47 protein-coding genes (1 of these 47 running past the window's edge) are annotated in these 57,671 nt (G+C 53.0%); 14 read left to right on the top strand and 33 right to left on the bottom strand.

Annotation, left to right across the window (positions count from 1 at the left end; all coding sequences use genetic code 11):
- On the top strand, positions 1-357 hold the end of the coding sequence (locus B1748_RS28565) for a carbohydrate-binding family 9-like protein (RefSeq protein WP_087571365.1). Its footprint begins 1,311 nt before the window's first position; 357 of the gene's 1,668 nt are visible here — the last part of the coding sequence; the start codon falls outside the window, past its left edge; the stop codon is at positions 355-357.
- 269 nt (positions 358-626) lie between these two features.
- Here the strand turns inward: B1748_RS28565 and B1748_RS28560 are convergent, their stop codons facing one another.
- The 4 genes from B1748_RS28560 to B1748_RS28545 form a co-directional block, all read right to left on the bottom strand.
- Positions 627-2,432, bottom strand: a complete 1,806-nt coding sequence (locus B1748_RS28560) for a glycoside hydrolase family 20 zincin-like fold domain-containing protein (RefSeq protein ID WP_087571364.1) — start codon at positions 2,430-2,432, stop codon at positions 627-629.
- Positions 2,433-2,510: 78 nt separating this feature from the next.
- Positions 2,511-4,082, bottom strand: coding sequence for an extracellular solute-binding protein (locus tag B1748_RS28555; protein ID WP_087571363.1), 1,572 nt, complete (start codon positions 4,080-4,082; stop codon positions 2,511-2,513).
- An 88-nt stretch (positions 4,083-4,170) separates the two neighbouring features.
- A complete protein-coding gene (locus B1748_RS28550) occupies positions 4,171-5,040 on the bottom strand; it encodes a carbohydrate ABC transporter permease (RefSeq protein WP_087571362.1) in 870 nt (289 codons plus the stop codon).
- A 16-nt stretch (positions 5,041-5,056) separates the two neighbouring features.
- Positions 5,057-5,914, bottom strand: coding sequence for an ABC transporter permease (locus B1748_RS28545; RefSeq protein WP_256975992.1), 858 nt, complete (start codon positions 5,912-5,914; stop codon positions 5,057-5,059).
- A gap of 453 nt (positions 5,915-6,367) precedes the next feature.
- Here B1748_RS28545 and B1748_RS28540 point away from each other — a divergent pair, with 453 nt between their 5' ends.
- The gene (locus B1748_RS28540) at positions 6,368-8,620 is read left to right on the top strand and encodes a helix-turn-helix transcriptional regulator (protein ID WP_087571361.1); all 2,253 of its coding nucleotides are present in this window, start codon (positions 6,368-6,370) and stop codon (positions 8,618-8,620) included.
- Between the two features lie 156 nt (positions 8,621-8,776).
- Here the strand turns inward: B1748_RS28540 and B1748_RS28535 are convergent, their stop codons facing one another.
- From B1748_RS28535 to B1748_RS37670, 3 genes are all read right to left on the bottom strand, one after another.
- A complete protein-coding gene (locus B1748_RS28535) occupies positions 8,777-10,846 on the bottom strand; it encodes an ABC transporter ATP-binding protein (protein WP_087571360.1) in 2,070 nt (689 codons plus the stop codon).
- A gap of 32 nt (positions 10,847-10,878) precedes the next feature.
- Positions 10,879-12,624, bottom strand: coding sequence for an ABC transporter ATP-binding protein (locus tag B1748_RS28530; protein ID WP_087571359.1), 1,746 nt, complete (start codon positions 12,622-12,624; stop codon positions 10,879-10,881).
- A 217-nt stretch (positions 12,625-12,841) separates the two neighbouring features.
- Positions 12,842-12,967 (bottom strand): hypothetical protein, encoded by a 126-nt coding sequence (locus tag B1748_RS37670; RefSeq protein WP_256975987.1) that lies wholly within the window; start codon positions 12,965-12,967, stop codon positions 12,842-12,844.
- Between the two features lie 491 nt (positions 12,968-13,458).
- Between B1748_RS37670 and B1748_RS37050 the strand changes: the two genes are divergently transcribed.
- The gene (locus tag B1748_RS37050) at positions 13,459-13,737 is read left to right on the top strand and encodes a hypothetical protein (protein ID WP_179215880.1); all 279 of its coding nucleotides are present in this window, start codon (positions 13,459-13,461) and stop codon (positions 13,735-13,737) included.
- Between the two features lie 410 nt (positions 13,738-14,147).
- Here B1748_RS37050 and B1748_RS37665 read toward each other — a convergent pair whose 3' ends face one another.
- Positions 14,148-16,715, bottom strand: coding sequence for an ATP-dependent DNA helicase (locus B1748_RS37665; protein WP_256975986.1), 2,568 nt, complete (start codon positions 16,713-16,715; stop codon positions 14,148-14,150).
- A 152-nt stretch (positions 16,716-16,867) separates the two neighbouring features.
- Between B1748_RS37665 and B1748_RS28515 the strand changes: the two genes are divergently transcribed.
- Genes B1748_RS28515 through B1748_RS28490 form a run of 6 tightly spaced genes read left to right on the top strand, consistent with a single transcriptional unit; the run spans position 16,868 to position 19,206 of the window.
- Positions 16,868-17,245 (top strand): hypothetical protein, encoded by a 378-nt coding sequence (locus tag B1748_RS28515; RefSeq protein WP_087571357.1) that lies wholly within the window; start codon positions 16,868-16,870, stop codon positions 17,243-17,245.
- Between the two features lie 19 nt (positions 17,246-17,264).
- Entirely contained in the window at positions 17,265-17,444 is a 180-nt protein-coding gene (locus tag B1748_RS28510; RefSeq protein WP_087571356.1) for a hypothetical protein, read from the top strand.
- 50 nt (positions 17,445-17,494) lie between these two features.
- Positions 17,495-17,686 carry an ROK family protein gene (locus B1748_RS28505; protein ID WP_087571355.1) on the top strand — a complete coding sequence of 64 codons (192 nt, stop codon included), beginning with the start codon at positions 17,495-17,497 and terminating at the stop codon, positions 17,684-17,686.
- A gap of 25 nt (positions 17,687-17,711) precedes the next feature.
- The gene (locus tag B1748_RS28500; protein ID WP_087571354.1) at positions 17,712-18,656 is read left to right on the top strand and encodes a copper amine oxidase N-terminal domain-containing protein; all 945 of its coding nucleotides are present in this window, start codon (positions 17,712-17,714) and stop codon (positions 18,654-18,656) included.
- A gap of 56 nt (positions 18,657-18,712) precedes the next feature.
- A complete protein-coding gene (locus tag B1748_RS28495) occupies positions 18,713-18,946 on the top strand; it encodes a hypothetical protein (RefSeq protein WP_087571353.1) in 234 nt (77 codons plus the stop codon).
- On the top strand, positions 18,943-19,206 hold the full coding sequence (locus B1748_RS28490) for a hypothetical protein (protein WP_087571352.1): 264 nt from the start codon (positions 18,943-18,945) through the stop codon (positions 19,204-19,206). The genes B1748_RS28495 and B1748_RS28490 overlap by 4 nt, the downstream gene beginning before the upstream one ends.
- Before the next feature lie 180 nt (positions 19,207-19,386).
- Here B1748_RS28490 and B1748_RS28485 read toward each other — a convergent pair whose 3' ends face one another.
- The 12 genes from B1748_RS28485 to B1748_RS28435 all read right to left on the bottom strand — a co-directional run bounded on the left by B1748_RS28485 (position 19,387) and on the right by B1748_RS28435 (position 35,072).
- Positions 19,387-22,707, bottom strand: coding sequence for a glycosyl hydrolase (locus B1748_RS28485; protein ID WP_179215879.1), 3,321 nt, complete (start codon positions 22,705-22,707; stop codon positions 19,387-19,389).
- Positions 22,707-23,723, bottom strand: coding sequence for a glycoside hydrolase family 130 protein (locus tag B1748_RS28480; protein ID WP_087571350.1), 1,017 nt, complete (start codon positions 23,721-23,723; stop codon positions 22,707-22,709). Before B1748_RS28480 ends, B1748_RS28485 begins: the two co-directional genes overlap by 1 nt.
- 14 nt (positions 23,724-23,737) lie before the next feature.
- Positions 23,738-24,568, bottom strand: coding sequence for a carbohydrate ABC transporter permease (locus tag B1748_RS28475; RefSeq protein ID WP_087571349.1), 831 nt, complete (start codon positions 24,566-24,568; stop codon positions 23,738-23,740).
- A gap of 9 nt (positions 24,569-24,577) precedes the next feature.
- Entirely contained in the window at positions 24,578-25,474 is an 897-nt protein-coding gene (locus tag B1748_RS28470; protein ID WP_087571348.1) for a carbohydrate ABC transporter permease, read from the bottom strand.
- A 68-nt stretch (positions 25,475-25,542) separates the two neighbouring features.
- Positions 25,543-26,955, bottom strand: coding sequence for an ABC transporter substrate-binding protein (locus B1748_RS28465; protein ID WP_087571347.1), 1,413 nt, complete (start codon positions 26,953-26,955; stop codon positions 25,543-25,545).
- A 128-nt stretch (positions 26,956-27,083) separates the two neighbouring features.
- Positions 27,084-28,703: a response regulator gene (locus B1748_RS28460; protein ID WP_087571346.1), complete on the bottom strand. Its 1,620-nt coding sequence runs from the start codon at positions 28,701-28,703 to the stop codon at positions 27,084-27,086.
- Positions 28,666-30,612: a cache domain-containing sensor histidine kinase gene (locus tag B1748_RS28455; RefSeq protein WP_087571345.1), complete on the bottom strand. Its 1,947-nt coding sequence runs from the start codon at positions 30,610-30,612 to the stop codon at positions 28,666-28,668. Before B1748_RS28455 ends, B1748_RS28460 begins: the two co-directional genes overlap by 38 nt.
- Positions 30,613-31,013: 401 nt before the next feature.
- Complete coding sequence (locus B1748_RS28450; protein ID WP_087571344.1) at positions 31,014-31,199, bottom strand: hypothetical protein; 186 nt, start codon at positions 31,197-31,199, stop codon at positions 31,014-31,016.
- Positions 31,200-31,354: 155 nt separating this feature from the next.
- Positions 31,355-31,531, bottom strand: a complete 177-nt coding sequence (locus B1748_RS37040; RefSeq protein ID WP_179215878.1) for a hypothetical protein — start codon at positions 31,529-31,531, stop codon at positions 31,355-31,357.
- A 301-nt stretch (positions 31,532-31,832) separates the two neighbouring features.
- Entirely contained in the window at positions 31,833-33,143 is a 1,311-nt protein-coding gene (locus B1748_RS28445) for an ABC transporter substrate-binding protein (protein ID WP_087571343.1), read from the bottom strand.
- 178 nt (positions 33,144-33,321) lie between these two features.
- Positions 33,322-34,155: a carbohydrate ABC transporter permease gene (locus B1748_RS28440; RefSeq protein ID WP_087571342.1), complete on the bottom strand. Its 834-nt coding sequence runs from the start codon at positions 34,153-34,155 to the stop codon at positions 33,322-33,324.
- Positions 34,155-35,072: a carbohydrate ABC transporter permease gene (locus B1748_RS28435; protein WP_087571341.1), complete on the bottom strand. Its 918-nt coding sequence runs from the start codon at positions 35,070-35,072 to the stop codon at positions 34,155-34,157. The genes B1748_RS28440 and B1748_RS28435 overlap by 1 nt, the downstream gene beginning before the upstream one ends.
- Before the next feature lie 185 nt (positions 35,073-35,257).
- Here B1748_RS28435 and B1748_RS28430 point away from each other — a divergent pair, with 185 nt between their 5' ends.
- On the top strand, positions 35,258-37,171 hold the full coding sequence (locus B1748_RS28430; RefSeq protein ID WP_179215876.1) for a cache domain-containing sensor histidine kinase: 1,914 nt from the start codon (positions 35,258-35,260) through the stop codon (positions 37,169-37,171).
- Entirely contained in the window at positions 37,168-38,853 is a 1,686-nt protein-coding gene (locus tag B1748_RS28425) for a response regulator (protein WP_087571339.1), read from the top strand. Before B1748_RS28430 ends, B1748_RS28425 begins: the two co-directional genes overlap by 4 nt.
- 175 nt (positions 38,854-39,028) lie before the next feature.
- Here the strand turns inward: B1748_RS28425 and B1748_RS28420 are convergent, their stop codons facing one another.
- The 4 genes from B1748_RS28420 to B1748_RS28405 form a co-directional block, all read right to left on the bottom strand.
- A complete protein-coding gene (locus tag B1748_RS28420; RefSeq protein WP_087571338.1) occupies positions 39,029-39,244 on the bottom strand; it encodes a cold-shock protein in 216 nt (71 codons plus the stop codon).
- Between the two features lie 355 nt (positions 39,245-39,599).
- A complete protein-coding gene (gene yidC, locus B1748_RS28415) occupies positions 39,600-40,508 on the bottom strand; it encodes a membrane protein insertase YidC (RefSeq protein WP_087571337.1) in 909 nt (302 codons plus the stop codon).
- On the bottom strand, positions 40,433-40,801 hold the full coding sequence (locus B1748_RS28410) for a hypothetical protein (RefSeq protein WP_087571336.1): 369 nt from the start codon (positions 40,799-40,801) through the stop codon (positions 40,433-40,435). Before B1748_RS28410 ends, yidC begins: the two co-directional genes overlap by 76 nt.
- A gap of 115 nt (positions 40,802-40,916) precedes the next feature.
- Positions 40,917-42,788, bottom strand: coding sequence for a leucine-rich repeat domain-containing protein (locus B1748_RS28405; protein WP_087571335.1), 1,872 nt, complete (start codon positions 42,786-42,788; stop codon positions 40,917-40,919).
- Between the two features lie 223 nt (positions 42,789-43,011).
- Between B1748_RS28405 and B1748_RS28400 the strand changes: the two genes are divergently transcribed.
- Positions 43,012-44,193: a DUF4062 domain-containing protein gene (locus B1748_RS28400; RefSeq protein ID WP_179215875.1), complete on the top strand. Its 1,182-nt coding sequence runs from the start codon at positions 43,012-43,014 to the stop codon at positions 44,191-44,193.
- Entirely contained in the window at positions 44,190-44,459 is a 270-nt protein-coding gene (locus tag B1748_RS28395; protein ID WP_087571333.1) for a hypothetical protein, read from the top strand. The genes B1748_RS28400 and B1748_RS28395 overlap by 4 nt, the downstream gene beginning before the upstream one ends.
- 88 nt (positions 44,460-44,547) lie before the next feature.
- Here B1748_RS28395 and B1748_RS28390 read toward each other — a convergent pair whose 3' ends face one another.
- The gene (locus B1748_RS28390; protein WP_087571332.1) at positions 44,548-45,351 is read right to left on the bottom strand and encodes a phytanoyl-CoA dioxygenase family protein; all 804 of its coding nucleotides are present in this window, start codon (positions 45,349-45,351) and stop codon (positions 44,548-44,550) included.
- Positions 45,352-45,465: 114 nt separating this feature from the next.
- Between B1748_RS28390 and B1748_RS28385 the strand changes: the two genes are divergently transcribed.
- Positions 45,466-46,269: a helix-turn-helix domain-containing protein gene (locus B1748_RS28385; RefSeq protein WP_256975985.1), complete on the top strand. Its 804-nt coding sequence runs from the start codon at positions 45,466-45,468 to the stop codon at positions 46,267-46,269.
- A 216-nt stretch (positions 46,270-46,485) separates the two neighbouring features.
- Here B1748_RS28385 and B1748_RS28380 read toward each other — a convergent pair whose 3' ends face one another.
- From B1748_RS28380 to B1748_RS28345, 8 genes are all read right to left on the bottom strand, one after another.
- Positions 46,486-48,036, bottom strand: a complete 1,551-nt coding sequence (locus tag B1748_RS28380) for an extracellular solute-binding protein (protein WP_256975984.1) — start codon at positions 48,034-48,036, stop codon at positions 46,486-46,488.
- Positions 48,037-48,109: 73 nt separating this feature from the next.
- Positions 48,110-48,970, bottom strand: coding sequence for a carbohydrate ABC transporter permease (locus B1748_RS28375; RefSeq protein ID WP_087571331.1), 861 nt, complete (start codon positions 48,968-48,970; stop codon positions 48,110-48,112).
- Positions 48,964-49,878 carry an ABC transporter permease gene (locus tag B1748_RS28370; protein ID WP_087571389.1) on the bottom strand — a complete coding sequence of 305 codons (915 nt, stop codon included), beginning with the start codon at positions 49,876-49,878 and terminating at the stop codon, positions 48,964-48,966. The genes B1748_RS28375 and B1748_RS28370 overlap by 7 nt, the downstream gene beginning before the upstream one ends.
- 156 nt (positions 49,879-50,034) lie before the next feature.
- Entirely contained in the window at positions 50,035-51,954 is a 1,920-nt protein-coding gene (locus B1748_RS28365; RefSeq protein WP_256975983.1) for a cache domain-containing sensor histidine kinase, read from the bottom strand.
- Positions 51,851-53,404 carry a response regulator transcription factor gene (locus B1748_RS28360; RefSeq protein ID WP_256975982.1) on the bottom strand — a complete coding sequence of 518 codons (1,554 nt, stop codon included), beginning with the start codon at positions 53,402-53,404 and terminating at the stop codon, positions 51,851-51,853. The genes B1748_RS28365 and B1748_RS28360 overlap by 104 nt, the downstream gene beginning before the upstream one ends.
- A 198-nt stretch (positions 53,405-53,602) precedes the next feature.
- Positions 53,603-54,478 (bottom strand): carbohydrate ABC transporter permease, encoded by an 876-nt coding sequence (locus tag B1748_RS28355; protein WP_087571329.1) that lies wholly within the window; start codon positions 54,476-54,478, stop codon positions 53,603-53,605.
- 19 nt (positions 54,479-54,497) lie between these two features.
- Entirely contained in the window at positions 54,498-55,457 is a 960-nt protein-coding gene (locus B1748_RS28350) for an ABC transporter permease (protein WP_087571328.1), read from the bottom strand.
- A gap of 416 nt (positions 55,458-55,873) precedes the next feature.
- Entirely contained in the window at positions 55,874-57,421 is a 1,548-nt protein-coding gene (locus B1748_RS28345; RefSeq protein WP_087571327.1) for an extracellular solute-binding protein, read from the bottom strand.
- Positions 57,422-57,671: the final 250 nt, after the last annotated feature.

Here is a 57,671-nt window from a genome sequence, read left to right as displayed (position 1 = left end):
TTGAACCTGGAGTTAAACGCCGCGGGAACGATACTGGCCGGCTTCGGCAAGGATCGGCATGACCGTGTCTATCTGGCCCCCGACGAGGTGCCGCCCCTGCATATCCGCGCGGAGACAAACCTGCGCGACCCGATTACCGGCGAGTGGTATTGGAGCGTCAGCATGCGCTTGCCCATGTCCTGGCTTACAAGCTTGGTCCCGAGCTTCCGGCCAGTTTCCGGAGCGAGGATGCGCGGCAACTTTTACAAATGCGGCGACGAAACCGCACAGCCCCATTACGGCAGCTGGTCCCGCGTCCGTTCGGACACACCCGATTTCCATCGCAGCGAGGACTTTGGCTGGCTCATATTGGGCTGAAGGCATACACCGGCCTCGGCTTCGGCTTCAGCTTCGGAGCGGAGCAGTTATGAGCAGTTACGCTAGATTGCGTGGCATCCCCCCTCGCTTGGGCCAACCTATGCCAATCCTTGCATAAGCAGCACAATTAGGGGCTGTCCCAAAAGCCGATTTGTGATTTTCGAGCTCTTGTGAAGTTTGTTTTTTTCAAAAAAAGGACCTCATTCCCGACTTTACAGGGAATTCGAGGTCCTTTTGCGTATAAACTGGAACGTGCCTAATTGACTCCGTTAATCCTCCATATTCATGCCTATCTCCCGATAGATTGTACGTTCCAGGTAATCGTGCAGGTAAAATCGCGACAATACGAAATGCGCGGCCATGTCCGCGGGCTGGTAACGCTCCAGCACGGCCTGCATTCTCGGCCTGACATCCTCGCGGTCCCGCCTGTTGCGCTGATAATTGTTCAGCAGCGAGCGCCGTTCGGCTGCATCGCCGGGAAATAGCTCCCAGCGGTAGACGTACTTGTGAATCGCCCGCGACCGATCCGTCGCCGTCTCGTAATCGCGCATGACCGCGATCAGCTCCGCGTAGTCCCGGTTCAGCCGTACTTCGTCAAGCAGCTTCGGGATCATATCGTAATAGTCCTCAAGCCTGTAGTTGCCCAGCTTCGTATGGCCGGCGGAAGGCTCGATGCCGTGGAACGCATGGAGGAACCGATCGATAAACGTCTCAGAAACGCCGCCGCTTCTGTTCCAGAACAAATCGGCGTGCAGCAGCATGGGATACCACGTCGTCTCGAACACGCCGTACGGCACCCCAAGGCTGAACGGTCCGGTCCAGTTGGTCGCGACCACACAATCGAAGTCGAGCTTTTCCGCCGTCCCGGCCCATTGCAGCAGATTATCGGTCCGATTTCCGATCACGGGGTAATTCTGGTGCTCCGCCCAATCGAAGCTGCGGACGGCCGGCGCGCCCATAACCCCGACGCCCAGCTTGCGGAACTTATCGGCGATCGCTGAGACTTCCGCCTCGATGTTGCGGCCGTTGTAGATCCAGATCATCGCAATGCCGCGACGGTCCAGCTTCCGCAGTTCTTCTTCGGGACACTTGGCCAGCATGTCGTGCCAGAAGATCGGAATGCGGCCGCGGTCCGCCGCGAACGCGATCAATCGGTTCAGGAAAGCGATGAACGCCCGCTCGCGCACGCCTTCAAAGCGCTCTCGACAGGTCTCGCATTCGCATAGGCTGTAAACCTCGTCGCAGCCGAGATGAATATAACGGGAATCCGGATGACGATCCATCATCTCCCCGAGCAGACCCGTCACCAGCTCGTACGATTCCTCCCGGGACGGGCACAGCTCCCCAATCGATTGCTCCGTTTCGCGCAGATGCTTATAGCGGTCGTGGCGCAGCACGTATTCGAGATGGCCGAAGCACTGCTGCAGCGGAATAATCTCGATATAATGCTCCTCCGCCTCCCGCTTCAACTCCTCGAACCAGGCTCTGCTTAATGCGTGTTTCGGATGCACCAAATGCGGATAAGTCTCGAACGGGAATTTATCCTCATATTCGATCAAAACCGCGTTGATCTTAAAGCGGGCGAATTCCGCTAAATAGGAGACGAGACGCTCCGGCTTGGAATACGTCTGCCTCAGATCATAATTCATGCAACGAATCGCCGTGTCCGGCCAATCCTCGATGAGCGCGGAAGGGACAGGATTGCCCTGCTCCATCATCTGGCGGAATGTCTGAAGCCCGTAATACAAATGGGGAGCATCCGCCGCCCGGATAATGGCGCCGTCCACGCCTATTCGCAGGGAGTAGCCCTCTTTCCTCTCGGATGCCGCCCCTTCCTCCTTGTCGGTATCCAAGGCGCAGGGCGTGTTCCCTCCTGCGCGGGAGATCCGGACCCTATAGCCTGGAGCCCCCGTTTCTACGGTAACAGCCGCACCGGGCAGCAAGCGTCGGCAATGCCTCTCCAGGCGAAGGTCTTCTTGCTCCATCGACAGCTCGACGAGGAGCGGGCCCTCGCATGAAAAACCCGCCTCCCCTTTGTATTCCAATCTCTTCACTTGAGGTAGTAACGATATCATGCCAGGTCTCCTCCAATGCGGCCTTCTATGCCGGCCCTGGCGCAATCCGTCTGCACGACAGGGCCGGCGTCGTTCACCTTATTTCAGCTCCACGCCTTGAACGCGATCGTAAGCGATTCGATAAGTCTCCAGCAGCTTGTCGACGCCGAGGTTCTTAATCTCCTCCACATACTTATCCCACTCTTCCAGGCTTCTGGAGCCCGTAATAAACTTCGCGAGACTCTCATCGCGGTGCTTCTTGATCGCCTGTCCCGTCAGCGAGATAATTTCGTTTTCGCTCTCCGTAAAGGCCGGACGAGGCTGCATCGCCGGAAGGTCGTATTTGGCCGCTTCCGTATAGGCCTTCTGCAGATCCTCCGAGAACAACGACAGATGCGCATCGTAATCGATCCACGTATACGTTCCGCTCGTCTGCAGCCCTGTCGCCTTGCGCATTTCGGTAACGTCCGTAAATTCCGGCTTGAACTTGTTCGCTCCGCCTTCCTTATCGAACGTTTCACCCTCGACACCCCAGCTCGTGAGCGTGCGTCCTTCCTCGGAATAGAAGAAGTCCATGTACTGCATGACGCTCTCGATATTTTTTGATGTCGACGCTACGGTCAGGCCGCCCTCCATGTAGTGGAAGTACGGATTCTGCTGCTTGCCTCCCGGCAATCCTGCCGGCGGCGCCATAAATTGCATGTTGAACTCCGGATTCTCCTTCTGCATGGCATTGTTAAAGAAGTCAACGCGGCTGATGTAGTCGATCGTCACGAACGCTTGGCCGGTCGACATCATGTCCTGCCACTGCTTCGTCTGCAGAGAGAGGAAGTCCGGCGGAATGAGTCCCTCGTCGTAGAACTTTTTCCACATGCCAACCATTGCTTTGTAGTTGTCCTCTACCGGACCGTAACGCCACTCCTTGGCTTCAAAATCGAAGTACGCGCCTTCGCCCGTCTCGAAGTTAACCGTCATATTCGTATTCATCTCATCCGGGATTTGGCCGTAGCGGATCGACAACGGGTAGCTGTCCGGGTACTTGGCTTTCAGCGTCTTAAGCGACTCGTAGAGCTCGTCGTATGTCTTCGGAGCCGCCAAGCCTTCCTTCGCGAATACATCCTCGCGGTACAGCCAGATCATGCGATTCGTTTCGCCGAATCCTTGGTTCGGGAACATGTACATCTTTCCGTCGTGGGATAAAGCGGCTTTTGCTTCCTCCGGATATTGCTCAATCCATTTCTTTAGATTCGGCATCCCGTCGACATATTGCATAATGTCCACGAGCGCTCCGTCCTGCCCGAATTTATTGGACTCGCGGCGGTTCGGCATATACATCAAGTCGGGCATTGTCTTGGATGCAACTACGAGGTTTAGCGATTCGCCCAGTTTGCCGGAAGGCGTCTGCACGTTGAGCGTCACTCCGGTTTTCTCCTTGAGCCACTTCCAGATCGGCCAATCTTCCGAATACGGGAACGTTGCGTTGTTGTCGAGCAGCGCGGTAAATGTCTTGTCAACCGGCGCGGACTGGCCCCCGTCTGCCGTAGCGGACGGTTGTGAGCTTGCGTTGCCTCCCGTGGCGCCGTTGCCGTTATTGCTGCCGTTGCTCGAGCATGCGACGAGCGACGAAGCCGCTAAAAATGCGGAAAGTACGAGAGCAAACGATTTTTTCATAGTACCAACTCCCCTTAAATAATGGTTGATAGATTGCGAATGCCAAGCGCGGGTTCCCCCGCGCCTTGCCAGCCGGAGCAAAGGAACGTCAGCCTTTGACCGCCCCGATCATGGCCCCCTTGACGAAATACTTCTGAATAAAAGGATACACGATGAGAATCGGAAGCGTCGAAACCATAATGGTCGCGTACTTTAACGATTCCTCAACGATTTGATTATCACCTCCAATTCGAGTTACGTCTCCCGAGCTGACACTGCCGGCCAGGACCAGGTTCCGCAGGAGCACCTGCAGAGGGAATAGATCCGGCGTACGCAAGTACAGGAGCGGGTAGATGAAATTATTCCACAAGCCCACCGCGTAGAAAAGGGCGATTGTAGCGAAGGAAGCCTTGGACAACGGAACAATAATGCGCAGGAAGATGCCTAGGTCATTAAGGCCGTCCATGCGGCCCGACTCCTCCAGTTCCTTGGGAATGCCGGAGAAGAAGGTCCGCATCAAAATCAGGTTCCAGGTGCTGACGGCTCCCGGAATAACCATGCCCCACAACGTATCGACGAAGCCCAGCGAACGAACGACGAGAAATGTCGGGATCATGCCGCCTCCGAAAAACATCGTGAACACGATCATCATCATAAGCCCTTTGCGAAACGCCATATTCGTGCGCGACAGCGAGTAGGCGCCCATCGAGGTGACGATCAGCGCGATGGTTGTGCCAACCGCCGTATAAACAACCGTATTTTTGATGGCGTTCCACATCTTGGGGTCGCCAAGCACGATCTCGTACATGTTGAAATTCAAGCCTTTGGGCAAAATCGTTACTTCGTTTCTCATCACGTACGCGTCGCCGCTCAAGGAGACCGCAAGCATGTGGAGGAACGGATATAACGTCACGACGACGACAAGCAGCAGCACGGCCGTGCTGACGACATGAAATAAACTTAATCGCTCCAGCTTCATTTTCGTTCTCCCCTCGCTACCATAAGCTCGTCTCGCTGACGCGGCGGCTTACGAAGTTGGCCGTATAGATGAAGATCAGGCTGATGATGCCCATAAACAAGTCTATCGCGGCGCCATAACTGAAGTTGCCCTGCTCCATGCCGATCCGGTACACGTAAGTGCTGATAATGTCGGCCGTCTCGTAGATGGCTGGATTCTGCAGAAGAAATACCTTCTCGAAGCCGATCTCGAGCACCGAACCGATATTCAGGATGAGCGTGATAACGATCGCAAACGAGATGCCCGGCAGCGTGACGTGCCACAGCTTGCGCATACGGCTCGCGCCGTCGATGCTGGCCGCCTCGTAGAGCTGCGGATCAACGGCGGTAAGCGCGGCCAGATAAATAATCGTCTCCCAGCCGATATGCTGCCAAATCTCCGACAGCACGTAGATCCACCGGAACATCCCCGGCTCGTTCATGAAGTTGATCGGCTCGAAACCAAGCGCCGTTATCAATTCATTGATCAGACCGCCCGTCGGCGACAGAAACATGATGACCATGCTCGCGACGATGACGTTGGAGATGAAGTGAGGCAGATAGCTGACCGTCTGCACGAACCGCTTGAACGCCGCCTTCCGCACCTCATTAAGGAGAAGCGCGAGTATGATCGGAGCAGGAAACCCTAATGCCAGATTCATGATCCCGAGCAGGAACGTGTTTTTCATTAGCAGCAGGAAGTCTGGATTTTCCAGAAACATCCGATAATACTTGAAGCCAACCCAATCGCTCGCCCATACGCCCCTGAACAGATTATAATTTTTGAACGTAATCACGAGCCCGAACATCGGCGCGTAACGGAAGACGAGATAATAAATGAGGCAAGGCAGGAACATCAACCACAAATATTTGTTGTTCCGCCACAAGCGCCTCAGCTTGCCCGGCCGACGCCGGTTCAGCACAAGAGCTTCCTCCATGCCGGACGTAACACTCGTATGAGCCATACACATTTCTCCTCGACTTTTGATGAATGTAACGCTATCTGACACAAGCGTCGTGGACCTTGTGATTGAAGTATACTTCCCGTCGACAGATGAAATAAATCCTCACATTAGGCTTGAAATCACCATTCCATCGAATATCGGAAGAGATGAGTATAAATGATGAAAAGTGCATATTGTCCGCTTTAGCTCAGAACCAGTATGATAGAACTTATTAAAGCGGGTACCCGCTCTTATCCCTTCGTCGCAATGCCCGGCATCCGCGGCAATCCAGCTAAGGAATGCATGCAATAGAGGATAGATCCGCAAATCTGCATAGTCCGCCGTTGCCAGGAGGTGCGTTAAAAGATGACCCTATTGTTCAAGCTCAAGCAAGGTTTTGCATCCAATTCGCTGCTCGTCAAGCTGATGATCAGCTTCCTCAGCGTCATCTTGGTGCTCGCTGCCTTTAACGCGTTCTCCTTCCTTTATTTGCGCAACAAACTTTATGACGAGATCGTCCGTTACAACGAGCTCGGCATCAAGCAGACGGTGGAGAGCTACGAAAACCACTTTCGTTTGACCCAAAATATGATTCTTTCGCTCACCCAATCCGATCGCTGGATCGCCAACATCGGCATTTTGAGCGATGTATCCAACAATCGCCGCTACGACAAGGTCAACGAGGTCAAGAGCGACCTCTTTGAGCTGTACAGCAACCCGTTCCTTCATTTCGACAACTTCATTCTCTACTTCAAGGAAGGCGGCTACGTCCTCGAGAAGGAGGGCACAAGCAGCATGGAGGATATGTTCGGAAGCTATTATGCCAGCGAAGCTTACCCGCCGGAATTTTGGAGCTCCTTCGCCGCCGACAACTACTTCATGCGGATCTTGCCGGCGGCCGTCTTTACGGAACGGTCCATGAACAACGTCCGCTCGCTCGGGCTGCAGCTGCCCGTCGTTATCAAAGCCGCGCCGTACAAGGAAGTGTACTGCATCATCATGATGAATCCTCGCAAGCTCAATACGGCATATGCGAACACGGGAGAGCCCTTCTACATCCTGGACGAGGAAGGCCGGACGCTGTACGCTTCTCATCCTTTCGTTGAGGTGCGCAGTCCCGCTTCCTACGAGAAGGGCAAGCGCCACGAACGCAGCGGAGGGCATTATTACTTCTATGAGCAAGGCGCGGATACCGGCTTCACCTACGTGCGTGTCGCGCCGATCGAGAGCATTATGTCGGAGATGATGAAGCTGAACATCCTTCTCGTGACGCTCCTCGCCGCGGCCGTGCTCGTCAGCGTTTTCGGCTCAGCGCTGTTCAGCCTCAGGCTGAACCATCCGCTCAAACGCATTATCGCCACGCTCGAGCGCAAGCAGACGATGCCCGTGCCCGCCAGTTCGGTCAAGGAATTCGCGATTATCAGCGACCGGATGAGCAGTATCATGAACGCCAACGAACGGATTCAGGAGGACCTCGATAAAAAAAATTCGCTGGTTCGCCAATACGCGTATACGAACAAAGTCAAGAACATTCCGATGAACCTGAACCTTACCGAGCTCGAGGACGCGGTTCAACTGAACGAGCCTTACGCGGCCGTCCTGTATGAAATCGGGTTTACGAACACGGATTCCGAATACGATCAGGAGATCCAGCTGCTCCGTAAGCTCGTCCACGGACTGTTCGCCGGACTCGGCGAGGAGCCCGTCACGCTGCAGATCGAGCACAACCAGCTGATGTCTCTGCTGTTCCAACCGGGCTCCATCCAGGAAATCCACCGCGTGCTGAATCTGCTGAAGGAGCTGCTGCAGGTCGAAGACTATCTTTGCCTGACGATCGCCGTCAGCCCGATCTACCCGGAGGATATGCCGATTACGCTCGCGTACGAGCAGCTGTTGCAGTTGTTGAAGGAGAAGAGGCTGACGGGGGAAACCCAAATCATCGCCGAACCTCGTTCCCCGGGCACGCGAGCCCTTCCTCTAAAGGTCACGCAGCGCGAGGAACTGCAGTCCCGGCTTCTGTCCGGGAGCGAGGATGTCGTATTCGAGTGGGTGGAGCGCCATCTGGAGCAGCTCACGAAAAAGGATGCCCCCGCAGCGGACTTCCTGTCCTATGCGCGAGGGGTGGCGGAGCAGGTCGAGAAGGCGCTGGCAAAGCTTAACGTGCCCGAGTCCGCTTTCGACGGCAAGCTGCACGATTACGATGCCCTCGGCCGGTTCTACTCCGCCGATCAGTATAGGCAGTGGTTCCGCGAGCTTATCCGCCCCGCCATGTTCGCCATCCGGGCGAGGACGGAGACGAAAGACCCCATCACGAGCTTCGTTACGGATTATTTGAACAGTCATCTCCGAGAGGATATCAATCTTGATCTCGTGGCCGATAAGCTAAACATAACGCCCGGCTACCTCTCCAGCTACTTCAAGGAGAAGACGGGCACGAACTTTAGCGATTACCTGAACGATCTGCGGATCGGACGCGCCAAGGAGCTTCTCCTGAATCTGGAGCTGCGTATCCAGGATGTGGCGTCCGAAGTCGGGTACCATAACGTCAATTCGTTTATCCGCATGTTCAAGAGATATTCCGGCATTACGCCGGGGGAATACCGTAAGCGGAACATCTGAGCTCCGTGCCGGCAATCAGCAATCAGCTTTTAGAGATCATGGATCAAATAAACATGAGCCGCCAGCAAAGCGAAGAAGCGCCCTCAGGAATCAACGGATTCTGAGGGCGCTTCTTGGCGCGTTGGCATGCAGTTGTACACCTATACTAGCAGCTTCCTAAGCCGGCTGAGCCGCCCCGCCCTGCTGCAGCTGATACATCGCGTAATATTTGCCGCGATGCTCCATGAGTGCGTCATGGTTGCCTCGTTCTACGATAACGCCGCGGTCAAGCACCAGGATTTGATCCGCTTGGCGGATCGTCGACAGCCGGTGCGCGATGACAAACGTCGTGCGGCCCTTCTTCAGAACATCAAGCGCTGCCTGAATGATGGCCTCCGTCTCCGTGTCGATGCTCGCCGTCGCTTCGTCCAGGATGAGAATCGCCGGGTCGTAGGCCAGCGCCCGCGCGAAGGAGATGAGCTGGCGCTGTCCGGCGGAGAGCGTCGCCCCCTTCTCGATAACCGGCGCGTCTATACCCCCCGGCAGACTCATGAACATCTCGTACGCGCCGACGTCCTTGAGCGCCTGCACGATCTGCTCCCGGCTGATGGCCGGATTGTCCAGGCTGACGTTCGAGGCGATCGTTCCCGTAAACAGGAACGGATCCTGCAGCACGATGCCCATATGCTGGCGAAGCATTTGCTTCGGAATGTCGCGTACATCCTTGCCATCGACGACAATTCGTCCCTGGTTCGTGTCGTAAAACCGGAACAGCAGGTTCAGGATGGAGCTTTTGCCCGAGCCCGTGTGACCGACCAGCGCCACCGTCTCGCCCTGGCGGGCGTGGAAGGAGATGCCCTTTAGCACATAGTCGTCCTTCTTGTAGGCGAACGTGACGTTGTCGAACTCGACGTCGCCCTTGTACCGCTCCATCTTGCCCGACGTTACGTCGATTCCTTCTTCGTCCATCAGCTTGAACACGCGCTCCGCCGAGACTCGTGCCGTCTCCAGATTGGACAGCTGGTTGACGATGCCGACGATCGGCGCGAACATCCGGTTCATATAGTCGACGTAAGCGTACAGTACCCCGACAGTGACCAGAGTGCCAAGCGTACCGCCCCAGAACATCCAGATGACGATGAGGAACAGCACGTTCCTTACGACGTTGACGAGGTTGTGGGACGTGATGGAGTTGAGGCTGAGCAACTTGTTCTGGTACTTGAAGTAGTAGTTGTTCAGCTCCTCGAATTCCTTTGTCGTCTCCTTCTGGCGCCGGAACGCCTGAATGATCGTCATCCCTTGGATGGACTCGTTGATCATCGCATTGATCTCGCTGAGCTTCGTCCGGATAATGCGGTTATATTTGGCCGCGAACTTGCGGTAGACGATAATCCACACGATCAAAATCGGCACGAGCGGCAGCGTGATAAGCGCCAAACGCGTATCCAGCAGGAACAGCGCCCCGAAGATGCCCACCATGTAGATCGTCCCCGTGAAGAAGTTCGCAAGAACCCCCACGTACAACTCCCGAATGGCCTCCGTATCGTTCGTAACCCGAGAGACGACCTGGCCTGCGGCCAAATTGTCATAGTATTGCACCGGCAGACGCTGCGTGTGCGCGAACACGTCGCCGCGCATTTGACGCACGATACGATTCGCGGACGTCTGCAGCAGGAGACGCTGGCCATAAGCGAACAGCGCAACCAGAATAAGCAGGCCGAAATACATCGCGGCGAGCCGAAGCAATCCCGGCACCTCCGGCTTGTAGAAGGCGAACAGCTCCCCATTGGTCAGCTTCTGCACCGGATACTGGGCGGAAGCGCCCGTATCGGGATCGGTAACGGTCATGAGGCCGCCGTCTACTTTCTTGGCGCCGTTTTGCGTCAGCTCCCCATCGAGGAAATAATAGCTCCGACCAACTTGCAGGACGCGCACTTCCTTGCCGGCTGCCGCCGCTCCGGCCGCTTGCCCCTGCGACTCGCCGCCGGTTTCTCCGCCGTCCGACACGAGGCGATCTTGCCTTACATACCACTTGCCCCTATATTCCACGGCGTAAGCCCGCTCGCCCTGCACCTCGTGCCAAGGCTTCTCGATGCCGAGAATGTTCTGGTCGATCATCCGCTTCGCGATCAGCGGTCCCGTCAGCTCGGCGCATACGGCCAGTACAAGCAGCAGCATCGCCAACAGAATCGGCTTCTTATATAACATGGCGTATTGAAACAACCTCTTGCCCGTTGGTGTGCCCATCGTTGTTCACGCCTCCCATCTCTTCGTTAAATTTAATTCTCGATCGTCGCTTCCAACTGCTGACGATCGTATTGCTCCTTGTACCAGCCGCCGCGCTCCAGCAGCTTCTCATGCGTGCCTTCCTCTACGATCCGTCCGTCGTCCATGACGATAATCCAGTCCGCATGCTGCACGGCCGACAGCCGGTGCGTCGTAATAAGCGTAGTCTTGCCAGCGCGTTCCGTCCGAATGCCCTCGATAATCTCGGCTTCCGTCTTCGCGTCAACCGCCGATAAGGCGTCATCCAGCATCAGAATGTCAGGATCCGCGATCAAGGCGCGGGCAATGCTGACCCGCTGCTTCTGCCCCCCGGACAAGGCGACGCCCTTCTCGCCGACCATCGTATCCAGCCCCTCCGGCAAAAATGCGATATCCTTCGCGAACGAAGCTCGCTCCAGCGCCCGCTGAAGCTCCTCCTCCGTCGCGCCCGAGCGCCCGAAGAAGATGTTTTCTCTAATCGTCTTCGAAAACAGAATCGGCTGCTGCGGCACGTAGCCGATCCAGCCAAGCACTTTGTCTTTCGATAATCCTTCGATTGGCTCGCCGGACAGCCTGAGCGCCCCTTTGCCTACGGGGTACTCGCGAAGCAACTGCTTCAGCAGCGTCGTCTTGCCGCTGCCCGTACGTCCCACGATGCCGAGCGTCTGTCCTTGCTTCAACTCGATTGCAACGCCCGACAAGTTGTCGGTCTCGGACGACGGATATTTGAACGTCACGCGGTCGAACTCGATCTCCGTCGGCTCGCTTACCTCGGCAAGCTCCGAAGCGTCTTTTACGTCCGGCTTGTAGCCGAGCGTTTCGTTGACCCGGTCGAGCGAAGCATTGCCGCGCTGCATAATGTTGATCAGCTCTCCTATGGCGAACATCGGCCAGATCAGCATTCCCAGGAAGATATTAAAAGAAACCAGCTCTCCCAGCGTAATTTCGTTCTGGAATACGAGGAAACCGCCATAGCAGAGACCGATCAGGTAGCTTGTGCCGACCAGCATCTTCATCGTCGGCTCAAAAAGCGCGTCGATGCGGGCTACGGCGATGTTTTTCCCCAGTACCTCGTCGGTTTTGGCGCCGAAGCGGGCTTCGCTTGCTTCCTCCTGCACGAAGGCACGGATGACGCGAACGCCTGATACGGATTCCAGTACGCTGTCGTTCAGCTCGCCGAACGCGTCCTGCGCATCCGTGAACCGCTCATGAATTTTTTTCCCGTAGTAGGACATCGCGATCGCCATTAGCGGCAGCGGCAGCAACGCCGCCAAGGTCAGCTTCAGGCTGATTCCCGCCGCCATTACGATCAGAATCGTGATCATGAACAAGGTAGAGTCGACGAGCGTCAGAATGCCGAAGCCCGCCGTCGTCGCTACCGCGCCAAGGTCGTTCGTCGAGCGCGCCATCAGGTCGCCCGTCCGGTTGCGTTCGTAGAACGTCGGCGTCATTTTGAGAAAATGTCCGATCAGGCTGGAACGCAGCATCCGCTCCAGCACGAAGGCGCCGCCGAACAGCTTGTAATGCCACACATAAGTAATCAGATACCCGACAACCGTCAGCCCGATCCACAAGTACATGATGCGGTTGAACTCCGGCGTCCCAAGCGTGCTCTGGCTGATGCCGTCCACGATGTAGCCGAGCAGCCATGGCGGGATAATGTCGATAATGCCCGTCAGCACGAGCAGCGTGATCGACAGCGTGTATCGCTTCCAGCTTAGCTTGAAAAACCAGCCCAATTTCGTTAATACGCTGAACATTGTTAACCTCACACCTTCCGTTCGAACCTCTTGAATATAAAAAAAGCATGCCGCCGTAAGCGACACGCTTCCTCGTCCAAGGGAGTCCGCACCCGCATAGCGGGTGCGCGAAAGCTCCTATCGACGCAGAAAAGGCGCATAGTTACGGCAACGTAACCACACGCCTTCGATCCAGGGGGAACCCCTATGTATCAAAGAGACAACGCGCGCGAGTAGATTACGTCCATGAAATATAGCTGATGCAAATGCGCATCATGATGGATGGCGTTAAAACGTCCATTGTTATCCATAGCCCGTAATCCCCTCTCCCGTTATCTTCCGTTCGTATAGTCGGTTCACTCAAGCACGCTATGCCTCCCAGACATCAGCCGTTGCTTGAATCCACTTTGTCACTTTAACATCGGAAGAAAACACTGTCAATTGTAATCTTCGCTAAAATTATTTTTTACCGAATTGGCGATCGGAAAGGCCGAGGGCAGAGGTTTGCTCAAATTATAGGAACATCTAAGCTTCCTCTATACTTGACCTATAATGCACGGAAACGTTACGAACCCCTCCGCCATAGGACGGCGTAGCCGTTCGCCTTGCCGCATAGGAAAGCATCCGTTTCGAGTCGCTGCAGGGCTTGAAATAGGAGACACTTTAGAAACGTGTAATCAAGGAGTCCAAGGGCTCTGACCGCGACGGCTTGTTTACGACGCTCTCAGATGCAGATTAGTTTTGCGTAGTTTACGCCGATGTAACGGCTACGAGAGCTGGGCACGAATTGGAGGCGCTGATGATGCTGCTGGTGATGGTGCTGGTGCTGGGTGCGGGTGCTGGTGCTGGTGCTGGGTGCTGGTGCTGGTGCTGGTGCTGGTGCTGGTGCTGGTGCTGGTGCTGGTGCTGGGTGCTGGGTGCTGGGTGCTTTTGATGGTGCGGACTCTTGGGTATTTTCACAAACGGTACAACAATTGTGCAAAAATACACAATTTAGATGAGGTAAGAGAAATTTATTCGTACATTTGTACATATATACACAAATTTCAGTTCAGAGAGGTCCCGAACGACGATGTGAAGCGAGAATTTGTGTATTTTTGTACAATTCGCTATGCAGGGATCCTGTTTGATTGAAAAATTGGGGATAAATGCACAAATATGCAGAGAGGTCGATGATCGAGCCATGCTATGTGCAAAACCGGCAACGAGATTTTCTCCGGGAGATGACGAACCTTAAAAGTATGTTCTCGTATAGGAAGCTTTTTGCCATACTTGTTCTATATCCGGACGGATGGGTAGTGGGGACATTCAAGAGTTCGTAGATGGGACGCAACTGGCTGGGACAGTGATCCATAAATGCAGATAGGTGGGCAATGAGGAGTGTTTTCGAGTAAAATCCGCATCATCTTGTTCATGATACGCAAAAGTGTCCCCTTGAATATCCTGAAAGAGATTGTTCGAGGGGACACTCCAACCGTATGCGACAAGCCCGTTATGTTCACGCTAAGTGGCCAAACTCGAACTTAAAGGACCGTCAGGGTGGTTTATCCCTGACGGCTTTTTCCACTGGCGAGGCTTGCCAGCCACTCCTCCGGCAGCAATCTGCGATAGGACGGCTGCAAATATCGATCGTCCACAAGCGTAATCGTGCCGCTGTCCGTCTCCGTCCGGATAAGTCTTCCTCCCGCCTGCAGCACTTTGTTCATGCCCGGGATGACATAGGCGTAATCGTAGCCGCTTTTGCCCTCGCGTTGGAAGAAGTCCCGGAGCAGATTGCGCTCCAGTCCGAGCTGCGGCAAACCAACGCCGACCACGATAACCCCGATCAGCCGATCGCCCGGCAGATCGACCCCTTCGGAGAAAACGCCGCCCAGCACCGCGAATCCGACCAATGTCCGCTCGCCTCCCGGCTGGAAATCCGCCAGGAACGAATCGCGCTCCTCCTCGCTCATGTCCGTGCGCTGCAGCTTGACGACGGCTCTCGGGTCCGTTCCCTCAAGCTTGGTGTATGCATCGTAGACGTCCTTCATATACGCATAAGAAGGGAAGAACACAAAATAATTGCCCTTGCGCTTGCCGACCGTATCGGCGATAAGCTCCGCTATTGGTCCGTAAGAGTCGTTGCGGTCCTGGTAGCGCGTCGAGATGGGACGCACGTCGACCTGCAACCGTTCGCTCTCGAAGGGGGACGGCAACGCCAGCGTATAGTCCTGATCGGAAGCGCCCAGCATGTCCATATAGTATCGGACCGGGGTTAGCGTAGCGGAGAAATAGACATGCGACCGGTAACCTTTGGCGGCCTCCTTGAGCAGTTCGGACGGGTCCATGCAGAACAGCTTCACCCGCATGTCGAGGCGCGTCACCTCCGCGAACGTGGCGAAGCGCTCGTCGTAGAGCTTGGCCGTGCGAAGGAATTGCTGCACGGCGAAATACGCGTCCAGCAATGTAGTATCGCCGTCACCGCCCCCGTTGCCGCTTATGGCATTCGCGCCGGAAGCACCCGGAATTACGCCGGCGAGGCTCGCACCCGATGCGCCTGATGCGTCTGATGTGCTTGGCGGCGCAGATGCCATATTGCCGCTGCCGACGCCGAAGCCTCCCGTTGCCCCTTGGCCGAAGGCTCCCCCATAACCGCCCTCCAGCACCTGCTCGGCTGCCAAGGCGAAGCGCTCCGCATGCTTTACCAGTTCGTCCGGCAGCATATCGGATACGATAGGCTTGTCCTTATTGTCCTCGATCGACTTGCGAAGCGCGACAAAATATTCATTGATCGCCTTCGAAGCCTCGTAGAGACCGCGATGGCCGCCCTTTTGCTCCCTCTGCAGCGTCTGGAACGGCCATCTCGTCAGCTCCGCCGAGAAGATATCCCTTGCCCGATCGACCAGATTGTGAGCCTCGTCGACGAGCAGAGCCGTAGCCTTCTTTCCTTCGGCGTACTGCCGCTTGAACGAGATGCGAGGATCGAACACATAATTGTAGTCGCAGATGACCGCGTCCGAAGCGTAGGCGGCATCGAGCGACATTTCGAAAGGGCAGACGGTATGTTTTCTGGCGTATTGCTCAATCGTGGCGCGCGACATGATCGTCTCGTGCTCCAGCATGTCGAGGATCGCGCCGTTAATGCGGTCGTAGTAGCCGTCGGCGAACGGACAATGCTCCTTGTCGCAGCGCACCTCGTCCTGGAAGCAGATCTTGTCCTTCGCGGTAATGGTGACGGAATGGATGTGCAGCCCTCTGTTCTGCATATGCCTAAGCGCATCCTCCGCCGCTGCCCGCGTCGTCGTGCGCGCGGTCAAATAATAAAGCCGCTTCAGCAGCCCGCCGCCGATCGCTTTGATGGCGGGGTACGTCGTCGAAATCGTCTTGCCGATGCCCGTCGGCGCCTTCGCGTAGAGCGACACGCCCTCTCCAATCGTCTTGTAGACCGCCCCCGCCAGCTTGCGTTGTCCTGCACGGTAATGGTCGAACGGAAAGCCGAGCGCATGAATGCTGGCATCCCGCGTCTCCTCGTGTCGCTGCTTCAGCTTGGCGTAAGGCGCGTATTGACGAAGTATATGCATCACTTGCTCTTCCAGCTCGCCAAAGCTTGTTTCCCGATGGAACCGCCTCGTCTCTCCCGTATCCTTGTGCACGTAGGTGAGCTGAATGCCGATAGCCGGAAGTCCCTCATCACGCGCATACATATAAGCGTAAAATAAAGCCTGCGCCCAATGGACCGGCTTGTCCTCCAGGGTTGCCAGGTCGGCTCGCGTCGACTTGATCTCGTCGATCGTCGGCGCGGGTTCCGTCGCAAGCAGCCCGTCGCAACGGCCGTCCACCGCAAACATCAAGCCGTCGCAGAAAATCTCGGCGCTAAGGTAGACTTCCTTCCGATCACCTTCGCCGTATGTTTCTTGTATCCGCTGATGCGCCTTCGTTCCCTCTTGCAAGGACTCCATGGATTGCATCCGGGAGTCGATGCTGCCGCTCAGGAACACGTACTCCACAAGCTGCCGGACCGGCAGCGCCACCGAGTACGGAGGCTTCTCGGTCTGCTTTTCGCCATCCCGAAGCTCCGGCTCCCGTTGAACGGATTCGCGCTCCTCTGCCGCCTTCTCCTTCGTCTCGTCCATTGCCAGCCGCCCCTCTAGAACATTCGTTCCGCCATTGTACCATACTTTTAAAGAGCGGGGTAAGCAGGGTAACTTGTTGGAGCGGCGAGGCAGGTCAACATTTTGTTGTAGTTTCCGTCTAAATACTGGAAGATAGAAGAGGGGTGCTGACAATGGGGCGAAACTTTGTTTTATTGATCCTTATTTGTACTTTTGTTGCTGGATGCGGCGGGACGTCGTCTAGGTCCATGCAAGGAATGATTGATAGCATGGAAGCCGGTATCTTGCATGTGGACTGTACCGATGAGGTGAACAAAGGAAAAAAGACGGATTTCATTCTTCTTGTCGGTTATAGTTGTGCTGTTGCTATTACAGATCAAACAACTTTTCGTGATGAAGACGGCAAATCTCTAACGGCAGAAGATTTCCCATCCGAATCAACTGTCAAAATCATTTTTTCCGAGCCCGTCAATATCAGGCGCAGCTTCGAAAAAGAAGAGCCGCTCAATCTTGCAGCAAAGGAAATCATATTGATACAGCCAGACTTTTAAGGAGGGAATTCCACCTGCTATGGACAATGATAAAAATAAAGAAATCGACGAACTGAAGCAGCGGATCGCGACACTCGAGAATCAGGTTAACAACACTCCTCGGAGATCGAATCTTTGGAGATTCGGCATAACTTTTATCATTGTTTTATTTGCTTTAATGGTTTCTATTGGCGTGTTCCAGTTTGTTGCCGTCAAATGAGCATGGCACAAGGTCGCTACACCGTACGCTATCAAGAAGGAGACACCCACATGCACCAAGCACCCAACTATTTCCTTGGCATCGACCTCGGCGGAACCCATATAAAGTCGGCCCTGCTGGACATCAATCTGAACGTTATTACCGAAAGGAGCGATCCCACCAACGTCTCGATAGGCCCCGATCATGTGTGTTCCACCGTATTCATCCGGAATATGAGGATTAAAGAGGATTCCACGGAATAAATACACAAGCAGAGGATGTGTACTTATGTTTAAATTATTCAAACGCCCCGCAGGGTTACTATTAATCATGACTATGTTATTTGCAGGGTCTGGGATTGCTGATGCACAAGCTTCAACGTCCTCTTATCTCCCCGTCCGCGTTGTTTTAGACGCCAACACCATGACTTTCGGCGAACAGCCGTTTATCGAAAAATCCACAACCCTCGTTCCCTTCAGGCCGATCTTCGAGAAGCTGGGACTTACCATTGGATGGGATCCCGACACTCGCGCGGTTACGGGAGAAAAAGAAGGAATACATATCGAATTACAAATCGACAATCCGGTTGCCAAAGTTAACGGCAAATCCATCACATTGCCAGTAGCGCCTAAGCTGAAGAATAAAACGACCTTCGTTCCCCTTCGCTTCATCTCGGAATCCGTTGAATCCAAGGTAGAGTGGGATTCAGCGAATCGAACAGCGGTCATCTATAGCAAAAATCGCTATGCCAGCGCAGATGGCCAATTCCAGTTTAACGCCTATGGTCTTTGGAGAAACATGTCCGGTCTCGAAAACGTCGTTGCTGAAGACGACGAATGGGTTCAAGATTACATTAGCGTGGAAGAGGCCGGGCAATTGCAATTGGCACTGCGTTACTTTAACCACACGATGTTATTTATTGCCGCCGAGCCTCTAACCGACGAAACTAGAGATATGAAGCTGGCCTCCTACTTAGATCATGCCAAAGACACGGCATCCCTATCCAGTAAAGATATCGTGGAGGAAAAACAAATCGATTTATTCGGTTACGATGCCCTGCAATTGACCTACGTTAACCATCTAGACTGGGACAAACGTATCGACACTCTCGTTGTGTTCAAGACAGGCTCCCGGTTTTATAGCATCCGAAACTCCTCGTACGAGGTAACCTATAAAAATTCGATTCAAGATTTTGAAGATATCCTGGAAGACATGGAATTTCGGGAGCAGTAATCGTTAACGCGATTTCAATCCATGGGTCAGAAGACCATAATCGGGAGGATCTTAAAATGATAAAAGCTCTGAAATTCTACCCGCCTCTGCTTCTGGGCATCTGGCTGGTTCTGGTTGCGGCCATGCCGCTTGTCTTCTCCTATCCGTATAGCAGCGGTTCTAACTCGGGCCCTCGGAACACTTGGGAGTTGATCGTAATGATTTCCTACGACTCTTGGGGCTGGTTCCTGATGATTGGAATTGCTTTTATAGCATACGTAGCGCTCAGACAAAAGCGAGCGAGACGATGAACATCAGCATCGCACATCTAACCCGAATCATAAATGACTGGGATCCTGTCGGTTTACTGGCAGGAGGCGCTCCCGAGGACGAATACAGCAGCGAGATTCGCGTCATTAAGCAACAGGCTGCAAACTGCACCAGTGAAATCGAACTCGCAAAGCTTATTCAGCACGTTTTCTATGATTGGATGAGCGTAAAGCTTAGTCCACTAAGCTGTTTGAAGCAAGCATTTATAATCGCTGAAACTAGCGCCCTTGATGTTCGTTAGCCGGCCGAGCCCCCTCCCCCACTCCAACACGATTTACTCTAATTCCCCTACAACCAATTCCGTGCGCACAACTTCGTAAATGAACCATCCTTTGAATCTACGCAACTCCCCATAACGATGCAAAATGCCCCAAGAGAGCGAAACGACGCTCTTCCTCGGGGCATCTTCAGTCTTACAAACCTAATACGACTTCACGACAACCTCAAAGTCCTCGAACAGCCCATAGTCCAGAAGGTCGTAGTCACTAGCGGCCGGTTGGCCTTGTAGTGGCGCCTTCTTCCAGAAGGATGGCCATACCGTCTTGCGGGTGCGTTCGGGGTCGTGGAACGGCCCCAGCAAATTGCGGAAGCTGCCGCACAGCCGGACACGAATGTCATTGTCTCCTTCCCGCAAGTAGGCGCCAATCCCGATCTCCTCGCCCCGGCCGACGCCGAACAAGTCCACTTCCTTGCCATTCACGGCAAGGGAAGCCACCGAACCGCCCCAGCCTCGAAGCCGAACCGCATAACGTTTGCTCGTATCCTCGATCCGTACCGCATTCTCATAGTTCACTGCGTACCCATAAAACGGATAACCTTGCTCCCGCCATGATCCTAGCGATATCGAGGCAGGCTGGCCAACTGTCCATCGCCCTTCAACCTCCGCAACCGAGAAGCTTCCCGATAGATAGACGGCTTCCAGCTCCAGGAGAATGTCGAAAGGCTCCGCTCGCAGCTCAATGACATTCTCGCCTTCCACGGCGTAAGAAGCAATATCCGCTACGCGCAGATGATGCTCTAAGTCATGTCCGTCCGCCTTCCATCCCACGGACTGACCGTTTACCGACAGAGCATACCTGTCTCCCCGCTCCGCCAATAGCTCCAGCGTCTTCGGCAACCCTCCCTTGGTAATGTCAAAGAGGAATGAAGCGGTGAATCCGCTGTTCTGCGGGAATGAGTTGCGATCCAGCAACCGGCGCTTGAACTGGACCGCGTTGTCCCACGGGTTGGCCTCGAAGCCATGATTCTCGTAGACCAGCGTCTGCGCATGAATGACGCTGATGCCCTCATGCCGCTTGGCCCCGATCTGCAGATCGCAATAGTCCAAGGCGAGCATGTTATCGCGCTCCGGCGTTACGCGGGTGACGCCGTTCAGCGCTAATACGGCCTCTGTTCCGGCATTACGACTGTAATGAACCGGCGAGATCGACAGAGCATCTCCGTCATCCGCGCCTGGTTCTTGCCCGATACAAGACGCGGCATCCCCTATAATGGCTGCCCCATCGCGCTCCACCAGGGAGCTATCGCCAACGTCGGCCTCAGCCTCCGCATAGATCCGGAACAACACCGAGCCTTCAAGCGGCAGAAAAGCTTCCACCACGATCCGTTCCCCAGTCCGCTCTCCAATGACCGGAACCTTGTCTCCCGTCCATGCATCCCACCGTTCCGCTCGGACGCCAGCTACGGAGAACGACGCTTCCACCTGCTCCAGGCTGCTATTTACGATATAATACACGGCGCTGCCGTCCTTCATATCGCGCTTCAAATAATGAACGCCCGCCGGCAGCCGCTCCGGCTCCAGCCAGACCAAGTCAGGCACAATGCGCGCGGACATCTCCCGCTCCAGCCCGGCCATATCCCGGACGCTAATCCAGCCCGGTTCAGCGGCCAGCCGTGCCGTCTCCGGGCTCAACTCCCCTTCGATCCGTTCGCCGACATCGCCAAGCGCGAGCACGACGCCGCCGCTCGCAAGGAACTCCGACAGCAGCTTGAACGTCGACGCCCGCATCGCCTTCATGCTGTCGGGGTAGACGACGATGTCGTAATCGCGTTCGCCAACAATGAACGCACTATCCTGAATCCGGCCATGATGTTCAATAATGTATTCGTCTCCCAAGTCATAATTCCAGCCCTTGTCGCACAGCCGCTGAACAGCCTGCAGGAACTTCGTCATGTCGGGATGGCGCGGCGGATTGTTCACCCGCAGCTCGCCTTGCTGCGAGCCCGGCGTCTCCATATAGGTTGACAGGCAAGGATTGAGCACAAGGATTCGGTTGCGCGTCTCCCCTTGCGTCAGCAAGTAAGACAGTCGTCCGTAATAGTCGTTCATCCGTCCGTATTCGCCCCACCAAGGCTGACGCCAATCGAAGGATTGCGGATGATCCCGCTTCCGAGCTCCGGCGAGCGAGGACAGAATCATATGGGGCGCAAGAAAGTTGATCCCGTGCACGAACAGCCAGTCGCCAATCCGCTTGTAGTCCTTGAAGTCGGAATCCCAACCGCCTGCGCCATAAGCTTCGCAGACAACCCGTTCGCGCCCCAATTGGTTCGCGACGCTGCTTGCCTCGCGCAGCACCAGCATGAGCATCTCCGTGCCTTCGAAGCCGGGCTGGCGCAGACTGTTGGAGCGCAGAATGTCGATGGCCGGCCACTGCATGTATTCGTACAGCGACATAACCGCAGGCGACGAACGTCCCCAAGGATATGGCCAATTATGCTCCACGAAATGCCCCGTCCAGGCCACGCCGTGCTCCTTGCACCACTCCGAGATCGGCCGCAAAAAGTTTTCGACCCACAGCTCATGGATCGTATTGTAGTAATCGTACCGCACCTTCAGCGGGTCGCGATCGAAGGAATCCCCGGCAATATCCCGGAACAGGCACGGCAAATAGTCCTTTATGTCGTACCCGTTCCTCTCCTCGAACTGTCCGGCGAACCAATAGCTGAACGGCAGGAAGTCCGCGCCAGCTTGCTGGAACAGATTGCCCGGCGATATCTCGGGCTCGTCCGTAAATATGGCGGGGATCAGCTCCCCGAGCTTGTCCCCGTACCGGCTGCGGTATGCCTCGTAAGTGCTGCTCAGGAACAGCTCTGTCACTTCCGGACGCAGCAGATCCGTATAGGCGAAGCCGCCCAGCCATGGATTCGTCTCGGGAGCTCCGATCTCGAACAGCAGGAATGTCTCTCCGTGCTTGCGCCACTCGCCGAAAGGCAAGTGCGTCACGTCGCTTCCAACCGACAACTCCCCGTCCGACGAGCCAGCCTTTCCAGCCGCGAACACGCGGATCGGATGGCCGGGGCGATTAAGCGTGCCCGAAGCGATGGGCAGCACCGAAGGCAGCTCATCGTAGGACAGCTCCCGCATGATGACCGCGCTGGCCAAACAGTCCGGCAGCTGCGACGGCACGTGCCCGCCAGCGAAGCCCGACGGGTACGAGTTCTCGTCGTAAATATACAGCTTCAGACCCAGCTTCTCGGATTCGTCCAAAGCAGCCGTCCACAGCTCGAACCACTCCTCCGACAAGTACGGATTGACTAGACCCGGACGCGGGTTCACGAATGCACCGCCCATGCCGTTTGCCTTCATCTCACGCAGCTGCTCGCGAATGCGATCCTCCGTCATCTCGTCGTTCCACGCCCACAAGGGGGATGGGCGATACTTCGAGGTTGGCTCCGCGAAGGAAGGTGCCGGGAGGGTATCGCCAGCCGCCGCAACGCCTCCCTCCAATTCCAGCGACGCCATTACACGATCCCTTTCAGACACAACGCCACCAGGTCGTCCACGTGAGCCGTCGCGAGACATTCCACAGCGTCGGCGGCTCCGTAATACATTTTCACCTCGCCGCTATCCTCCAGGATCATGCCGCCAGGGAAAATAACGTGATCGCGGAAGCCGCCCGCGATCTCGTACGAAGCTTCGGGCGCCAGCAGCGGGTCGCGGCTCATGCCGACGATGATGTCCGGACGCTCCAGATCCAGCAGCATGATGCCCGCCGTATACCGTTTCTTCCAGCTATCCTCCCAACCGTTCTTGCCGCGCGAAGCGTCAATGTCCACCGCGTGGAACAGCGTGAGCCAGCCATGCTTCGTGCGAACCGGCGGCGCCGCCGGTCCGATCTTGTCGTTAGCGAACGGCACTTGCTCGACGGCCAGCAGCAGCTTGGAGTTGCCCCAATACTTCAGGTCCGGGGAGTCCGAGATCCACGTGTCGAAGCGGTCCTTGCCGCCGCGGCTGTACACCGTGAACGGACGCTCGAGCCTGACGAAGTTGCCGTCGACGCGCTCCGGGAACAGCACCATGTTGCGGTTGTCGGGAGCCGACATGCTTAGAATGTCGAACGTGCGAAAGTCTTCCGTAACGGCGATGCCGCCGCGGATGCCATGATGAGTATCGACAGCGAAACACAGGTAGCAGCGGCCGTCGATAACGGTCAGGCGAGGATCGTAGACGCGCACGATTTCTTCGTCATGAAGCTTCAGGCAAGGCTCCGGCTGCACGTCCCAGCGGATGCCGTCATCGCTGAAGGCAACGCCGAGATTCGTCGTGTGATGCGGCTCCAGCGTATAGTCGGCTGCATTTCCGTAGTCGTTGCGGAATACCATGACGTATTTGCCGTTATATTTGCACACGCCGGCATTAAAGACGAGCGCAGGTCCATACGGCACCTGCTCCGGCGTCAAAATAGGGTTGTTCGGATGTCTGGCGACGACGGAACTGGAGACCAGCTCTCCAATACGTTCGGGAAGTATAATACTCATATGATTGTCAGCTCCTAACCTTTGATTGAACCTGCCGTGACTTGCATGAAGGACTTATTGGCGATCAAGTAAGCCGCGAGCAGCGGCAGGATGGACAAGCAGGCGCCCGCCATCATAATATGCGTCTGGGCTGCGGCCGAGGAACCGTACCGCAGCGCCGCGAGTCCGACGGTGAGCGTCTGCAGATGCGGACTGTTCATCGTGAATACCTGCGGCAAGATGAACTCGTTCCATGCGTACCGGAAGGTGAACAATCCGGCGACGCCGAGTCCCGGCGCCAGCAGCGGCAGAATGACGGAGCTGTACGTACGTATGAAGCTCGCCCCGTCGATCATCGCCGCTTCGTCCAGATCGCGAGGCACCGACTTCATGTAGCTGAGCAGAATGAAGAAGACGGCGGCATGCGCGCTGATCAGGATAAGAATGACGCCCCACAACGAAGTGTGCAGGTTAAGCTGAATCATCAACTCGAACTGCGGACGAAGCACGACTGCTCCTATCGTGATGAACATCGTGCCCGCCTGAATCGCGATGAACAGCCGCTTGCCCGGGAACGACAAACGATCGACGGCGTAGGCAGCCATGGAAACGATGATGAGCGTAGCCGCCGTCGTGATCGCCGAGACGAACAAGCTGTTCCAGGAATAGAGCGCGAACCTGGCTTCCTTCCAGGCGTAGACGTAGTTCGAGAATTGCCAGTTGCCAGGGAGGATCGTGCCGCCGGCCGTCACTTCCGCATTGGTTTTGAACGAGCTCAGGAAAGCCATGACGACAGGGAACAGAATGAACGCCGAGACGGCAATCAGAAAGATCCATAATATAATCCGCGAAATTGGCAGCTTCATGACGCCCTCCTAGTAGGTATTGTTAAGTCTGCGTGACAGATAGAAGTAGATCAGCGTAATGACGCCGACGATAATGGCGCTGGCGAAGCCGACGGCGCTGCCGTAGCCGATCTGCTGCTCGACGACCGAACCCGTCGATACCGGGAACAGCAGACGGTAGACGTAGAGGAACATGACGTTCGTCTTGCCGAACGGTCCGCCTTCCGTCAATACCATGATGCTCTCGTAGCCCTTAAGTGCGGTGGTGATGGCCAGCATGATAATCATCTGCAGGACGGGCCCCAGCATGGGCACCGTAATGTATCTGAACTGCTGAACGGGATTCGCTCCGTCCAACGACGCGCTTTCGTAGATATCGTCCGGAATGCTCTGCAGACCGGCGAGGAAGAGCAGCATGTAGTTACCGATGGCGCCCCAGGCCGCGATCATGATGACCGTAAGCATGGCGTTGTCCGCCCCCAGCCAATCGACGGCTTTGGAGATGATTCCGTATTTCAGAAGCAGTTGATTCAGAATGCCGTTGTACGAGTTGAAAATAATGAAAAACACGACGGCCATAACGGCCGAGCTAATAATCGTCGGCATAAAAATGATAGCTCGCAGCGCTTGCCGTCCGCGCAGCTTTCGATTAAGGATAACCGCCAGCAGTAGCGCAAGCGGGATGGTAATGATGAGCTTGCCTCCCGCGTAGAGAAACGTATTGAGCACGGAATCCCAGAACAGCTCGTCGCGGAACAGCCTGGCGAAGTTGTCGAGGCCGATGTAGCGAGCCTCCCCGTACCCTTTGTAATCGAAGAACATGTATCTAAGCGCCCACATAATGGGGTAGACTCCAAGCACCAGCGTGAAAACAAGGCTCGGTAGTATGAAGCTGTATCCATTGAATAATCGTTGAACGCGGTTCATGCCGGCATCCTCCTTTTAGACAAAAAGGGAAACCTTCGACGGGTTTCCCTTTTCCCTTGATTCCTGTCTTATTTCGCGAACGTGCCTTGCATGCTTGCCGGATCGAAGCCGGAATCCGCTTCGATCGTCACTTCGCCGTTTGCTTTGGCTTTCTCCAGCGCGCTGTTGTAGCGTTTGTTCAGATCCTCCGCCAGCTTGTCGAAGTCGCCGCCTTCGTTGACGTAACGCCAGAACTCATCCCAGTTGCTTGCGCCTTCGACCGTTACGGTCGGGCTAAGCGGCCATACGCCATCGTACTTCGTCGGGAAAAAGCCGTCGATGCCGTCGATCTCCGGTTTGGCGGCCGTCTCCGCGATATGCGGCACCATCGGGATGCCGAAGCCGCCCTCCGCATAACCCTTCAGCACTTCGTCGCTATACATGAACTCCATGAACTTCCAAGCCGCATCCTTGTTCTTGGATTGGCTGCTCATGACGATCCATTGGCCGCCCAGGAAGCCCGCAACGCCTTTAACGGTTCCATCGATCGTCGGAGGCAATGCGCCCGCCCATCTGATCTTCGTCGGGAATTGATTTTTGTAGACGCCCGGCTCGGAGGAGAAGCTGAGGTACATACCGATCTTGCCTTCCGCGAATTGCGCGCGAAGCGGATCGATGTCGAGCGATTCCGTGCCTGGCAGCATGCTGCCGTCATCCTTCATCTGCTTGAACGCGCCGATGATTTCTTTGAATCCGTTATGGTCGAACTGGCCGGTCTTGAAGTCGAAGCCGAAGCCTCCAAAGCCGCTCATCTCCGCGATAACGCGAGCGGAACGTCCGAAAGCGCTGCCCGGATTTTTGAAGTTGAGAGCGAAGCCGTAAGCGCCATCCGCTTTGCCGGCTTCCGTGATTTTCTTGGCCGCATCCACCATCTCGGCGAGCGTCGTCGGAGGACCGGCGATGCCTGCTTTCTCGAACAGGTCGATGTTGTACACGAGCCTCATAGTCGAGCCGTAGTTCGGCAAGCTGTACGTTTTGCCTTCGAAGCTGCTGAAGTTGTCGATCAGCGGGAACTTCGCTTTGATGTCATCCGTCAGATAAGCGTCAATCGGCTCCAAATATCCTTTTTTGTAATACGTCTGGATCGTGTTTTCCTTCACGCGGTACAAGTCCGGCGCTTGCGCTCCGACGAACGCGATGTCCAGCGCCTGATCGTACTCCTCCGTCTTCACGACGAGCTCAACCTCGATGTTGTCGGCGTTCGATTCGTTGAAGCGGGCGATCGCTTCTTTGATGTAATCCGCGTCGTGGCGGTCTCCCGTCCAGTACGTCAGTTTTGTTTTCTCTGCAGGCGTGTTGTTCTTCGGCGCTTCCGTCGCTGCACCGCCCGTGTTATTCCCATTGTTCGCCCCGTTATTGACCGTTTCGTTACCGGAAGCGCATGCCGCCAGCGATGCCGACAACGTCAGGCTTAACGCCAGGATCCCCAATTTCTTTTTCATCTTGATAAGTCCTCCCCTTGCGCGGAATTTAATGCTGTCGTCTCTTGCATCTTCAGTATAAATAGATCCCTCCGAACGCATAATGCGTCAATTCCGACAACAAGGGCAGAAATCCGACTGTCTTGCAGCTATGTCCCGTTCTGGTAGAATTCCTTGAACTCGCTGGGCGTCATGCCCGTATGTTTCTTGAACACGTCGCTGAAGTAGCGGCGATGCTCGTAGCCGAGCTCAGCGGCAATATCCTGCACTGGGACGTTCTGAACAAGCAGCTTCTTGGCCCGCTCCAATCGCTCGTGCGTAACGTAATGATTGAAGGTAACGCCGGTCTCCCGCTTGAACAGATTGGCAAAATAACCCCCGCTCAAATTCACGACCTTCGCGCATCGGTTCACCGTCAATTCGTCGCCTAGATGCGTCAGAATATATGCTGTAGCCTTCCGGATAATCTTCTGCGATTCGTTCTGCCGATCGTCGACGATCAGTCGGCAGCCCTCGTCCGCAATCTCCTTGAGCAGCGCGGAGAGCCGCTGAAGCGAACCGTCCGTGGTCAGCCGAATGGCGCGAACTCCCTCCTCCAGCAGTTGAAGCTTCTCCGACGGAAGACTGCCCCGCAGCGTACGGTTGATAACGGAAGCCCAGACGACAAACGTGCTTACCGCCTGCTCCGGCTCGGGATAGGGATGTTGGCCGGCCAGCTCCTGGACCAGCTTGTCGATGGTGTCCTGGACCATGTCGCGGTTGCCGGATTGCAGCGCGAACACCAGCGTCTCCTCCAGCTTGAAGGAATAGGCTGGCTGACCGGAGTGGACGGACGGCACGGCATCGACGTGAAGGACCGCGTTGCCGCCGGAATAGAAGTGGTAGGATAGCGCCGTGCAGGCCTGCCGATAGGATTCCGACAGCTCCGTTACGCCGGCCGCAGGATTGCCTACGCCGATGGATACGGTAAATTTGGTATAAGAAGCGATGTTGGCGCAGCAAGCCTCGGCGATTCGCATGGACTCCGTCCTATCGACCGCATGCAGCAGAACGACGAACCGCCTCGACGTCTCACGGAACAACGTGCCCTGCGTGTAGCCGCCGATCGTTTCTTCCAGAATGTTCTGCAGCGAGAAGCGGATCAGTTCGATCTCCTGGACGGAATGCCCCGAATATTTGTGCTGGAAGTCGTCGATCTCCACCGCCATGACCGTCAGATCCTCCGGCGGCATGTCCAGCTGGAGAAAATGCCAGAGCTCCGCCGCTCTCGCTGGACTGGCCTGGAACTGGAGCAGCATGTTCAAATATTCCTGCCTCAGCGCGGGCATGCTGGCTTCGATGTCCCTCTTCAACCTGTCGATAGAAAGCCTCGTGTTCTCCTCCTCTTGCCATAACGCCTTCGCCTTCAGGGTCACGTTCACGATCTCCTGTATGGTGAACGGCTTCTTGACGAAATCAATCGCGCCCAGACCGACCGCCTTACGGGCATATTCGAAATCCGTGTATCCGCTCAAAATGATAATTTTGCAATTCGGCAGCACCTGGAGGATACGCTCCGTCATGGCGAGACCGTCCAGCTTGGGCATACGGATATCGGTCAGGACGATATCGGGCTTGCAGCGCTGGATCATGGCGAGACCTTCTTCCCCGTCGCGCGCTCTGCCAATCACCTCGATGCCGTGCTGCTCCCATGAAATCTTCGTCGCAATCATCTCCGTCACGCTGCGAATATCATCGATAACCGCGAGCTTCGCCTTCTTCGTCGTCATCGTCCCCACCTGTCCTCTCTATCGGTATCGTGATCGTGGCCACCGTGCCCTTGCCTGGCGCGCTCTCGATATGGAGACCCGCTCCTTGCTCGTAATACAGAGCTAACCGGTCTCGGATATTGTTTAGCGCGTAGCCTTGCTTCGTCGCGCTTGCCTTTGACGGGCCTGCTTCTGTCCCCACGCGTTCGGGCGCCTGTAATTCGGATGTTGTCGGTTCTGGCACCTCGCGTTCGGATGCTCCATGCCCGTTCTCCGACTCCTCCTGTTCGGATCGGGATTCGCTCTCTTCCGGCCGGACGACGAAGCCGTCTCCGTTGTCGGCTACCCGCAGGTGCAACAATCCATCCCTTGCCCGCACGTCGATATTAATCATTCCGCCTTCGCTTCTCTGCCGGAAGCCGTGCAGGATACTATTCTCCACCAGCGGCTGCAAGATCAGCTTGAGTACGGGCAGATCCTGCGGAATACCCGGTTCCGCGTCGATCGTGTAGCCGAACAGCTCTTCGTAACAATTTTGCTGAATAATGAGGTATTGCCGGACATGGTCCAGCTCCGCTCCCAGGGTCGTCGCGTCCTCGCCGTTGTTTAGCCCCAGCCGGAACATGTCGGAGAGAGCGATGATCATCTCGTTGACATGCTCGTTCTGTCCCAGAACGGACTTGCAGTAGACGGTATGAAGCGCATTATAGAAGAAATGCGGGTCGATCTGCGCCGTCAGCGCCTTCATCTCTGCCTTTCGCTTTGACTGCTCCGTGTCATGAATACCCCGCACCAGATACTCCACCCGGTCCAGCATCGTGTTAAAAGCGTCGCCCGCGCGGCTGACTTCGTCGCGGTAAGGGCTGCGGTATCTCGTGCCGAGATCGTCCATCGTCTCGACGCGCGACATGACCTTGACCAGCTTCGTAAGCGGCTTGGTCAGGAAGCGGGACATCAAATTGGACAACACGAGCGCTGCGATGACGAATGCGCTCATAATGCCGACGGCTGTCCACTTAATCGCGTTGGCTTGACTGAGCAGCTCATTCTTCGATTGCATCCGGTAGACGATCCAATCCGGCACGATCTCCGAACGGTGATAGGTGACCAGATATTCCGACTTGCCCTTATGGTAGGCGAACGATCCGCTGTCCTGCCCGTCCTCCGGGTCGGCGTTCAACCTAGCCTGTTGGAGTTCGACCAAACTCAGTTCTTCCCCCAGCTCCTGAGGCAGAGATGGCTTCATGACGGGTTGTCCCGCGCCGTTCAACACGAAAATGCCCGCAGAAGAAGAAGAAGACAAGTTTTGTTTAAGCAGCGAGAGCAGGTCTTTTTCTTTGATATTGACCATGATATAGATGTTCCGGATCGGCCTGTCGGCCCTTCCTACGCCTTCGATGACCAGCGATACAACGCGGTCCTTGCCGGAGAAGAACCGGTCTTCGTGCCCCTCCAGCCAGAAAGCCTTGCGATTCGCCTTGATCTCCTCGTACATCCGGGTATCGTAAAAGGAATACTCCTTATTGCGGTTAATGTTGGTGGGGTAGAAATCGCCGATCGGCGTCACGAGCAGAACGCTCTGCAGAATCTGCTCGTTGAACAGAAGTTGCGAGAAAACGGGCTGCATCTCGCTAAAGTGGGTAAAGTACCGGGAAGCATCGCCGCTCGCGCTGTCGCCCGTTACTTTGAAGAAGGAATCGCTCATCATGAGCGACATCATCGACACGACGATCTTCTGCAGCTTCTCGTCGAATACTTGACCCGCCTTGTTGACAGTATCCTGACTCATCTGCATCGCGTTTTTTTGCAGCGTGTTGGAGGCGATGTGGAAGGAAGCCCAGCCCGTCGCCAAGATGGAGACGGTAATGAGCAGCACGAACGACAGCCATATGCGCGTCGCGAAAGAGAGTTTGTATAACTGGTTGAACATCCGCCTCACCCCCTTTTATCTGTCCTGTCGGCAGTTACCCTCATTCTAAAGGAGGGCTTGCCGCTTGTGAACAATGAACGCGCATGACAGCCGGATTCCTCCCCCACACATTCGTTTTACCGCACATGGTCTCCCACGTTCCCGCCCCTCTCTCCATAACGTTCCATAATGGCTTGCTTGCTAGTCGAACCTGGCTGGATACAGACGCTCGCTTCCTCAACATGCTTCCTGCGAGCGCGGGCAACTCCTTCGTTTTTTATTCAACTTTCCTTTCTGCGATGGCAGACCGCCATATAAAAAGCCGCGCGCCCCCAAGGGACACGCGGCCGTAGCCGTAACGAAAAAACAAGTTACAGAAAAACACCAGCCCCGGGCATAAGCCCAAGACCGGTGTACAGGCGTTATTGGCGCCGCTTCTTGGCAATTCTTGTGTAGACAATGAGTGCGGCTATAATCATGGCAATAAAACCGATACTCTCTGCCGACTCCGGCTGCATCCCGAAAACCATGCACAGATTGGTAACCAGACTCTTCACGAGAAGAGCAGTCGCAATCAAAAGAATTGGACGAATAAAATTGTATTTCATGGAAAGCAACACTCCTGCCAACGAATGTTCTAGATTCTAACCACACTAGTAAGTTGAAATCGCTTTATTCTAGTGCAACTGCGGCAAGTATACCAGCTTCTCGGCAGATAGTCCAACTCATTTGAGCTGATTACCTCTAACATTTCTTCACGCGACTACTTTTGATGCTTCGGCCCTGGCACCTCGTCCTGGAACAGGCCGAATTCCGCGTCGATATCCCGCTCCGTCACGAGCCCCTTGTGACCGACGCCTTGCAGGCCTAACCGATCCTGGCCCTTCCCGTCCTCCCCGGATTTGCGTCGCCTCTGTGCACGTTTATTTTCCTTAGTCATACTAGCAAATCTCCTTCATTACAGATTCACCAAAGCTCCTTCATCTGCCGCGCTCGGGGATGAACGTTCGATGACGATCCATGCAGATTCATCGAAACTTCTTCTCCATCATCGTAGATTTATTCGTATAGCCTGCCCTGCCGAGCTATCCTTTATAAGCAAGCCACACCATCCCTTCTCCAACCCATGCCATCCTCCGACGCCCCATCCGGCTAACCAAAAATCCCGGCCCCGAAGCGCTGGCCTAAGCCCATACTTCGTTGCCGGGATTTCCCGATTGCGGATTGCGGATTGCCGTCTCTTACTTCTTCACAATATCCTGCACCGCTTTATCCAGCTTGCCGAGCAGGTCGTCGGCCGAGATTTGCCCGCCGAGGTACTCCTGCATCGCCGCGCCCCATTGCTGCGTGATGCCGTCCGGCAGATGATCCCAGTGCCAGCCCAGCACCCGATCGGGATGCTCCTGCGAGAAGGCCGCGAAGTCGCACGCGATATCGCCGATGGCTTCCGCGTTCGCCTCGATGGACGTCAATGCCGGCACGAATTTAAAGTCGGTGGAGATGTAACGTTTGCCCGTCTCGGATGTCACCATCCAGTTCAGAAACGCTTTGGCTTCCTCGGCCTGGTCGGACTTGCTGTTGACGATCCAGTTGTTCGGCACGCCCGTAAATACATTTGCCGTGTCGCCCAGCAGCGGCACCGGCATCATGCCGAGATTGAGATCCGGATCCACTTCGTCGATCATGCCTTGAATCCAGTTGCCATGCTGGATAATGGCGTATTTGCCGGTTGCGAATTCGGCAACCTGCGTGTTGTAGTCCGTCGTCAGCGCATTGGCCTGGCCGTTCGCAAACATAATGTCGACAAGCTTGATCCATTCTTTCATCGTCGGATCATCCTTTAGCGTCGCTTTGCCTTCCTTTACGTCGGAGATGAACGCCGCCGGGTCTTCATGGTTAGCCAGCGCCATGTTCAGAGTGTGAATGCCCATCGACCACCACTCGGACGTAAGCGCGAACGGCGTAATGCCCGCCGACTTAAGCTTCTCTACCGCAGCGGACAACTCGTCTACGGTCTTAGGCAATTCCGAAATCCCCGCCTGCTCGAACAAATCCTTATTATACGTGAAGCCGTAAGCTTCCAGGTTCATAGGCATGCCGAGCAGCTTGCCGTCGCGCGAAATTTGAGCCTTCGACGCTTCCACGAGATCCTTTGCCCAAGCTTCGCCGCTCAGATCCGCAGCGCGATCCACGTAGGGGTCGAAGCCCGCCCAGCCGCTGGAGTTGAAAATTTCCGGTTCTTCGCCGGCCGCCAGCTCCGCCTTGAGAAGCGCGCTGTAATCCTCGCCTCCGCCATGCGTCTCCACGTCTACCTTTACGCCGGTCTCCTTCTCGTACTCCGCCGCCAGCTTCTCCAACGCTTCCGCGATTTCGACTTTGAATTGGAAGATCTTGATCGTGACGTCTTTCTTCGGCGCCTCGGTAGCCGTGCCCTCGCCCGTATTCGTATTGGTTCCGGCATTCGCGCCGCCGGCATTGTTGTTGCCGCAACCGCTTGCGAGTCCCACCAGGAGCGCTGCCGAAGCCAACGCCATCGTCATCTTTTTCTTCATCCTCATGACCTCCCATGAAATAAATGTGCGTGACCTCATACCCTATTGTCCAGTTGCTTCGCGATCTACTTACATCGTCATTATAAGCCTCTGCGTTCCTCGGCAGACACCGACAAAATTGAACGGTTAGGGGTAAAATCTTGATTACTTCGGGCGGAAAACTTTGATTAGTTACCCGTTACCCTTTTACGGAGCCTGCCGTAATGCCTTCGATAATATGCTTCTGCAGCAGGAGGAAGAATATAACGACCGGAATCGTGCTCAGCGTGAGCGCGGCCATGGCCAGATCCCACTTTCGTAAATATTGGCCGAAAAACTTCTGCACCGCAAGCGGGATGGTGGTCATCGCGTCGTTAATGACGAGCACCGGCAGCAGGTAGTCGTTCCAGATCCACAGCACGTTTAGAATCATGACCGTGACCGTGATCGGCTTCAGCAGCGGGAATACAATCCGCCAGAATACGCCGTAGGGCGAGCAGCCGTCGACGACCGCGGCCTCCTCGATCTCAAGCGGCACGGACTTGATGAAGCCGTGATAAAGAAACATCGACAAGGAGATCCCGAAGCCCATATAACAGAGCACGATGCCGTACAGCTCGCCGCGAAGTTCGAACAGCGACGTGATTCGCATCAGCGGCAGCATGACCGACTGGAACGGAATGATCATGGCGGCGACCAGCACCGTCAGCAGCAGCTTGTTGAACATCGTCGGCCTGCGCACGAGGCGATAGGCCATCATAGAGCTGATCACGACCAGCGCCAGAACGCTGATAGAAGTAATAATAACCGAGTTCATAAAAACGACGGGGAAATCGATGGCGACCCACGCTTTTTTGAAATTCGTGAGGGCCCAAGTCTCGGGCAGCGAAGCCGCATTGAGCAAAATGTCCTTGAGTTTCTTGAACGAATTGACGATCAGGAAGTAGAACGGTCCCAGAAAAAGCAGCGCTGCCAACACGCCGGCAATCTCTAGCAGCAGTGTGGCGGAGGAGTATCTCGATCTCGTCTCCATCAGGCTTCCACCTCCCGTTTCTTGGTGAACCAGACCTGCGTAATCGTGATGAGCGCGACGCAGAAGAAAAAGAGCATCGCCTTCGCCGTCCCCAAGCCGTAACGATTGTTCACCAGCGCCTCGCGATAGATGTTAAGCGCGATCGATTCCGAGGAGTTGCCGGGGCCTCCCCCGGTCAATGAGAGGTTCAGGTCGAACATTTTAAACGCATTGGACGTCGTCAGAAATAAACAGATTGTAATCGCGGGCATGATGAGCGGAACCAGAATGGAGCGCAGGATTTGCCAGCGGTTGGCCCCGTCGATGCGCGCCGCCTCCATAAGGTCCTTGGGAACGCCGATAATCGCCGCGATGTAAATGATCATCATATAGCCGGCCGTCTGCCATACGAAGACGATGACGATGCCCCAGAATGCCGTCTCCGGCGTTCCCAGCCATTGAAGCTTGAAGAAGCCGATGCCCGTCGCCTCTCCGATCGCGCCGAAGCCGCGGACGAAGATGAAATACCAGATGTAGCCCAGCAGCAAACCGCCGATCACGTTGGGCAAGAAGAAGATCGTGCGCAGCACGCCTTTGCTCCTAAGATTCTGCGTTAGCAGCAGCGACAGCAGGAATGCCAGCACATTCGTTACCGTGACGGCCGCCAGCGTGAACTTCGCCGTAAACCAGAAGGCTTGCCAAAATCTTGGATCATCGGTCAGGATACGCGTTATATTGGTCATGCCCGTCCACTTGGCGTTGCCAAGATCAAGGCCGTTCCACTCCGTGAACGTATAATAGAATCCCATGCCGAACGGGATCAGCACGATGATGATAAATGCGATCAGTCCCGGTCCGACGAATACGGTCTGCTGCAGCCACTCGCTCCAGTTCGCGCGCTTAGCGGCCGGCTTGCCGATAGTTTTGCCAGATGCCATAGGTCATCGTCCCTTCTTTCGTTGTGTGCTCTTAGTATAGAACTTAAAGCGGCGCCCGGAGACGGGCAATGATGATGAGAAGGGTGGAATATATTGACCGAAATACGTCCATTCGGTTACTGTTTATTCAGGCAAAAGTTATGGCGGCCCCCGCCCATCATGCCCGAAACGAGGTGAGCTTCGCAATGTTAAGAAAGCCCTTCCATACGATTCGCCAGAAGTTGATGGCGCTGCTGCTGATCGTGACGATTCTGCCCATTGCCACGTCTATGTTCATCTCATACAAGGCGACTACGGAATCCGTCACCCGGGAAGCCATCTCGAATAACAACAGGCTGCTTTCTCTCGGCAAGACGAATACGCTGAACTATATGAGCAATATTAACCAGAAGTCCCTCGCCGTATACAACGCCATGAACGTGCCGCAATCGCTGTATTACATTCTGGAGCACGGCATGGAGGACGAGGTGTTCCCTAATGATCTGACCGACGTCATCCGCAATCGCAATCTGCTGAAGGATCATCTCTACAACATTTTTCAAAGCGTGAGCGAATTCCATAAAGTGCGGCTGTACGTGGTCAAGCAGAATACGACCTATCTGCTCTGGGCCGACGATCTTAAGGTTGGCCGGCATCCCGAGCCGCTCGACATCGAGACGACCAAGGCGTATATCGAACCGGCGCATGCCAGCCATAATTACGGATTGGACCTAAAGTCTTCGCCGGACGACGAACAGGTGTTTACGCTCCACCGCCCCATTATTCGCGTGCCCAGCGATGAGCTGCTCGCGGAGCTGTCCATCGATGTGAGGCTCAGCGTCCTGGCTTCGCTGAATGCGCAGCTGTACGATTCCGGCAAAGAGGCCTTCTATATCGCGGACAGCGAGGGCAAGCTCGTATTGTCCTCCCCCATCGGGGACAAAGGGACAAGCATCGGCGTCCAAGAGGAATCAGGGAAGACCGTTGATAACAAGGAGAAGGAGCCGGCAGGACCCGGAACGGCGCTTATGGACACCATCTTATTGTCCGGAGCAGATACCGGCCACTTCGAATGGAAGCAAGACGGCTTCGACGGCATCGTCTTCTATGATCGGATCGTGACGCCTTTTATGGATTGGTACCTCATCAAGCAAACGCCTTACCAGCATCTCTACGGCACCGCGAACAGCATCGCCAAGCTAAATACCGTCGTTGGCGCGGCATTCCTCGGCATCGTCGTCATCGCGACGCTGATCATCTCCATCCGGTTCACCAAGCCGTTGCTGCGGCTGATCGGTTATGTGAACAAGATCGAAACAGGCAATCTAAACGTCTCCATCGATATCGAGACAAATGACGAGATCGGTCTGCTTGCCAGGCGGTTCCGCTCCATGATGGGCAAGATCAATCACCTCATCATGACGGAATACCGCCTGGAGATCGCCAGCAAGACGAACGAGCTCAAGGCGCTGCAGGCGCAGGTCAATCCCCACTTCCTGTACAACGCTCTGCAATCCATCGGGACCGTATCGCTCCAGAACGGCGACACGAAAGCTTATTCGCTTATTACGTCGCTCGGCAAGCTGATGCGTTACCAGATGAACAATATGGACGACACGGTAGAGCTCAGGAGCGAGCTTGATTACGCCGCCGCTTATCTCGAGCTGCAAAAGCAGCGCTTTGATACCACTCTGGAGATAGAGCTGCGAATCGACGAAGCCAGCCGTGACATCCATGTGCCGAAAATGATTCTCCAGCCTCTGCTCGAAAATTTCTTTAAGCATGGCTTTCAGCATTCGTTCGAAGAACCGTCGCGGCTGTTGGTCTCAAGCTCCTTGCTGGACGAGCCAAGGCGGCTTGTCCTCACCGTCAGCGATAACGGCGGCGGCATGGACGAGGACCGGCTGCGAGAGCTGCAACATGAGCTGTCGATGGCTGGCCTGCAAGCCGCAAGCCATCGGAAGGGCGAGGATGGAGACAGCGGCATCGGGCTTCGCAATATTATGGCGCGGCTGCGGCTGCAATCCCATCCCGAATCGACGATGACGCTCTCCCACGCCCAGCCGCACGGCCTGTCCATCACCATCCAAATTCCGCTTGAAGGAGGCCACGAAGCATGAAAGCTCTCATCGTCGACGACGAGAAACATGTACGCGAAGCGATCAAGCTGCTCGTCGATTGGAATTCGTACGGCATCGAAGACATTTTCGAAGCACGCGACGGCATCGAAGCGACCGAGCTGATCGGAAGGCTGCAGCCGGAACTGGTCTTTACCGACATGATGATGCCGGGCATGGACGGCTCGACGCTGCTCTCCTGGGTCGCCAGCCATCATCCCGGCAGCAAGACGATCGTCATCAGCGGCCACGATGACTTCCAACTCGTTCGGGGCGCCGTCAAATCCGGCAGCGTGGACTATATTCTAAAGCCGATCGATCCCGAGCAGCTAAACGGCGCGATTGCCAAGGCCATCGAGGCTTGGCGCGCCGAGGAGCGGGATCGGGCGATGAGCCGGGCCGTCCATATAGAGCTTAATCAGCTCAAGCCCGTTTATCTGGAGCAGTACTTCTCTTCGGTGCTCAGCGAGCCCGGAGCCCAGGGAGGCTGGCCCCCCGCGGTGCTTCGCGAGCTGCGTCTGGCGGCGCCCGTCCCGCTTGTTCGTGCGGCCGTAGCCAGCCTGTCGCTGTCCGCTCCCGGCATACGCGAGAAGTTCCCCGGCGATCAGGAGCTGATGTTCTTTGCGCTGACGAATATTTGCAACGAGATCCTTCTGGAGAGGGAGGCTGGTTATGCGTTCCGGTACTGGGGCAAGGAGCAGGAGCTGGTCTTGCTCTTCTGGGGCGAATGCGCCGGGGCCCCCTCCTTGATCGGGGACATTCGGGAAGCTATACGGCTGGCCATGAAGGCGTCCTTCGACTTCGGGCTGGGGCAGCCTGCGGCGTTTCCTTCGGATGCGCTGACCTCCTACCGGCAAGCGAGACTAGCCCTGCTGCGCCGCAATGTCCTGAGCCGGAGCAGCGATCATGTCGTCTCCTTCGACGATACCGGGAGTAAGCGCGGCGCAACCTTGCTCTCCTTCCACGATCATGAGGAGCAGCTCCGTTTCGCGGTCCAGAGCGGCAACAGGGACCAGCTGCGGCGGGCGCTCGACGCATGGTTCGCGGTCATCGAGGAGAGCGGCTATCTGTCCTTCGAGGGACTGCTGGACTGGCGTGAACACTTCGAGCGGACGAAGGCAATCTGGCTGGGAGAATCCGATGGCGGCGACACCGTGCTGGCGGCGAAGCCGGCTACCTCGGAGGAGAAGCTCCTCCATGGAAAGGAAGACGAGGCGAAGAGCAGAGATAACGGCCTCTCGACGACGAGACCGCTTCCGCTTCATCCTTCGGGAGGTTTTCACTACGAGGCATGGAAGGAAGCAGTGACCGAGGAGATGGAGACGATCTCCAAGCTGCTCTCGTCGGCCGACAAGGAGAAAGGGATCATCCATGATATCGCATTGTTTCTGGAGCAGCATGCCCATGAGGACATTACGCTGCAGGACGTCGCAAGCCGCTTCTTCCTTAGCCGCGAGTATATCTCCCGCAAGTTCAAGCAAGAGATGAATGAGAACGTCTCCGATTATATCGCGGGCATCCGGATGAAGCGGGCCAAGGAGCTGCTCGGCAATGCCAGTCTGCGAATATCGCAAATCGCGGAGCAGGTCGGCTTTCAGGACGAGAAGTACTTCAGCAAGGTGTTCAAGAAGTGGACCGGCTGCACGCCGGGCGACTACCGCAAGCAGCACTACGGCGGGCGGTAGGAGCGGCTGCAACAACGACGACAAGTCCTGGCGAACAGTTGCCTCCGTCCCCTGCTATCGTCCGCTGACCATAGCCGGCCTAATACGACAACAACCCCGGGCCGTCGGCATCGCCGCGTTCCGGGGTTGTTCCTGCTTACGTTGCTAATTGCATTCTTCGCCGAACCAATGCTTGCTAGCCTTTCATCTCGGACACAACTGCCGTCGAATTGACGATCGCGGGCAGCATTCTTTCGCTGCTGACCATCGGCGCGTTACACATCAGGCAAGTCGGAGTACGATCGAACGAAAAGTTGTCTCTCATCCAGCTGTTGCAGCCTTCCGTCTCGCATGCCCATATTTTCGTGTTTTCCTGCGGGATTTCTTCTAGCGGTTTTTTACGATTATACATGGCCAAGCCTCCTTCGCGCTTTCGCATTGACTCATGCCCGGTCCGGACGAGCAACACCGCCAAAAAACGGAAAACTGCCCCCACTTTTGCGGGTAGGGCAGTTTTCGTCTATAAGGCCGGCCTCGTTTGTGGAAAGGTCATGCCTAGCATTTTCAAATATCGATTATTGTACCATGTTCGCCCATAAAAGGCAAACGATTCGGCCCCGGCCCTGACCCCGTAATGACTTGAACCTCGGGAGCAGGATTAGCAGGCTCTATACAACCGGACAAGTTATTTATACGCAATTAGAGGCGAAATTATGTGGGACTTTAGGCATATATCCCCATTTTGCTCTATTCCGCATTTCCGCCTATCAGGCCTTGCCGCCTTCCGCCGCAACGCCTTTCTTTTTCGTGGCACCTTTGCCGTTGCCAGGGTTGCCCGAGTTGCCAGGTCCATCCGGATCGACCTTCGTTTCCGGCTTAAACAGCTTGCCCAACAGAAAGGACTGGGCGATCATAAACAAGCCGCCCGTAACCCAGTACAGCGAGATCGCCGCCGGCGCGAACATCGCGAACGCCCCCATCATAATCGGCGAGAGATAACCAAGGAAGGCCAGCTGTTTGGCCTGATCATTCGTATTGCCGGCTTGGGTGACCTTGAACTGTATGAAATAGACGATAGCGGCGATGATCGGCAGAAGCATATCCGGTTCGCCGAGCTTGAACCACAAGAAGGAATGGGTGGACAGCTCCGGCGTCATCCGAATCGCGGAGTACAGCCCCATCAGAATCGGCATCTGGATAAGCATGGGCAGGCAGCCGATCGCGAGCGGATTCACGTTATGCTTTTGATACAGCGCCATCATCTCTTGCTGCTTCTTCGTCAGGCTGTCTGCATCCTTCTTGTCCTTGTATTTGGCTTCGAGCTCTTTCAGCTCCGGCTGGAGCGCAGCCATCTTGCCCTTCATCGTCATCTGGGACTTATATTGGCGAAGCATGAGCGGGAACAAGACAAGGCGGATGACGATCGTGATCGCCATGATCGCCAGCCCGTAACTGTCCTGGAACAGACCCGCCATCCAGACGATAAACTCCGACAACGGATAAATGACGTAGTGGTTAAACACGCCTGGCGTGTCTCCGTTAATTTCGCCCGTCGTATTGCCGCAGCCGGTAAGGGCGAACAGGCTCACGAGCAGCAGCGTTATACCGATAATTCGTATCGTCTTGGAACGGGACGGGAATGCGGCGGTGGATCCGGTTGATTGATTACTTGGCATATATAGCCTCCTCGTTGGTTGTGTGGTTGCGTCTCCAACGAGGACGTGCAGGCCGAATCGTCATCATCCGGCGCCGACTTGCGCTTTACGTAGCGGATCAGCCAAAGGCCGACCGCCATGACAAAGGTCGCCAGCTGCGGCAGGGCGATGATCCATATTTGCATCTTTGCGGTGCCCTTAGCGTATTCCGCGCTTGCTTCCCGCAGGTGGATGCTGTAAGAATACGCGATCGTGCATAACAAGCTGATCGAGAACAGATACGGCAGCCAATCGTGCAGCTCCAACTCCAACATTTTCGCATTCCCTCCCTTCCGAATTCGTTAATTCCATTCTAAAGCATTTCTGCCGATAATCATACGTGACGATTATGGAATGGCAACAAAATTTCGGCAATCTGCTTTTTCGACATTAATAAATCAGGATTCCTTTATCCAAAACCGACTTGTTCCGCGCTTGGTTGCCCAAAAGATATACTTTCCGCAGATGGGGCAGATGCGCTAAAGGCTCGACATCGGAGATGGCGTTATTCTCCAAATGAAGCACCTCTATCCGTTCCCAGTCCTTCATGAAATCCAGCGTTTGAATGGAATCGTCCTGCATGGTAAAGGAACGCAAAGCCGCCATATCCGCGAAATAATGCATCACGTTCTCCGCATCGTTCAACCAGTCGCCATTGCCTATGCGAAAGGACGGCTGATTCAACGTTAAATGCTCTAGCGTATTATTGGCAAAGGATTCCTGATCATGGAATTGAAAACTGCATTCCGTGCAGGTAATCGCCTTTACATGCTGCAATTGAAATAACGCGCTTGTTTCCTCAAAGAAATAGGTCTCGTTGAAATGCAACGTGCGCAGATCCGTCAGTCGATTTAACGATGGAATGCCTGTGAAATTCCCGCTCTCCTTTAACGAAAGCTGTTCCAAACGCGGGTATTTCGCCAAATCCGCTCCATCCAAGTCTTCGCTGAATAGATCAACCGTTAACGATTGCAAAACAGGCGCGGTTAATTCCAATAGGAGCTTGCTTTGCAGTTCGGCCTTCTTCAAATTCGGCAACGAGATCGGCGATTTCGCGCCGTGGTAACCCGTTATGGACAGCTCGGTCAGCGAAGTCAAACTATTAACGGCTTCAACCGACTCTAGCTTGTGCGGAGACGTTAATCGCAGGTTCGTCAATGACGTTTTATCCCTAAGGCGTTCTAAATTCGTGATTGGAACATAATCAAGATCAAGCGATTGCAAGTTAGGCATGTTTTGCATGAAATCGATCGTTTTTAAATTTTCCACCATCGACAGCTTTAGTTCCTGCAATTGACTCAGCGAATACAACGCGCTGAAATCCGTCTCCTTGCTATAGCTTACAGACAAGGATTTCAAACCGGTCAGCGAGGACAACCACCCCAAATGATCGACCGTCGTCAAAGATAAGGATTGCAACGGCAGTTGATTCAGCAAGTGGAAATCCGTAACGGTCTCGTTGACGTAAGAAATTTCGAGCGTTTGCAGCTTCGGAAACTTTAATAATAGGGCCAATTCTTCGTTGCTTCGAATTTGCGTCGAAAGTTTTACGATTTGGGAGTTATCGCCAAAGTAGTTCGCGATTCGCCCAAAGGATTCATTAAAGCCGCCGGCATAAGCCTTTATTCCTTGCAGATGGCGAAAGCCTACATCCGTTCCTTGGGAAACCTCGTATTCGTTCATCAGATTCAACTCGGTTAGTCCGCTAAAAGCCTCGAAGTCCTTTTGCTCGATCCTTTGCGTATTCAATAGCTTGTCATGAATCGCGTAGTCGATTAATTCAGCCTGGCCGTTGGTGAACGGATCGTCCAAGCTATAGGTGAACCGCCACCGGTCTTCATCATCGTGGCGGACCGACAAATAACGGATCTTCGCGATTTCTTCCTCCGTAGGCATCGCATCGCCTTTATCAAACACATCCCTCAAAAAGAAAAGAAGCACTTCGCTTTCCGGCATGGTTCGGACCGTGGATGTTGTTGCGCCCCTTTGCTCCGCCGGATTGCCGTTCAAGAAAAAATAGCCGGCCATTAAACCGATGAGCATAAGGGGCACGATCCATAACTTCCTTAAATTCGTGCCGGGGCGGGCAGTTCCTGAGGAAGGAGCCGGCCCGTAATAATGATTAATCGTTTGGTCCACATAGTACACGTTGTTTTCCTTCAACAATAACTCCGTATCGCAAAATAGGCATTTATAGATCTGTCCTTCCTTATATTCGATCTTCCCGTTGCAATTCGGACAATTCAGCTTGATCACATTCACCCGCGGCCCTCCAATCTTGAAGACGTTACTTTAAATCAAGTTTATTATTACGGAGCCGAAATTCCAATAGTTTCAGGAACTAGGTCGTGTCTGAAAACCCGCTCCCCTCGGAGTATTCAGACACGCCCTAGATGCGGATTTCAAGCGGCTATTCTCGTTTTTCCCGCGCTCAATCTATGATATGATGGGACAAACTACTTTTTTTAACAAGGAGAACCAATTCGTGCCCACATCATCCAAAATTTTCATTAGCTCTGTTGCTCAAGATGCCATCACGCATCTTCGGATAGGTGCATTTGAGGAATTGTCGAGATTGGGACACGATCCTCAGATGTTCGAAAAGAACTTCGGCCCATGGCCGAATTTCCAGACAGGCGTTGATCATTGCTTGAAAAAGGTCAGCGAATGCGACTTGTACTGCCTGTTTATCCATACCAAGGGCGGCTCCATGACGTCGAACGGTTATACGGTTACCCATCTGGAATATTTGCGGGCCGTCTCCGACAGCAAGATGATGATGCTTTATTGTGAAAGCACGATCATGGATGCCTACTTCAAATTCAGATGGATCATCGCCAAATACATCGAAGAGTTTAAACTTTCGCGGGGGAGAATGCCGCACAATAACGAGGTCGTGGATTTCCTGGAGATGGAGTCGGAGAAAAATCCGGCGTCCGGCATCCCGTCCAAACATCAAATCGATACCTATGTCTGGGTGCTGCTGCATGATATCGTCATGGTCAAAGGCCATTATGTCGAGAAACTTTCGTGGGGACATACGGTTCCATGGGCATCCTATCTAAGCGATCTGCTCCAGCAAGGACTTCAGCTTCTTCCGAAAAAATCGTTGTACGAGGAAAGCTCCCAGCTCGCCCTCGCCTTCGGGGATTTCACGTCGTTCGCGAAACAAGTCGTATCGGACCATGTCCGAATCAGCGAATTGCTGGAAGGGCGCCGGCTGCTAAATCGTTCCATCCGCATGCTTACTCGCTCGGAGATTACAGCCGGCCCGGTAAACGGAAGCATCGGGAGCGTCAAAGCCTGCTCCGCCATCTGCTTGTTTCATCACGAAGGGAACTCGCTGACGGTGCAGTACTACGCAGGAGACACGAACGGGAATTACGACTTCGAGGTAGGCGACCCAAGCTCATTTGTATCCTATACGTACAATAACCTGCAGGACGGTGTTCCGGGGTTGTTTTATTGGGAGTCGAGGCGGCTATTCTATTTGACTTACAAGTTGGGGGAATACGTGATCTCGTACCACTTCCCGGAGGATACCGCATGGAGCTCGCAGCTGTACGCCGACTACACGGATGATATCATTAATGGTATACTGAACACACACGCTAACGGAATGATCATCGAATTATTGAATTCTCTTATAGGGGGGTTACAGAAATGAGCAAAAAACCGACTCGCTTGCCGGCCGCGCAAGACGGATGGCATGTCCAAACAACTGCCAACGCCCTGTCCCCTGATAAAACCGTCATCGCCGTCAACAAACAAGGAACCGTCCTGCATATGCAGAGAAACGGCATGTCCGCCATCGGCAAGGACACCTTGCTGTTCGTCCCGACCACGCGTTATACAGACAACATCATCCATCATAAGCATCAACGCTTGAATGAGCTTAACAATACGTTGACCGGTCTGACCGTAGAAGGTTAACGGCTCAATCCGCACGCCTATGCAATGGCCCTCGCCTGGAATCCAGGGAGGGCCATTTTAAATAAGCACGAAATCCATTACATGACATTCAGTTAAGCATGAATGACTTGAGCGGTACCATGGATTCCTCGGGAACGTAGTATTTAAATTTATTATCGCTTATGTGACCAAGCAACTGGCGGCGAATAGGATCAGCATCCTTAAGAAGCTCCTCTGAAGCAACATGATAGTCTATAGGTCTCATCCATATTGGGCTGTAGCCTAAAAACAACTGTCTTCTCGTATATTCCGATGTGTTGGGCGATCCCGCATGCCATAAATTTTGGGCAAATATAAACACATCTCCCGGTTTTCCACATACTTGCTCCTCACCGTCCAGCTGTTGACGCACATCCCTGTGATTGGGGTCATACGGCTTTTTATGGCTGCCCGGAATTACTTTTGTATTGCCTCGATTAGGCTCCGACATATCACTCAATATATAGCAGACTTTGATGTAGTAAGTCGCGGTCAGCCCTTCTATAACCGGAAACTTTGGATTCGGTCCGTCCTGATGCCAGTCAATAAAGCTCTGGGATGTTGTTTGCACGTCATTTGGATTGGGTTTTCGAATGGTCAGATGCGATATATGAAGTTGGATATTATAGCCCAGCAAATTAACAATCAAGGGGAGAATGGTCGGCTCATCTATCAATGAGGCTATTTCTGGATGAAGCTCGACGCTATTATAAATATTATAAGCTAGCGACTCCGGCTCATTCGAAATGATGGTATCGATGACGGAATTCAAGCGAGCAACCTTCTCTTGCGACAAAACACTTGGTATAACCAAATAACCCTTCTCGTTAAATTGATTCATTAACCCTTTGATATCAAGCTGTTTGACACTCATTTCCTCGCCTCCCACTTGTAATTAGTTTCATTATATTTGATTGTATTTCCTGTTATAATGGATAAAACAATTAATTTTCTTGTATATAATTTCAATACTCAAGGGGGCCAGCCAATGGTGGAGCGCGATCAGTTTCAAGAGCCGAATTTAATTTATCATGTGTATATTAAAGATGCTGTGCAATTTCAAAAAACACATGATACTTATGATCATTGGGCATTATTTATTGTCGAGTCCGGCGGCTTTGAATATAGGCTGGGAGAGCAAAGTGGCAATGCTGTTCAAGGCGATATGGTACTCTGTCCCCCTGACTTAACCTTCTATCGCGCTACTGATGGACTCTCTTTTCATCTAATCGGCTTTCATTGGCTTACTGCTACTAATGAGGTGGATGTAGACCCTCTCGCATTTCCTTATACAGGTAAGCTCCGCCTAATGAATAATAAAAGATTAGTATCCACAATTGCACAATTACGCGAAGCTGGTTACTTAAATTCGAATGTGGTTCTTCCTTATAAAAAACATTTGCTGCGAGATTTACTTTATACGTTGCAAATAGAGCTATACGATCAAAACTTAAATCAACTGTATACCGAAGACCCGCTTCTCCAGCTTGTAGTCCATAAGATTAAGCAGAATGCCGAATTCGGTGTATCGTTAAAATCAATTGCATATGAAATAGGAATTAGTCAGGTACAGTTAACAAGGCTATTCAAGCAGGAATTTCGAATTTCACCTCATACCTACGCAACTAATCTTAGGATGGATAAGGTGAAGAAACTACTGATTAATTCGTCGCTCACTCTTGAACAAATCTCGGAGCATTGCGGCTTCACCGACGAGCATCATTTGAGCAAAAGCTTTAAGAAACAATTTGGCATTAACCCCTCGGCTTACCGTAAAACTTATCAAGTATAGTCAAAAGAAGAAGACAAGCAGAATATTAATCGCTTGTCTTCTAGGGCGTGTCTGAATACTCCGAGGGGAGCAGATTTTGCCGAATTTTCGTTCCATGCAAGGAACTTTTGTGAAGGCGTACCGGGGGTACGTCAAGCAAAAGTGACGAAGCAGGGGGCGGAAAGGCGGTGAAAGATGCCCCAGAGCGGGTTTTCAGACACGACCTAGTTCAATTCGTTAGCTGCCGTAGCCTAGCTCATTGAGTTGCGCTTGAGCGCTATCTAATAATAATTTATAATTCATCGATGTCTCTAATGTTTTGAGGAAATCTTCATACTCTGTTAGAGGACGCTTGTCATAAACAAATTTTGCAATTTCTTCTTCGATAAATCGATCGGCATCTGCCGCGTTAAAACCTTCAGGAATATCAATAAACCCGTTTAACGCCTCAATACGCTTCTGGTCATTGGCAAATTTTATCGATTCCGACTGAAGCGCGAACTTCGCTTGCAAATATTCCATCTCCGGCCTTCCAGTAAATTGGTAGAGCCAAGAGTGTCCTACCTCACCCGCTTTATCCGTCATTTTCAGCGTGCCGTCTTCTAATATGAAATGAGTGTCTTTCACCCCAAATTGGACAAGAAGCGATCCTCCGTCCGGATCTGAAATATAGTTCAACAGATCAAAAACTCGCTGCAGCTTCTCAGGGTCCTTCTCAATCGCTTTCGGAATAGCAAATCTACCCGCAGTGGCCCCTATATCCCATGAAGAGTCGTTTTGTCCCCCAGGTCCAACCGGCGCTTCTATTTGCAGCCACTCGGCATTTGGATTTACAGTCTTAATTTGCTCTACGAATTGTTCCTTTGTCATATTAGGCCAATCGATGTGTACGATGCCTGCTTGGCCTTTAATGGATTTCTCCTGATGCTGCAATCCGGTGTTAGCCAATAGTTCAGGGTCAACAGATCCAGAAGAGATCATTTGTTTGATAAACGCCAAAGCATCTTTCATTGCCGGATCGTACAAAGCATTTAATACTGCTCCGTCCTTCACGTAAAAGTTTCCTGGGGATCCCACGCCGAATGCTCCGAACACCGGTGCAAAGGCGCTTAATTTCCCTCCAGTTAGACCGAAAGTGTCTTGTTTACTATTGCCGTCAGGATCATTTTTAGTAAACGCTTCCGCAACTTTTGCCAGCTCTTCAATCGTTTTTGGAACATCTAATTTTAATGCATCCAACCAATCCTTGCGAATCCAATAGGTATTGTAAGGGATTTGGGGCGATTTCGAGATCGCATATACTTTCCCGTCAACCATTCCCTTCTTAACCGTTTCTTCTCCAATGAAATCAATTGTTTTCTGTAACTGATCCATGTATGGCGTCAAATCAAGCAGTAGTCCTTGTTTCGAGAACTGAAGCAGTTGTTGGCGGCTCAACATAAACAAATCCGGAAAATTACCTGACGCCATACGAACGTTTAATTGATTCGTATAATCGTCCCCTGAAGGATATACCGTTAAATTCAGATCGATATTTAATGCTTTATCCAGTTCTTGCTTGATACTGTCTTTGTCCGGGGCCGGCAGATTATTTCCGGTTTCGATAATTTCAAGCTTGATCGTTTTATTACTTGCTTCAGTTGGCGCTGCTGAGGCCGAAGCGCTAGGCTTCTCCGTATTTGTAGGCGCAGTTCCTGTATTCTTGTTCGAATTACTCCCCCCTGAACACGCAGTGAGCATCACAATTAGAAGTGTTATGGAAAAAAGAATGGATAAACTTTTTCTCATTTTCATATCCCCTATCTATAATGTGTATATTGAATAGGCGCGCATAGCTGGCCAGTTATCTATGCAGCCTAAATCAACCTTTGATAGATCCGAGCAGCATTCCTTTTGTAAAGTGCTTCTGGAGGAAAGGATATATGACAATAACAGGCACGCTTGCAATCATGACCGCAGCCATCTGCATGGTCTGCGTCGGCATCATATTCTCTGCGTTCTCAAGCGGCTGTTGGCTTTGCATTAATAATTCTCTAACGATAACCTGCAGCGGGAATAACGTTCGATCCGTCACGTAGAAGATAGCTTGGAAAAATTCATTCCAATGCCCGACTAAATAGAATAGGCCTACAGTTAGCAATACCGGTATAGATAGCGGCGTCACAATCTGAATCAGAATACGAAACTCCTTGGCTCCATCCATTCTTGCGGATTCGAACAGTTCCTCGGGCAATCCCTCAAAAAAGCTTTTCATAATAAGCACATTAAAGCTCCACACCGCATTAGGAAGAATCATGGCCCAAATCGAGTCCAACAAACCAACGGATTTGACTACCAAGTATGTGGGGATTATTCCTCCGCTGAATAATAAGGTGAAAACAATCATCAGAAGAAAAAAGTTTCTTGCAGGCAAATTTTTTCGCGATAATGGATAGGCCATTAAGCTGGTTAAAATGAGATTAACAGCCGTTCCTATTACCGTGATCCATATCGTTATTTTGAAAGCTTGCGGAATATTGGATTCTGTAAGCAATGTCCGATAAGCTGTAAATGTAATTTCTCTCGGGAATAATATAAAGCCTCCGTTACGAAGCACTTCGCCAAATGGCGTTATCGAAACGGATATGACATACAAAATCGGTAAAATGGCCGCCAGCCCGCAAATAATGAGTATGAGATATACGAATGAATCAAAAAGCTTGTCATCCAGCCTCCTTACCAAATTGCTTCACCCCATTTCTTCGCTATCTGATTAGCGATAACGACAAGGACTAATCCAATGACAGACTTAAACAAACCAACTGCCGAAGCCAGGCTAAAGTTCAATTGCTGCAAACCGGTACGGTACACCCATGTATCGAGAATATCCGCGACGGGATACACTTGGATATTGTACAAAATATAAATTTGATCGAAGCCTGCATCAAGTAAATGGCCGAGCTTAAGAATAAAGAGAAGAACGATAATGCTTCGAATGCCAGGCAACGTGATATGCCAGATCATACGAAGACGATTTGCGCCATCCACTTTGGCCGCCTCATAAAGTGTAGGGTCGATTCCAGACATTGCCGCCAAATAAATAATCGCTCCCCAGCCCAGGTTTTGCCATACCTCCGAGCCGACAAGAATACTTCGGAAGTAGTCCGTTGATGTTAAAAACGGTATAGAGGTTCCGCCCGCTTCTACAATCCAACGATTGATTAATCCGCCATTTTGCGAAAACAAGGTTAATAAAATACCGAAAATAATGACCCATGATAAAAAATGCGGCATGTAAGTCAATGTCTGTACAATTGATTTCAACCAACGCACGCGACACTCATTCAATAAGATTGCCATAATGATGGGTGGTAAAGTGCCCCAAACAAGCTTGTAAATGCTGATTAATAAAGTATTGCTTAACAATTGACTGAAATAGGGGGATTGATAAAAAGTTTGAAAATGTTTATACCATGGGTTTATCCATGGACTTCCCGTTATTCCTTCCATAATGGCATAGTCTTTAAAAGCGATTATGACGCCATACATCGGAAGATATCGGAAAATAATAAAGTAAATGACACCAGGGAGCAACATGATGTAGAATGCCCGGAAACGCCAGATGACTCGCATCATGGATTGCAATTTCATTAGTGGAACAAGCTGCGCCTGCGGAGATTGTTTGAATCTGGATTTAGCTTCCATCGTCCCCCTCCTTCTTGTATGCGTTTTCATTTTATGGATTAAGTATAGTTTTTTAGAGGGAACACCGATATACATAAAATCAGTAAAAATGTTTGAATTTAGTTAATCCCAAATGCCCAGCTTTTCCTCATTCTCGCTTAGCAGCGGTATGTCTAACCGGATCATGGTTCCTTTTCCTTTAACACTTCTTATACGCATGCCATATTGCTCGCCATAATGAATTTGAATTCTCTCATGTACATTTCGCAGACCAATCCCAGTAAATCTAAATCGCGATCGTTCCTGTTCATTTGAATCATCTAACAACTTCTTCACTTCATCACTCGAAATACCGACCCCATTATCGCAAACATAAAATCTAACAACTCCCTTTTCCAGTCTTCCTTTAATTACAATGTGGCCGCCATTCTTCGGCGTAAGTCCATGGAATAAGGCATTTTCCACTAATGGTTGAAGCGTTAGCTTTAAAATACGGTATTGTAAAAGGTTCTCCTCGCAATGAATCTCGTATCGATACTGATCCCCATATCTGATTTGTTGAATATACATATACATACGCAGACATTCGAGCTCCTCCTCAATAGGAACAAACTCAGATTGCCTATCGAAGCTGAAGCTAAGCAGCTTGATCAATGATCGAATCGTCTCGCGCACCTCGTCAATCCTTTGCTGCTTCGCCAAGCTGCTAATACAACCGAGCGTATTGTACAGAAAATGAGGAGCGATCTGGCTGCGCAGCATTTTAAGCTCATATCCCTTCTTCAATTCTTCTGCCGACTTCGTTTTTTTAAGTAAAACCTGAATTCTCTCAAGCATGGCATTATAGCTTAGCATTAACCTTCCAATCTCATCTCTTCTCGTTACCGTCAGCTTCGTTACGACCTGCAAATCGTTGAGCCTGTCCATCCTCTCAACAAATCTGCGAATAGGCATTGTAAAGGAACGGCTCATTAAATAGGCGCTAATTAGCAATATGATAATCCAGATGAAGCTTGCCGTTCTGTAGTTGTTATTTAAACTTTGCAAATCCTTATAGAAATAATCCTCCTCGATAAAAGCCGCTAATGACCAGCCTAATCGATTCGAGGTCGATTTCACGGCAACTAACGACTTCCTATCATCCAACAGGATGCTGCTTACCCCCAGCTTAAGAGAAACAAGCTGCTCCTGAAATTCAGACTGTAATACGGGCGGATAGGTCGCATGTTGATAGGGCAGCAATTTATCGCTAATTCCCAGTCGATTAATCACATTGCCATCCTTCGTAAACAACACATAGGATTGATTGTTTTTGGGTGTAATTTGCAAGGAAAGCATCTCCAAATCCACTTCCGCTACGACAACGCCTTTAAGTTTTGTTTGGGCATCCATTATTGGGAGAACGTAAGCCAGCGTGTGTCCAGACAAAGGAGAGTAATACGGCTCACTGACATTAATTCCGCCATAATTTTGCAACGCAAGCTCGTAAAGCTCCTGCAAATGTGGATTGCCTATTATGTCGTAAAATACCTGTGAACTCGCATACACCTTTCCGTCAGTTCTAATCATATATAAGGATTTGGCTATTGTATTATTATTAGAAGCAAAGGTCCGCAGTGTCTTAAGAGCTTTTTCTTCGTTATTCTCCTCAAGCAGCTCAGACTGGGTGGATAGAAGCAATAAAATGTTTTCCACATTGTCCAGACTGGCATCGATATATTGGTTCGTTCGACTCACCAACAGCTCGGCGTCATTAATCATTTGATTACGGAGCAAGCTCTCGGATTCATGCAAATTTCTCCATGCCAGCAGCATAAAGAGGGTTAAAGTCACAATAAACATATAAAGGAACTGCTTCGTCGCTAAACCCAAGCTACCATACCAGCGTAACAGCCTCAGCATCCGTCTCTCCCCCGAACTTATTTTTTTGGAATGGACTTTATACTTTTCGCTTATAGTCAGTCGGAGAAACCCCTGTCCAATTACGGAACATGACTGTAAAATACCTATAGCTAGGAATGCCAACCTCTTCAGCGATTTCATACACTTTCATATTCGTTTGTTTAAGAAGCTCTACAGCCTTCTCCATTCGCATTTGCGTAATGTATTGCGTCACCGAGGTCCCTGTTTCTTCGCGAAACAATCGACTAACATATTGCGGACTTAAACCAACCTGCTCGGCAATAATCGGAAGGGAAATGGGTTGCTTCATATTGTCTTTTATCCACTGAAGCGCTAATCGAATTTCATGACGGGAACGTGTTTTCCCATTCTCGATCTCTATGATTTTCCTGCATACTATGTTAATGAGCCGAGATAAGCTTTTGACTTCCAACATGCTCGTTATATTCAAAAGAAGCAGTTCCCCTCCTCCTTGCTGATTGATCCACTCAACGAACCAGCCTATTACATATTGCTTTAACTGTTCTGGTTGAACCCGCTGAAACATGCACCATTCGAAAAACGCGTTCTTCATGCAATCCACTAGCGACTCCGAATTCCAAGCCGCTTTTCTAAGGATCTCGGTCATTTCCTTCATATGCATCTCTGTCATAGCTTGTAATGGCTGCGGATGACCGTAGTAGACAAGGTTATCTTCTACACGATCGTAGAATAATGCTTCTTTCCACAACGTGGTATGTTCGACCGATTGGACGAGCTCGTCGCTCGAAGCAAAAAACTCACTAATAACAACTTGAATAAGATGCTCATGCTCAACTAAAGAAGCCTCCTCCGTTATGAAAGATTCTAGTTGTTGCAATCGTGCCTCAATAGACGGTAAGAGAGGCGTAATGTCCTTTCCGGATAATGTCATCATCACAAAATACTCCTGCTTGCGTACGGTTAACCATGTTATACAAGTTGAATCAGAACTCTCCATGTCAGAAAACATTTGTTCCATTTGCGGTTGAGCTGCTAAAAACACGGAATCCGGCGCATCAAACATAAAGAGAACCAACGCATAGGTTGTCTGGCCATCTAACTGAATGGCGCTCCAATCCGCGTATTGCAATGGATGGCCTTGGAGCAGTTTTTCGAAAAGCCCGGCTTGCAGTTGTCTTAACTCGGATTTTTCATTATCCAGAGACTTTCGTTCTTTTGCGACAGCTTGCCTGACTTTATCCAAAGCTCGTTTCATTTCCTGCTCATCAATCGTAGCCTTCAACATATATTCAAGAGCGCCTATGCGGAGCGCCTCCTGTGCATAATGAAATTCACTATGACAGGTCAGCAAAATAATTTGTACAATTGGGTATCTCTTCTTTAGTTCGCGTATAAGTATGATTCCATCCATAACCGGCATTGTTATATCTGTAATGACAACATCCGGGACAAACGTCTCGCAAATCCTTAACGCCTCTTCTCCATTGCTAGCTTCCCCAATAAGGACAGCGTTGCAATCCTCCCATGGAAACATCCGAAGCTCCTGTCTTAATGGCAACTCATCATCGACAATTAAAACATTTAATGGCCTCATGGACATAAATGACATAGAACCATCCTCTCCTGATCCTATATTTCTTGTAAGCGTAATCATAGTATCGATTATTATAGCTTATGCCCCTTTGCCCGACAATCAATCGATTTTCAACAAAAAAACAAGCTACCTGGAAGCTTGCCGGTAGCTTGTCTATGCATCTACTTGAACATTATCCCTATTTCGAGGCACCCTCTCGCTACTCGCTGGCCGTTATCCCTTAATGGAACCAAGCATGGCGCCCTTGGCGAAATGCTTCTGCAAGAAAGGATATACGAGCAAAATCGGCAGCGTCGCCACGACAATGACGGCCATCTTGATCGTCTGATCCGGCGGCGGCACCGTGGAGTCCAGATCGGAGCTGTAATCCATGCCGCTGGCAAGCACGACAATCTGGCGAAGAAGAACTTGAATCGGCCATTTCAGACTATCGTTGAGATACAGGATAGCGCTCAAGTAGGTGTTCCAATACGTTACCGCGTAGAACAGCGATAAGGTGGCGATTGCCGGCATGGACAACGGAAGCACGATCCGGAACAGGATGCCGAAGTCGCTGCAGCCGTCGATCTTCGCCGATTCTTCCAATCCCTCGGGGATGTTCTGGAAGAAATTGCGCATGATAATGAGGTTAAACGCGCTGATCGATGTAGGAACAATAAGCGCCAGATAGCTGTCGATCATGCCGAGCTCGCGTACCACCAGGAACGTTGGGATAAGCCCGCCGCTGAACAACATCGTAAACACGACGAGGAACATAATGCCCCTGCGTCCGTCCAGGTCGCGCCTGGATAGCCCGTAGGCCATAAGCGCCGTCAGCAGCATGCTGAACAGCGTACCGAATGCCGTTATGCCGACGGAGACACCCATCGCCCGGAAGATGGTGTTCGTCGAGAAGATGAACTTGTAGGCGTCGAAGCTCCACACTGTCGGGAACAAGATAAACTTCTTGACCGCCATCTCGGCGCTCGTCGTGAAGGAGCCGGCTACGACGTGCAGGAACGGAAGTACCGTCACCAGCGCGATGATCGCGAGCAGCGTATAGTTGACGGCGGCGAACACGCGTCCGCTCACCGTTCTGTCTTCCACCATGGGGTTAGCCTCCTCTCCATTAATAAACGCCCTCTTCGCCCATGCGCTTCGCCAGCTTGTTCGCCAAGACGACCAGCACCAGTCCGATGAAAGACTTAAAGAAGCCGATGGCCGTGCTGTAGCTGAATTGGCCTTGCTGCAGCGCCGCCGTGTAGACATAGGTATCGATAATCTCCGCAACGTCGCGGTTCATGGAATTCAGAAGCAGATACACATGCTCGAAGCCGAGCTCGAGGACATCCCCGATCTTGAGAATGAGCAAAATAATGATAACGCTCCGGATCGCCGGCAGCGTAATATGCCAGACTTGCCTGAGCCGGCCTGCGCCGTCCATGCGCGCAGCCTCGTACAGCTGCGGGTCGACCGACGCGATCGCGGCCAAATATATGATCGTTCCCCAGCCCGCCTCGCGCCATATCACCTGGATGATATAGGTTGGCCGGAACCATTCGGTGCTGAGCAGGAAATTGATTTTTTCGAAGCCGAGGTAGGCCAGCATTTCATTGATGATGCCGCCGTCCATGGTCAGCATGACGAAACCGATGGACACGATGATGACCCACGACATGAAATGGGGCAAATAAACGAGCGTCTGGAAAAAACGTTTAAAAAACGTGATTCTTACTTCGTTCAGCATCAAGGCGAGCAGGATCGGAATCGGAAAATAAAAGAGCAGGTTCATGCCGAATAACAGAAGCGTATTGGTCAGAATCTTCATAAAATCCGGTTCGGTGAACAGTCTTTCGAAGTGCTTGAGGCCAACCCACTCGCTTCCCGCGAAGCCCCAATGCGGCTTGTAGTCCTGGAACGCGATGGTGAGTCCGAACATGGGAACGTACTTGAATGCAATGAAATACAGAATGCCCGGCAATATCATGACATAAAGCCATTTGTTCCGCCAAAGGCGTCTCTTCAGTTCGCTGCTGCTGCGGGGCTTTGCCGCTCCTTGCTTGATCTCCGTTGCTGCTGCGTGCTGCATGCTGGTTCTTCCTTTCCTGGGGAGTGGTTGCGGCTGCCCTTGAGAAACAAGGGAGAAGGATGGACGGAGCATGATGCTCACGATGGTCGTCCGCGACATCATGACTCGAAGCCCGTCTGCGGTCCGTTCGCGACATCATGGCTCGCGGCCCGTTTGCGATCCGTTCGCGACATTATGGCTCGCGGCCCGTTTGCGGTCGTTCACGACATCATGGTTCGCGGCCCGCCTGCGGTCCGTTCGCGACATCATGGCTCGCGGCCCGCCTGCGGTCCGTTCGCGACATCATGACTCGCGGCCCGTTTGCGGTCGTTCGCGACATCATGGCTCGCGGCCCGCCTGCGGTCCGTTCGCGACATCATGGCTCGCGGCCCGTCATCCTCCTCTTGCCCCTACTTGCTTAATGTCCGCTTATCCGCTTATTGCTTGAACGCCGCCGAGAACTCCTCGATCATTTGCGCGCCGCCGCGGCCTTTCCAATCTTCGATGGCTTTGTCGTAGCCGGCTCTGTCGAGGTCTCCGTAGATGTACTTGTACGTCGCGTCCTTGATCAGCTCTTGCAGCTGCGTGCCCTTCTCCGTAAACGTTGCCGAATCCAGAGGCGCCGTCGGATCGTGCACCGCGACCTTCTCGCTTTCCACAATAAGCTGCTCCGCATGGACACGAACTGCCAGGTCGTGAAAGCCTTCCAGCATGCCGTTTGTCTCCGGCTCGCCGATGACGCTGTCCTTGTAGCCCTTGACTTCGCGCTCCGTCAGCTCCGCGTTGTCGGAAGCCTTGGCCTTGCCGTCCTGCACATTATAATGCGTGCCTTCGATGCCCCAGTACATCAGGTTGGCCACTTCCGGCGTCATCATCTTGTCAAAGAACGCCAGCACCTTCTTGAGCTGCTCTTCGTCCTTGATCGCTCCCTTAGGGAACAGCACGACGTTGTTATAGCCCGGAATCGCCCACGACGCCTGCTCTCCGTTCGGTCCCGTCACCACGTTTTGCACTTCGATGACCGCGTCTGGCACGTTTTTCACAAGATCCTTGTGCAGCGAGTTGACGTCTTGCAGGGATCCGATATAGACGCCTGCTTTGCCGCTCGTAAACAGGTTGATCTGGTCCGTCTTGCTCGTCGCCGCGAAGTCGACGTTCATGAGTTTGTTGTCGCGGATCTTCTTCATGAAATCCATCGTCGCTACGTACTGGTCGAACACGAACTCCGGCTGCAGGCCGCCGTCCTTCTCTCCCCAGTTGTTCGGCGTTCCGAAGTAGGCGGAGAGCGTCTTGAATGCGCCGTAGATGAGATCGTTGCGGTCCGTCAAGCCCAGCGTGTCGTTCTGGCCGTTTTTGTCCGGATCGCCATTCGTAAATTTCTCGATCATCGCGTACAGCTCATCGATGGTGGTCGGCGCGCCGAGGCCGAGGTTATCCGCCCAGTCCTTGCGATAGATGATGCCTTGGCGGGCCAGCGGACGTCCGATGTAAAGAGAATACAGCTTGCCGTCGACCTTCGTATTGTTCAGAATTTCCGGCTTCAGCTTGTTCAGGTTCGGGAATTCGGCGAGGTAAGGACCGATCTCCCAGAACTGGCCGTCGCGGATCGCGCCTTTCATCTGCATAAAGGTCGCCTGGTTCTTCAGATACGTCACTTGTGGCAGGGAGCCTGTCGCGAAGGAAGCATTCAGCTTTTCTTCGTACGTGTCCGCAGGGAAAAATTGATAAGTCAGCTTCGTGTTCGTCAGCTTCTCGAGCTCTTTCTTGATCGTGTCGGGCGGCGTCTCCGAGATGTTAAGCGGAAGCATGATCGTAATTTCGGTTGGTTTTTCCGGCTCGGCCGGTTTTTCCGTCGCCTGTGTCGCGCCTCCGCTGCTTTGAGTCGGGTCTGGGGTGCTTGCGCTATTGCCGTTGCCCCCCGAACATGCGGTTACTATCATGCTAAGCGTGAGGATGCTGCCCAATGCAATGGCTTTTTTGTTCATTCGCCTTGACCTCCGATTTGTTTGGTTGGATGCTATGCCCCTGACTGGGACGATTAGAGCGTAACATCGCCGCAATCGGTGCCGAAACAATCATTTGCTCATATCGCTCCTCCCCACCCGCCTCTCTGAGGTAATGATTATCGGCGGCGGGGGGATGACACTTCAGATCCAACTGCAACCCGATTTTCTCGGGCTATTGCGCTCGGCAGCGCCTGCTCTGCTCCTATAGCCCGATTTTCTCGGGCTATTG

Source organism: Paenibacillus sp. MY03, from assembly GCF_002165585.1.
Classification (GTDB): domain Bacteria; phylum Bacillota; class Bacilli; order Paenibacillales; family Paenibacillaceae; genus Pristimantibacillus; species Pristimantibacillus agaridevorans.
The sequence above is the reverse complement of the archived record's forward strand: the minus strand, read 5'-3'. Positions and strand labels throughout refer to the sequence as shown.

Bases quoted from the DNA above. Each gene is read 5' to 3' on its own strand.
- B1748_RS28560 (WP_087571364.1), bottom strand. From the start codon at position 2,432: ATGATATCGTTACTACCTCAAGTGAAGAGATTGGAATACAAAGGGGAG.
- B1748_RS28555 (WP_087571363.1), bottom strand. From the start codon at position 4,082: ATGAAAAAATCGTTTGCTCTCGTACTTTCCGCATTTTTAGCGGCTTCG.
- B1748_RS28550 (WP_087571362.1), bottom strand. From the start codon at position 5,040: ATGAAGCTGGAGCGATTAAGTTTATTTCATGTCGTCAGCACGGCCGTG.
- B1748_RS28545 (WP_256975992.1), bottom strand. From the start codon at position 5,914: ATGTTCCTGCCTTGCCTCATTTATTATCTCGTCTTCCGTTACGCGCCG.
- B1748_RS28540 (WP_087571361.1), top strand. From the start codon at position 6,368: ATGACCCTATTGTTCAAGCTCAAGCAAGGTTTTGCATCCAATTCGCTG.
- B1748_RS28535 (WP_087571360.1), bottom strand. From the start codon at position 10,846: ATGGGCACACCAACGGGCAAGAGGTTGTTTCAATACGCCATGTTATAT.
- B1748_RS28530 (WP_087571359.1), bottom strand. From the start codon at position 12,624: ATGTTCAGCGTATTAACGAAATTGGGCTGGTTTTTCAAGCTAAGCTGG.
- B1748_RS37665 (WP_256975986.1), bottom strand. From the start codon at position 16,715: ATGGACGAGACGAAGGAGAAGGCGGCAGAGGAGCGCGAATCCGTTCAA.
- B1748_RS28515 (WP_087571357.1), top strand. From the start codon at position 16,868: ATGGGGCGAAACTTTGTTTTATTGATCCTTATTTGTACTTTTGTTGCT.
- B1748_RS28510 (WP_087571356.1), top strand. From the start codon at position 17,265: ATGGACAATGATAAAAATAAAGAAATCGACGAACTGAAGCAGCGGATC.
- B1748_RS28505 (WP_087571355.1), top strand. From the start codon at position 17,495: ATGCACCAAGCACCCAACTATTTCCTTGGCATCGACCTCGGCGGAACC.
- B1748_RS28500 (WP_087571354.1), top strand. From the start codon at position 17,712: ATGTTTAAATTATTCAAACGCCCCGCAGGGTTACTATTAATCATGACT.
- B1748_RS28495 (WP_087571353.1), top strand. From the start codon at position 18,713: ATGATAAAAGCTCTGAAATTCTACCCGCCTCTGCTTCTGGGCATCTGG.
- B1748_RS28490 (WP_087571352.1), top strand. From the start codon at position 18,943: ATGAACATCAGCATCGCACATCTAACCCGAATCATAAATGACTGGGAT.
- B1748_RS28485 (WP_179215879.1), bottom strand. From the start codon at position 22,707: ATGGCGTCGCTGGAATTGGAGGGAGGCGTTGCGGCGGCTGGCGATACC.
- B1748_RS28480 (WP_087571350.1), bottom strand. From the start codon at position 23,723: ATGAGTATTATACTTCCCGAACGTATTGGAGAGCTGGTCTCCAGTTCC.
- B1748_RS28475 (WP_087571349.1), bottom strand. From the start codon at position 24,568: ATGAAGCTGCCAATTTCGCGGATTATATTATGGATCTTTCTGATTGCC.
- B1748_RS28470 (WP_087571348.1), bottom strand. From the start codon at position 25,474: ATGAACCGCGTTCAACGATTATTCAATGGATACAGCTTCATACTACCG.
- B1748_RS28465 (WP_087571347.1), bottom strand. From the start codon at position 26,955: ATGAAAAAGAAATTGGGGATCCTGGCGTTAAGCCTGACGTTGTCGGCA.
- B1748_RS28460 (WP_087571346.1), bottom strand. From the start codon at position 28,703: ATGACGACGAAGAAGGCGAAGCTCGCGGTTATCGATGATATTCGCAGC.
- B1748_RS28455 (WP_087571345.1), bottom strand. From the start codon at position 30,612: ATGTTCAACCAGTTATACAAACTCTCTTTCGCGACGCGCATATGGCTG.
- B1748_RS28450 (WP_087571344.1), bottom strand. From the start codon at position 31,199: ATGAAATACAATTTTATTCGTCCAATTCTTTTGATTGCGACTGCTCTT.
- B1748_RS37040 (WP_179215878.1), bottom strand. From the start codon at position 31,531: ATGACTAAGGAAAATAAACGTGCACAGAGGCGACGCAAATCCGGGGAG.
- B1748_RS28445 (WP_087571343.1), bottom strand. From the start codon at position 33,143: ATGAAGAAAAAGATGACGATGGCGTTGGCTTCGGCAGCGCTCCTGGTG.
- B1748_RS28440 (WP_087571342.1), bottom strand. From the start codon at position 34,155: ATGGAGACGAGATCGAGATACTCCTCCGCCACACTGCTGCTAGAGATT.
- B1748_RS28435 (WP_087571341.1), bottom strand. From the start codon at position 35,072: ATGGCATCTGGCAAAACTATCGGCAAGCCGGCCGCTAAGCGCGCGAAC.
- B1748_RS28430 (WP_179215876.1), top strand. From the start codon at position 35,258: ATGTTAAGAAAGCCCTTCCATACGATTCGCCAGAAGTTGATGGCGCTG.
- B1748_RS28425 (WP_087571339.1), top strand. From the start codon at position 37,168: ATGAAAGCTCTCATCGTCGACGACGAGAAACATGTACGCGAAGCGATC.
- B1748_RS28420 (WP_087571338.1), bottom strand. From the start codon at position 39,244: ATGTATAATCGTAAAAAACCGCTAGAAGAAATCCCGCAGGAAAACACG.
- yidC (WP_087571337.1), bottom strand. From the start codon at position 40,508: ATGCCAAGTAATCAATCAACCGGATCCACCGCCGCATTCCCGTCCCGT.
- B1748_RS28410 (WP_087571336.1), bottom strand. From the start codon at position 40,801: ATGTTGGAGTTGGAGCTGCACGATTGGCTGCCGTATCTGTTCTCGATC.
- B1748_RS28395 (WP_087571333.1), top strand. From the start codon at position 44,190: ATGAGCAAAAAACCGACTCGCTTGCCGGCCGCGCAAGACGGATGGCAT.
- B1748_RS28390 (WP_087571332.1), bottom strand. From the start codon at position 45,351: ATGAGTGTCAAACAGCTTGATATCAAAGGGTTAATGAATCAATTTAAC.
- B1748_RS28385 (WP_256975985.1), top strand. From the start codon at position 45,466: ATGGTGGAGCGCGATCAGTTTCAAGAGCCGAATTTAATTTATCATGTG.
- B1748_RS28380 (WP_256975984.1), bottom strand. From the start codon at position 48,036: ATGAGAAAAAGTTTATCCATTCTTTTTTCCATAACACTTCTAATTGTG.
- B1748_RS28370 (WP_087571389.1), bottom strand. From the start codon at position 49,878: ATGAAATTGCAATCCATGATGCGAGTCATCTGGCGTTTCCGGGCATTC.
- B1748_RS28365 (WP_256975983.1), bottom strand. From the start codon at position 51,954: ATGAAATCGCTGAAGAGGTTGGCATTCCTAGCTATAGGTATTTTACAG.
- B1748_RS28360 (WP_256975982.1), bottom strand. From the start codon at position 53,404: ATGTCATTTATGTCCATGAGGCCATTAAATGTTTTAATTGTCGATGAT.
- B1748_RS28355 (WP_087571329.1), bottom strand. From the start codon at position 54,478: ATGGTGGAAGACAGAACGGTGAGCGGACGCGTGTTCGCCGCCGTCAAC.
- B1748_RS28350 (WP_087571328.1), bottom strand. From the start codon at position 55,457: ATGCAGCACGCAGCAGCAACGGAGATCAAGCAAGGAGCGGCAAAGCCC.
- B1748_RS28345 (WP_087571327.1), bottom strand. From the start codon at position 57,421: ATGAACAAAAAAGCCATTGCATTGGGCAGCATCCTCACGCTTAGCATG.